This is a genomic window from Nocardia sp. IBHARD005, assembly GCF_052814245.1.
Genome location: NZ_CP199935.1, coordinates 1,491,578 through 1,547,630, shown reverse-complemented (window position 1 = coordinate 1,547,630; position 56,053 = coordinate 1,491,578). Strand labels below are relative to the sequence as shown.

Annotated in this window: 55 protein-coding genes and 2 tRNA genes (2 of these 57 cut by a window edge); 23 read left to right on the top strand and 34 right to left on the bottom strand. The window is 67.7% G+C overall.

Annotation, left to right across the window (positions count from 1 at the left end; all coding sequences use genetic code 11):
• On the bottom strand, positions 1–269 hold the 5' end (the start) of the coding sequence (locus ACTWPB_RS07155; RefSeq protein ID WP_446224895.1) for an FAD-binding oxidoreductase. Its footprint begins 1,360 nt before the window's first position; 269 of the gene's 1,629 nt are visible here — the first part of the coding sequence; it begins with the start codon at positions 267–269; the stop codon falls past the left edge of the window.
• A gap of 195 nt (positions 270–464) precedes the next feature.
• Here ACTWPB_RS07155 and ACTWPB_RS07150 point away from each other — a divergent pair, with 195 nt between their 5' ends.
• Positions 465–1,082: a TetR/AcrR family transcriptional regulator gene (locus ACTWPB_RS07150; RefSeq protein WP_446224894.1), complete on the top strand. Its 618-nt coding sequence runs from the start codon at positions 465–467 to the stop codon at positions 1,080–1,082.
• The gene (locus tag ACTWPB_RS07145) at positions 1,072–2,631 is read left to right on the top strand and encodes an FAD-dependent oxidoreductase (RefSeq protein ID WP_446224893.1); all 1,560 of its coding nucleotides are present in this window, start codon (positions 1,072–1,074) and stop codon (positions 2,629–2,631) included. The genes ACTWPB_RS07150 and ACTWPB_RS07145 overlap by 11 nt, the downstream gene beginning before the upstream one ends.
• A 168-nt stretch (positions 2,632–2,799) precedes the next feature.
• Here the strand turns inward: ACTWPB_RS07145 and ACTWPB_RS07140 are convergent, their stop codons facing one another.
• Positions 2,800–3,462: a GNAT family N-acetyltransferase gene (locus ACTWPB_RS07140; protein WP_446224892.1), complete on the bottom strand. Its 663-nt coding sequence runs from the start codon at positions 3,460–3,462 to the stop codon at positions 2,800–2,802.
• Positions 3,459–4,118: a TetR/AcrR family transcriptional regulator gene (locus ACTWPB_RS07135; RefSeq protein WP_446224891.1), complete on the bottom strand. Its 660-nt coding sequence runs from the start codon at positions 4,116–4,118 to the stop codon at positions 3,459–3,461. Before ACTWPB_RS07135 ends, ACTWPB_RS07140 begins: the two co-directional genes overlap by 4 nt.
• 179 nt (positions 4,119–4,297) lie before the next feature.
• Here ACTWPB_RS07135 and ACTWPB_RS07130 point away from each other — a divergent pair, with 179 nt between their 5' ends.
• Complete coding sequence (locus ACTWPB_RS07130; protein ID WP_446224890.1) at positions 4,298–5,479, top strand: hypothetical protein; 1,182 nt, start codon at positions 4,298–4,300, stop codon at positions 5,477–5,479.
• Positions 5,480–5,557: 78 nt separating this feature from the next.
• On the opposite strand, the gene mihF is transcribed toward ACTWPB_RS07130, so the two are convergent.
• Positions 5,558–5,872 (bottom strand): integration host factor, actinobacterial type, encoded by a 315-nt coding sequence (mihF, locus tag ACTWPB_RS07125; protein WP_019045768.1) that lies wholly within the window; start codon positions 5,870–5,872, stop codon positions 5,558–5,560.
• A 473-nt stretch (positions 5,873–6,345) separates the two neighbouring features.
• Between mihF and ACTWPB_RS07120 the strand changes: the two genes are divergently transcribed.
• Positions 6,346–7,161, top strand: coding sequence for a hypothetical protein (locus ACTWPB_RS07120; RefSeq protein ID WP_446224889.1), 816 nt, complete (start codon positions 6,346–6,348; stop codon positions 7,159–7,161).
• Between the two features lie 67 nt (positions 7,162–7,228).
• Here the strand turns inward: ACTWPB_RS07120 and clpX are convergent, their stop codons facing one another.
• From clpX to ACTWPB_RS07095, 5 genes are all read right to left on the bottom strand, one after another.
• The gene (clpX, locus tag ACTWPB_RS07115) at positions 7,229–8,509 is read right to left on the bottom strand and encodes an ATP-dependent Clp protease ATP-binding subunit ClpX (RefSeq protein WP_446224888.1); all 1,281 of its coding nucleotides are present in this window, start codon (positions 8,507–8,509) and stop codon (positions 7,229–7,231) included.
• 242 nt (positions 8,510–8,751) lie between these two features.
• A complete protein-coding gene (locus tag ACTWPB_RS07110; protein ID WP_446224887.1) occupies positions 8,752–9,417 on the bottom strand; it encodes an ATP-dependent Clp protease proteolytic subunit in 666 nt (221 codons plus the stop codon).
• Positions 9,418–9,463: 46 nt separating this feature from the next.
• Positions 9,464–10,039: an ATP-dependent Clp protease proteolytic subunit gene (locus tag ACTWPB_RS07105; RefSeq protein WP_446224886.1), complete on the bottom strand. Its 576-nt coding sequence runs from the start codon at positions 10,037–10,039 to the stop codon at positions 9,464–9,466.
• Between the two features lie 245 nt (positions 10,040–10,284).
• Complete coding sequence (gene tig, locus ACTWPB_RS07100) at positions 10,285–11,649, bottom strand: trigger factor (RefSeq protein ID WP_446224885.1); 1,365 nt, start codon at positions 11,647–11,649, stop codon at positions 10,285–10,287.
• 153 nt (positions 11,650–11,802) lie between these two features.
• Positions 11,803–12,351, bottom strand: a complete 549-nt coding sequence (locus tag ACTWPB_RS07095; protein ID WP_446224884.1) for an FKBP-type peptidyl-prolyl cis-trans isomerase — start codon at positions 12,349–12,351, stop codon at positions 11,803–11,805.
• Between ACTWPB_RS07095 and ACTWPB_RS07090 the strand changes: the two genes are divergently transcribed.
• Genes ACTWPB_RS07090 through ACTWPB_RS07080 form a run of 3 tightly spaced genes read left to right on the top strand, consistent with a single transcriptional unit; the run spans position 12,350 to position 15,599 of the window.
• A complete protein-coding gene (locus ACTWPB_RS07090; protein WP_446224883.1) occupies positions 12,350–14,335 on the top strand; it encodes a phosphoketolase family protein in 1,986 nt (661 codons plus the stop codon). The two genes, ACTWPB_RS07095 and ACTWPB_RS07090, sit on opposite strands and share 2 nt — an antisense overlap.
• Positions 14,336–14,379: 44 nt before the next feature.
• Positions 14,380–15,180: a metallophosphoesterase gene (locus ACTWPB_RS07085; protein WP_446224882.1), complete on the top strand. Its 801-nt coding sequence runs from the start codon at positions 14,380–14,382 to the stop codon at positions 15,178–15,180.
• 59 nt (positions 15,181–15,239) lie between these two features.
• The gene (locus ACTWPB_RS07080) at positions 15,240–15,599 is read left to right on the top strand and encodes a hypothetical protein (RefSeq protein WP_446224881.1); all 360 of its coding nucleotides are present in this window, start codon (positions 15,240–15,242) and stop codon (positions 15,597–15,599) included.
• A gap of 8 nt (positions 15,600–15,607) precedes the next feature.
• Here ACTWPB_RS07080 and fabG read toward each other — a convergent pair whose 3' ends face one another.
• The 3 genes from fabG to ACTWPB_RS07065 all read right to left on the bottom strand — a co-directional run bounded on the left by fabG (position 15,608) and on the right by ACTWPB_RS07065 (position 16,592).
• Positions 15,608–16,366: a 3-oxoacyl-ACP reductase FabG gene (gene fabG, locus ACTWPB_RS07075; protein WP_446224880.1), complete on the bottom strand. Its 759-nt coding sequence runs from the start codon at positions 16,364–16,366 to the stop codon at positions 15,608–15,610.
• Positions 16,367–16,402: 36 nt separating this feature from the next.
• Positions 16,403–16,479, bottom strand: a tRNA-Pro gene (locus ACTWPB_RS07070).
• Between the two features lie 42 nt (positions 16,480–16,521).
• Positions 16,522–16,592: transfer RNA gene (locus tag ACTWPB_RS07065), tRNA-Gly, on the bottom strand.
• Positions 16,593–17,274: 682 nt separating this feature from the next.
• Between ACTWPB_RS07065 and ACTWPB_RS07060 the strand changes: the two genes are divergently transcribed.
• Positions 17,275–18,228 carry a GGDEF domain-containing protein gene (locus ACTWPB_RS07060; protein ID WP_056821857.1) on the top strand — a complete coding sequence of 318 codons (954 nt, stop codon included), beginning with the start codon at positions 17,275–17,277 and terminating at the stop codon, positions 18,226–18,228.
• A 45-nt stretch (positions 18,229–18,273) separates the two neighbouring features.
• On the opposite strand, the gene ACTWPB_RS07055 is transcribed toward ACTWPB_RS07060, so the two are convergent.
• A complete protein-coding gene (locus ACTWPB_RS07055; protein ID WP_446224879.1) occupies positions 18,274–19,077 on the bottom strand; it encodes an Fpg/Nei family DNA glycosylase in 804 nt (267 codons plus the stop codon).
• A gap of 150 nt (positions 19,078–19,227) precedes the next feature.
• Positions 19,228–19,695: a ribose-5-phosphate isomerase gene (locus ACTWPB_RS07050; RefSeq protein WP_446224878.1), complete on the bottom strand. Its 468-nt coding sequence runs from the start codon at positions 19,693–19,695 to the stop codon at positions 19,228–19,230.
• Between the two features lie 297 nt (positions 19,696–19,992).
• On the opposite strand from ACTWPB_RS07050, the gene ACTWPB_RS07045 reads away from it, so the two are divergent.
• Positions 19,993–20,919: a M48 family metallopeptidase gene (locus tag ACTWPB_RS07045; protein ID WP_446226254.1), complete on the top strand. Its 927-nt coding sequence runs from the start codon at positions 19,993–19,995 to the stop codon at positions 20,917–20,919.
• 39 nt (positions 20,920–20,958) lie between these two features.
• On the opposite strand, the gene ACTWPB_RS07040 is transcribed toward ACTWPB_RS07045, so the two are convergent.
• Complete coding sequence (locus tag ACTWPB_RS07040; protein WP_446224877.1) at positions 20,959–21,603, bottom strand: mycothiol-dependent nitroreductase Rv2466c family protein; 645 nt, start codon at positions 21,601–21,603, stop codon at positions 20,959–20,961.
• 150 nt (positions 21,604–21,753) lie between these two features.
• On the opposite strand from ACTWPB_RS07040, the gene ACTWPB_RS07035 reads away from it, so the two are divergent.
• The 5 genes from ACTWPB_RS07035 (at position 21,754) to ACTWPB_RS07015 (ending at position 25,690) form a co-directional block, all read left to right on the top strand.
• The gene (locus ACTWPB_RS07035; RefSeq protein WP_446224876.1) at positions 21,754–22,974 is read left to right on the top strand and encodes an NAD(P)/FAD-dependent oxidoreductase; all 1,221 of its coding nucleotides are present in this window, start codon (positions 21,754–21,756) and stop codon (positions 22,972–22,974) included.
• Between the two features lie 94 nt (positions 22,975–23,068).
• Entirely contained in the window at positions 23,069–23,467 is a 399-nt protein-coding gene (locus ACTWPB_RS07030) for a YciI family protein (protein WP_446224875.1), read from the top strand.
• A complete protein-coding gene (locus ACTWPB_RS07025) occupies positions 23,464–24,678 on the top strand; it encodes an RNA polymerase sigma factor (protein ID WP_446224874.1) in 1,215 nt (404 codons plus the stop codon). The genes ACTWPB_RS07030 and ACTWPB_RS07025 overlap by 4 nt, the downstream gene beginning before the upstream one ends.
• An 83-nt stretch (positions 24,679–24,761) precedes the next feature.
• Complete coding sequence (locus ACTWPB_RS07020; RefSeq protein ID WP_446224873.1) at positions 24,762–25,238, top strand: NUDIX domain-containing protein; 477 nt, start codon at positions 24,762–24,764, stop codon at positions 25,236–25,238.
• A gap of 20 nt (positions 25,239–25,258) precedes the next feature.
• On the top strand, positions 25,259–25,690 hold the full coding sequence (locus tag ACTWPB_RS07015) for a nitroreductase family deazaflavin-dependent oxidoreductase (RefSeq protein WP_446224872.1): 432 nt from the start codon (positions 25,259–25,261) through the stop codon (positions 25,688–25,690).
• 46 nt (positions 25,691–25,736) lie between these two features.
• Here the strand turns inward: ACTWPB_RS07015 and ACTWPB_RS07010 are convergent, their stop codons facing one another.
• Positions 25,737–26,684, bottom strand: coding sequence for an AraC family transcriptional regulator (locus ACTWPB_RS07010; protein WP_446224871.1), 948 nt, complete (start codon positions 26,682–26,684; stop codon positions 25,737–25,739).
• A gap of 68 nt (positions 26,685–26,752) precedes the next feature.
• On the opposite strand from ACTWPB_RS07010, the gene ACTWPB_RS07005 reads away from it, so the two are divergent.
• Positions 26,753–27,628 carry an NAD(P)H oxidoreductase gene (locus tag ACTWPB_RS07005; RefSeq protein ID WP_446224870.1) on the top strand — a complete coding sequence of 292 codons (876 nt, stop codon included), beginning with the start codon at positions 26,753–26,755 and terminating at the stop codon, positions 27,626–27,628.
• A gap of 88 nt (positions 27,629–27,716) precedes the next feature.
• Here ACTWPB_RS07005 and ACTWPB_RS07000 read toward each other — a convergent pair whose 3' ends face one another.
• Together ACTWPB_RS07000 and ACTWPB_RS06995 are read right to left on the bottom strand one after the other, a co-directional pair.
• On the bottom strand, positions 27,717–27,839 hold the full coding sequence (locus ACTWPB_RS07000; protein ID WP_446224869.1) for a hypothetical protein: 123 nt from the start codon (positions 27,837–27,839) through the stop codon (positions 27,717–27,719).
• Positions 27,840–27,878: 39 nt separating this feature from the next.
• Positions 27,879–28,697, bottom strand: a complete 819-nt coding sequence (locus ACTWPB_RS06995; RefSeq protein ID WP_446224868.1) for an NAD(P)-dependent oxidoreductase — start codon at positions 28,695–28,697, stop codon at positions 27,879–27,881.
• Positions 28,698–28,823: 126 nt separating this feature from the next.
• Between ACTWPB_RS06995 and ACTWPB_RS06990 the strand changes: the two genes are divergently transcribed.
• Complete coding sequence (locus ACTWPB_RS06990) at positions 28,824–29,180, top strand: winged helix-turn-helix transcriptional regulator (protein WP_446224867.1); 357 nt, start codon at positions 28,824–28,826, stop codon at positions 29,178–29,180.
• Between the two features lie 170 nt (positions 29,181–29,350).
• Here ACTWPB_RS06990 and ACTWPB_RS06985 read toward each other — a convergent pair whose 3' ends face one another.
• On the bottom strand, positions 29,351–30,178 hold the full coding sequence (locus tag ACTWPB_RS06985) for a phosphoribosylaminoimidazolesuccinocarboxamide synthase (protein WP_446224866.1): 828 nt from the start codon (positions 30,176–30,178) through the stop codon (positions 29,351–29,353).
• Positions 30,179–30,476: 298 nt separating this feature from the next.
• Between ACTWPB_RS06985 and pepN the strand changes: the two genes are divergently transcribed.
• The 3 genes from pepN (at position 30,477) to ACTWPB_RS06970 (ending at position 34,596) form a co-directional block, all read left to right on the top strand.
• The gene (gene pepN / locus ACTWPB_RS06980; protein WP_446224865.1) at positions 30,477–33,068 is read left to right on the top strand and encodes an aminopeptidase N; all 2,592 of its coding nucleotides are present in this window, start codon (positions 30,477–30,479) and stop codon (positions 33,066–33,068) included.
• A gap of 170 nt (positions 33,069–33,238) precedes the next feature.
• Positions 33,239–33,844 (top strand): ClpP family protease, encoded by a 606-nt coding sequence (locus ACTWPB_RS06975; protein WP_446224864.1) that lies wholly within the window; start codon positions 33,239–33,241, stop codon positions 33,842–33,844.
• A 161-nt stretch (positions 33,845–34,005) separates the two neighbouring features.
• Positions 34,006–34,596, top strand: coding sequence for a ClpP family protease (locus tag ACTWPB_RS06970; RefSeq protein ID WP_446224863.1), 591 nt, complete (start codon positions 34,006–34,008; stop codon positions 34,594–34,596).
• A 128-nt stretch (positions 34,597–34,724) separates the two neighbouring features.
• Here ACTWPB_RS06970 and ACTWPB_RS06965 read toward each other — a convergent pair whose 3' ends face one another.
• The 3 genes from ACTWPB_RS06965 to ACTWPB_RS06955 form a co-directional block, all read right to left on the bottom strand.
• Positions 34,725–35,558 (bottom strand): SDR family oxidoreductase, encoded by an 834-nt coding sequence (locus ACTWPB_RS06965; RefSeq protein ID WP_446224862.1) that lies wholly within the window; start codon positions 35,556–35,558, stop codon positions 34,725–34,727.
• A 64-nt stretch (positions 35,559–35,622) separates the two neighbouring features.
• Positions 35,623–37,095 (bottom strand): flavin-containing monooxygenase, encoded by a 1,473-nt coding sequence (locus ACTWPB_RS06960; RefSeq protein WP_446224861.1) that lies wholly within the window; start codon positions 37,093–37,095, stop codon positions 35,623–35,625.
• A gap of 190 nt (positions 37,096–37,285) precedes the next feature.
• Complete coding sequence (locus tag ACTWPB_RS06955; protein WP_446224860.1) at positions 37,286–38,281, bottom strand: patatin-like phospholipase family protein; 996 nt, start codon at positions 38,279–38,281, stop codon at positions 37,286–37,288.
• A gap of 60 nt (positions 38,282–38,341) precedes the next feature.
• On the opposite strand from ACTWPB_RS06955, the gene ACTWPB_RS06950 reads away from it, so the two are divergent.
• On the top strand, positions 38,342–38,956 hold the full coding sequence (locus ACTWPB_RS06950) for a TetR/AcrR family transcriptional regulator (RefSeq protein ID WP_446224859.1): 615 nt from the start codon (positions 38,342–38,344) through the stop codon (positions 38,954–38,956).
• A 106-nt stretch (positions 38,957–39,062) separates the two neighbouring features.
• Here ACTWPB_RS06950 and ACTWPB_RS06945 read toward each other — a convergent pair whose 3' ends face one another.
• The 6 genes from ACTWPB_RS06945 to ACTWPB_RS06920 all read right to left on the bottom strand — a co-directional run bounded on the left by ACTWPB_RS06945 (position 39,063) and on the right by ACTWPB_RS06920 (position 44,388).
• Positions 39,063–39,464, bottom strand: coding sequence for a helix-turn-helix domain-containing protein (locus ACTWPB_RS06945; RefSeq protein ID WP_446224858.1), 402 nt, complete (start codon positions 39,462–39,464; stop codon positions 39,063–39,065).
• 272 nt (positions 39,465–39,736) lie between these two features.
• Positions 39,737–40,936: an alpha/beta hydrolase family protein gene (locus ACTWPB_RS06940; RefSeq protein WP_446224857.1), complete on the bottom strand. Its 1,200-nt coding sequence runs from the start codon at positions 40,934–40,936 to the stop codon at positions 39,737–39,739.
• 240 nt (positions 40,937–41,176) lie between these two features.
• A complete protein-coding gene (locus tag ACTWPB_RS06935; RefSeq protein ID WP_446224856.1) occupies positions 41,177–41,641 on the bottom strand; it encodes a DUF5130 domain-containing protein in 465 nt (154 codons plus the stop codon).
• A complete protein-coding gene (gene ctaJ / locus ACTWPB_RS06930) occupies positions 41,628–41,903 on the bottom strand; it encodes an aa3-type cytochrome oxidase subunit CtaJ (protein WP_378918236.1) in 276 nt (91 codons plus the stop codon). The genes ACTWPB_RS06935 and ctaJ overlap by 14 nt, the downstream gene beginning before the upstream one ends.
• Before the next feature lie 75 nt (positions 41,904–41,978).
• On the bottom strand, positions 41,979–43,580 hold the full coding sequence (locus tag ACTWPB_RS06925; RefSeq protein WP_446224855.1) for a glycoside hydrolase family 13 protein: 1,602 nt from the start codon (positions 43,578–43,580) through the stop codon (positions 41,979–41,981).
• Between the two features lie 394 nt (positions 43,581–43,974).
• The gene (locus ACTWPB_RS06920; protein WP_446224854.1) at positions 43,975–44,388 is read right to left on the bottom strand and encodes a globin; all 414 of its coding nucleotides are present in this window, start codon (positions 44,386–44,388) and stop codon (positions 43,975–43,977) included.
• Between the two features lie 164 nt (positions 44,389–44,552).
• Between ACTWPB_RS06920 and ACTWPB_RS06915 the strand changes: the two genes are divergently transcribed.
• The gene (locus ACTWPB_RS06915; protein WP_446224853.1) at positions 44,553–45,266 is read left to right on the top strand and encodes an HNH endonuclease; all 714 of its coding nucleotides are present in this window, start codon (positions 44,553–44,555) and stop codon (positions 45,264–45,266) included.
• A gap of 18 nt (positions 45,267–45,284) precedes the next feature.
• Here the strand turns inward: ACTWPB_RS06915 and ACTWPB_RS06910 are convergent, their stop codons facing one another.
• Positions 45,285–45,854: a helix-turn-helix domain-containing protein gene (locus ACTWPB_RS06910; RefSeq protein WP_446224852.1), complete on the bottom strand. Its 570-nt coding sequence runs from the start codon at positions 45,852–45,854 to the stop codon at positions 45,285–45,287.
• Positions 45,855–45,921: 67 nt separating this feature from the next.
• On the opposite strand from ACTWPB_RS06910, the gene ACTWPB_RS06905 reads away from it, so the two are divergent.
• The gene (locus ACTWPB_RS06905; RefSeq protein WP_446224851.1) at positions 45,922–46,614 is read left to right on the top strand and encodes an AzlC family ABC transporter permease; all 693 of its coding nucleotides are present in this window, start codon (positions 45,922–45,924) and stop codon (positions 46,612–46,614) included.
• A 61-nt stretch (positions 46,615–46,675) separates the two neighbouring features.
• On the top strand, positions 46,676–46,996 hold the full coding sequence (locus ACTWPB_RS06900; protein WP_446224850.1) for an AzlD domain-containing protein: 321 nt from the start codon (positions 46,676–46,678) through the stop codon (positions 46,994–46,996).
• A 532-nt stretch (positions 46,997–47,528) separates the two neighbouring features.
• On the opposite strand, the gene ACTWPB_RS06895 is transcribed toward ACTWPB_RS06900, so the two are convergent.
• The 5 genes from ACTWPB_RS06895 to ACTWPB_RS06875 form a co-directional block, all read right to left on the bottom strand.
• Positions 47,529–48,200, bottom strand: coding sequence for a hypothetical protein (locus tag ACTWPB_RS06895; RefSeq protein ID WP_446224849.1), 672 nt, complete (start codon positions 48,198–48,200; stop codon positions 47,529–47,531).
• 4 nt (positions 48,201–48,204) lie between these two features.
• Entirely contained in the window at positions 48,205–48,675 is a 471-nt protein-coding gene (locus tag ACTWPB_RS06890) for an acyl-CoA thioesterase (protein ID WP_446224848.1), read from the bottom strand.
• On the bottom strand, positions 48,672–53,558 hold the full coding sequence (locus ACTWPB_RS06885; RefSeq protein WP_446224847.1) for an NAD-glutamate dehydrogenase: 4,887 nt from the start codon (positions 53,556–53,558) through the stop codon (positions 48,672–48,674). The genes ACTWPB_RS06890 and ACTWPB_RS06885 overlap by 4 nt, the downstream gene beginning before the upstream one ends.
• A 234-nt stretch (positions 53,559–53,792) precedes the next feature.
• The gene (gene ettA, locus ACTWPB_RS06880) at positions 53,793–55,469 is read right to left on the bottom strand and encodes an energy-dependent translational throttle protein EttA (RefSeq protein WP_446224846.1); all 1,677 of its coding nucleotides are present in this window, start codon (positions 55,467–55,469) and stop codon (positions 53,793–53,795) included.
• 68 nt (positions 55,470–55,537) lie between these two features.
• Positions 55,538–56,053, bottom strand: partial view of a single-stranded DNA-binding protein gene (locus tag ACTWPB_RS06875; RefSeq protein WP_446224845.1) — the 3' portion only. The gene runs 51 nt beyond the window's last position; only the last 516 of its 567 coding nucleotides appear in the window; its start codon lies off the right edge, out of view; its stop codon occupies positions 55,538–55,540.

The window sequence follows — 56,053 nt, the reverse complement described above, 5'->3', positions numbered from 1 at the left end:
CGGTCGATGTCGGCGGTGGTGAGATGTTCGTCACCGACGATCCCGGCCAGGCCCGACCGATCGGCCGCGGTGAGGGTGGTGGGGATCAGCGGCACATCGTTCTCGTGACGGCGCGCGACCGGCTCACCCGAGATCCCGAATGCCTGCGCGAGCAGGCCACGGATCTGCGCTGACAGCGGCTGGTGACCGGCGGCGACGCCCCAGGCGTCCCACACCATGTTCGGTGCCACGGTGGCAGACCCCGATTGTTCGCTTTGCGTCTCGACCATGCGTTACATAATGACATATAGTGTCAAGAAGTAACCAACGATATGTCCCAGCGTCGGCATCCATACCGCTGTCGGATGTCACCACCGAACATTCGCGACCGCAACCCCGCTGGACCGCTCGATACCCTTGGACAGTCCCAGCCCGACCATGGCGCCGCACCCCGGCGCCACCGAACACACCGGCGGTGAAGCACGATGATCGACCTCGCGACCCACGCTGACCAGCTTTCGCCCACCGACGTGGCGATTCTCGATGCCACCCGGGCCTGCGTCGTCGATTTCGGTGTTCGCCGAACCACGCTCACCGAGGTGGCGCGGCGGGCAGGTGTGAGCAGGCCGACGGTCTATCGCCGCTGGCCCGACACCGGGTCGCTGATCGCCGAGCTGCTGGTCCGTGAACTGCGCACGATCGTCGCCAAGGCCGTGCCCGACACCGGCCGCGGCCGGGATCGGCTGGTCCACGGCATCGTGGCGGGCGCGGCGGTGATCAGGTCGAACGCGGTGTTCGCCAAGATCTTCCGCACCGACACCGACCTGATGCTCACCTATGTGTTCGGCCGGTTGGGCCGCAATCAGCGCACGCTGATCGGGCTGTTCGCGACCATGATCGAGCTCGGCCACGAAGACGGGTCGATCCGGGCGGGCAATGCCGAGCACATGGCCACCATGCTGCTGCTCATCACCCAGTCGGCGGTGCAGTCGGCGGGCACGGTGGAGTCATTGCTGGCCGGTGCGGAGTTCGATGCCGAATTGTCCAGGGCTGTCGAGGGTTATCTGCTCCCGCTACCCGACAAGGACTGTGATGACTCCTGACTACCCCACTTCCCGTGCCACGCTGAACGCGGCGCGACGCACCACCGACCTCACCGCACTCGGCGAGAATCCCGAGGTCGATCTGGTGGTGATCGGCGCCGGTGTGACCGGAGCCGGCGTCGCCCTCGACGCCGCCGCGCGCGGGCTGCGCACAATCCTGGTGGAGCGCAACGACTTCGCGTTCGGCACCAGTCGCTGGAGTTCGAAGCTGGTGCACGGTGGGCTGCGGTATCTGGCGAGCGGACGGGTGGGGATCGCGCACGAGAGCGCGGTCGAACGCGGCATCATGTTGCGCACCACCGCACCGCATCTGGTGCGCCCGCTGCCTCAGCTGGTGCCGTTGCTGCCCGGCATCAAACTGGGCCAGAGTTCGCTCATCCGTGTGGGTTTCGCCGCCGGCGACGCGCTGCGAATCGCGGCGCGTACCTCTGTCGACACGTTGCCGCGCTCGCGCCGGGTGGCCGCCGCCGAGGCACTGCGCTTGGCGCCGACCGTGCGACGGGACGGGCTGCGCGGCGGGTTGCAGGCGTGGGACGGCCAGCTTGTCGACGACGCCAGGTTGGTCGTCGCACTGGCTCGCACCGCGGCCGCAGCAGGCGCGACCGTGCTCACCCGCGTGGAAGCCGTTGCGGCAACCGGTGATTCGGTCCAGCTGCGCGACACTCTCACCGGCGAGACCTTGGCGGTCCGGGCGCGCGCGGTCGTGAACGCGACCGGTGTGTGGGCGGGCGAGGTCGACCACAGCATCGAGCTGCGGCCCAGCCGCGGCACCCACCTCGTCTTCGACGCCGCGGCCTTCGGTGGGCTCAGCGCCGCGCTCACGGTGCCGGTGCCGGGCAGCATCAGCCGGTTCGTCTTCGCGCTGCCCGCCGCGCACGGCCGTGTCTACCTCGGCCTCACCGACGAGGACGCACCGGGCCCCATCCCCGACGAGCCCCAGCCCACCGAGGCCGAGATCGACTTCCTGCTCGACACCATCAACACCGCCCTGCGCGAACCGCTGACCCGCTCCGATATCCGCGGCAAGTTCGCCGGACTGCGTCCACTGCTCGAGACCGCCGACGACAGCACCGCCGACATCTCCCGCGAACACGCGGTTCTCACCGCCCCCGACGGCTTGATCACCGTCGTCGGCGGCAAGCTCACCACCTATCGTCAGATGGCCGAGGACGCCGTCGACGCGGCGGTGGCCCAGTCGGCACTCACGGCCACTGCCTGCCGCACCGCCCACCTCCCCCTCATCGGGGCGGTCTCCGGTGCCGCCCGCGACCGCATCGACGCCCCACCGGTGCTCATCGAGCGCTACGGCAGCGAAGCGAGCCAGATCGTCTCCGCCTGGCTCGCCGACCCCGCCCTCGCGGAACCGGTCGCCCCCGGAATCGACGTCACCGCAGCCGAATTCGACTTCGCCATCACCCACGAGGCCGCCCTCACCATCGACGACCTCCTCGACCGCCGCACCCGCATCGGCCTGGTCGACACCGACCGCGAAGCCGCCACCCCCGCCGCCGAAGCTGCCTTCACCAGACACGCCGCGATCACCAGCTGAAGGCTGATCTGGCGGCGCGCATACCAGCCGCTGATCCCGGCGCTGGGCGAGCCGGGCGGGTACTCATCGAGGCCCGCTCGGCATCCGCCAGCCGGGAACGGCCCTGGTCAGCAGCCACACCTGGGGGCAGTGCGCAGGCCCCACTCGGCGCGCGATCACCACCACCGGTCAGTCGAAGCTCCAATTCGCGAGCTCGGCGCGCATGGACGCGCGTGGCCATACGTCGAGGCCGTGCGCCAGTTCGGTGGCCCGGATCGCGCGCAGACCCGGCGGTTCGTCTGCCGCTGGAATGTAGGCGAAGCCGAGGCGTTCGTAGTACGGGCCGTTCCACGGGACCTGGGTGAACGTGGTGAGTGTGATCTCTTGTAGGCCTTTGGACTTCGCCCAGCGCACGGCATGATCGATCAGCCGTTTTCCGATCCGCGCGCCCGCGTAGGCCTGGTCGACGGAGACCTGGTCGATGTGCGGTTGCTCGTCGACGAGCCCGAGAACCAGGTAGCCGATCGGGTGATCGTCATCGTCCGGCCATACCCACGCGCGACCATCGACAATGAAGGCGCGCAACACTTCCCACGGTGGTGGCTCATCGTCGGCGACGGCAGTCATCCCCACCTCGGCGAACGGTGCGCCCGCCCGACGCTCGATCTCCTGGAGCGCCGCGATCTCCGTCTCACGCGCGAGCCGGACAGGTCCACCGATCACCGGGCGCCGTCCGGGCCGCTGTGCGGTCTCCCCCGCGACACCGCCGCCGGTCATCGTCGCGCCGACAACTCCCGGCTCCTCGGCACCCGACAGCACCCAGAGTTCCCCCGGCTGGTCGCCGCCGCTCATCGCGCGCCCACCGGGGTGGCGACGATTCCGTTGAGCAGTGCGCGCAGGGCCCAGCGGGCGCGGGCGGCACCGTCGCCGTCGCGCAGGTGCGTCAGCCACGCGATCCTCGTCGGGAAGCGGGTGGGCAGGTCGGCCAAGCGCCGGGAGAGGTCGGCGCGGTACGCCGAGCCCCCCGCACCGGAATTCTCGGCGGCCTCGGCGGCGATGTGGAGGTAGATCAGGTCGACGGCCCAGGTGGCGGTCGCGGGGTCGAGACCCCCTTCGCGCAGCAGGCTCAGCAACTGTTCGATCAGGCCGAGGGCGTGTTCGGTGGTCGGGAACCGGCCGAAGGCGACGAGCGCGAGACCGTCGTGGCGGCCGAGTGCCTCGATCGAGGTCTCGACCAGCTGGGTCACCCGCGTACGCCAGTCACCCTCGGTGGGGACCGGGACCTGGGACAGGACGTGATCGAGCATGCCGGTCAGCAGGTCGTCGCGATGGGCGACATAGACGTACAGCGACGCGGCGCCGGTGTCGAGTTCCTTCGCGACCCGGCGCATGGTGAGCGCGGCCGAGCCGTCGGTATCGAGGATGCGCAAGCCGGTCTCGATGACGAGGTCCCGGCTCAGGGGTACTTTCGCCGGTCGGGCCCGGCGACTGACGGGTGCGGCGTTCATGCGCCGATCCTACGCGGCCGACGAACATCGTTTGGCACGAACGTCGTTCGAAGTTCGCCTACGGACCCTATCCCCGAGCGCCGGGCCATCTATGCTGACGGCGGAGACCTCGGTCGCGGTCTGCCGCACAGCGGGTCGGCCGGGGCGGCGGTGAAAACCAGTCCGACAAGGAGGCGTTGATGCACGCGCATTCGTCCACCGTGGCTATCGTGCCGGGGACCGGGATCGTCGCCAGATTCGGCGATGTCGTCGTCTATCTGGCCGGGGAGACACCCTCGACCGATCGGTTACTCGGAGCGGTGGAAACCGTCGCCAACAGCACGGCAGCGAGCGCACCCGGTGCGGCATTGGCGCAGCGGCTGGCGGGCGTGGTGTTCGGCGGAGCCTCTGCCCCACCGCCTTTCGGTGTGCTCGCCCCGACCGCCGACGGGATGCTGATCCTGTTGCGCGGCGCGGTGATCGCCGAGATCTCCGGCGCGGAAGGCAACCGCCGCCTCGCCGGCGACCGGGCCTTCACCTGGGTCGACGAGATCATCCGCGAACCGGTCCGCCGGATCGCGGTCGGCGCCGAGATGGCCGATCCCACCAGCGCCAATCCGCGCACCGACTTGCGCGCGGGCATCGTCACCGGCAACGGTTTCGTCCTCAACCTGGGCCGGCGCCGCAATCCGCCGCCCCGCCGGGTCGAATCCGTCGACGAACCCGCACCGACCGAGGCCACCGGCTTCCAAGCCCTTCGCGTCCCGTCGAGGCCCACCGTCACCAGCGACGCGCTCCCGGCCACCGCGGGATTCCCGGCACCGGCGCCCGGCCAACCCGCGACCTCGGGTTTCCCGCCCGACGCGGGCCGACCCGACAGTGAAACGGTGAGCGCGGGCGAGCGACCGAGCACCGCGGACGGCGTCACCGTGAGCACGGGCCCACGCAACTCCCCCGCCGCCGGCGCCCCCCGCGCCTGGTCCCAACCACTCGATGCCGCTCAACGCGGTGAACCGGTCGCGTTGAGCAAAGGCACAGCGCCCCACAGCAGTTCGCGCGGCGCGCTGGTCACCGAAGACGGGCTCAGCTACCCACTGGACCGGCCCTACGTCCTCGGCCGCAACCCCTCGGGGGAAGAATCGGTCCGCGCTGCCGCGGCGACGCCGATACTGATCGAGCGGGATCGGCTCGTCTCGCGGGTCCATGCCTTCGTCGCCCCCGACCGTGGCAAGGTGTTCGTCCGCGAAGCCCCCGCGACCTCCGGAACCTTCTTCGCCGCCCCCGACAGCGAACGCTGGTCACGCGTGGGCACCCTCCCGATCGAATTGCAACCGGGATGGCGCCTGCGGATCAACGACTTCCTGCTGACCTACTGCGTGTGAATCACCTACTGCGTTTTACTCACAGACCATCCCGACGCCCGTGCATCCAGCTCCACGGGCGTCGGATCGCGAATCGGCTCAGGCCTCGAGGGCGTCGAGCAGTGCCGCGCGCTGGCGAGCACCGAGGCCGCCGATGCGGCGATCCTCGGGAATCTCGGCCTGATCCATCAGCTTGGCAGCCTTGACCGGACCAACGCCCGGCAGTGCCTTGATCACGGCAGCGACCTTGGTCTTTTTCACCAGGTCATCACTGTCGGCTTTCTTGAGCAGATCGGCGACGGTGACCTTGCCCTCCTTCACCTTGCCGATCAGTTCCGAGCGCGCCTTGCGCACGGCAGCCGCTTTGGCCAACGCCTCGGTGCGCTGTTCGGCGGTCATCGTAGGCAGTGCCATGTCTCCTCCGCTTCCACTCGTCACTCGAACATCTGATTGACGGACCGAGTAAACAGCACGAAATCGGCAGCACCAGTCCGACACACCGCGAGGATACGCCGATGAGTTTTGCGTGCCGAACCCGTCGTATTCAGTGAAGGCCCCGCAAGACGGACCAAACGGACGAAAGGACGGGCGGTTCAGGCCGACGTAACACCACGGTGACCAGCAGCGACACATCAACAGAAGCACTTTTGCGGGATCAAGGTTCAACGGCGAACCACGGAGGATCAACGAAGCTCCTCGGCCCGGGCGCGACCCGTTCTCGAACGGTCGTCACCGTCTCCCGCATCGCTCATCGACAGCTACACAGTTGTGCGCCAGACATTTTCAGCGCCTGCGGGTCGAGCAATTCGGGCCCGCGGGTGTTGTCTCCCCGCTCGATGCGCAACAATGACGCGACCCGGCGAACCCTTTTGCTACCTGGAGTTGCGATGCGCGAGGAACACCCGCTCGATCACGAGGTCACCGCTCTGCCTGTGCGGGTGGAACGGGCCAGGCGTCGCATCGCCTATCAGTCCGATCCGGCACTGACCGACGCGCTGTCCGAAGACGAGTTGCGTGCCGAGCGCGAACTCGCCGAAAAGATCCGCACCTACGAGCGCGACCAGCGCTGGAAGCACATCAAGGCCGCCTCCTCGCACGCCGACCGTCTGCGGGACACCACCGCGGAACTCGAGCGAGCCGAGATGTCGGACCTGATGCTGGCCCGCAAGGCCATCGCCGCGCAACGCCGCGAGTCCAACCCGCGCGCCCGCCTCGCCTCGCTCTATCAGCACCGCACCTGGTCGCTGCGCGCACTGGCCGGCGTGGTGATCACGGGCATGCTGTGGTCGGCGGTGAACGTCCAGCACAACATCGCTCCCGGCGGACCCAGCGATCCGCTCTACTGGGCCAGCTTCGGCCTGGAGGCGATGATCAGCGTGTGCCTGATCATCATCATGATCGGCACCACGCGGGTGGCCGAGTGGGGCGTGATGGGCAACCGCAACCAGGTGCTCATCGCCGAGCTGTTCCTGCTCACGCTGACCATCGCCCTCAACACCTATCCGCACCTGAGCGCGCGGCACTGGTACGACGCGGCGGTGCACGCGGTGGCCCCGGTGATGATCGGTGTCGCACTACTCATCCACAATGCCGCCAGCGCCCGATACAGCACCGCGATCGTCCGCGCCAGCGCGGAGATCCCGGCCGACGACGGCGACGATCTCCTGGCCGCGCCGAGCCTGGGGAACCCAGCCCTCAGCTAGCGCCACCCAACACACAGCAAAGAGCCCCTTCGGATCAGATCCGAAGGGGCCCTTTGTCGTTGGTTTGTTACGCCGACTTCTCGCGACGCTCAGCACGCTGCGCCTTACGCGGCACGATCGTCGGGAGGACGTTGTCGATGACGGTGTCGGCGTTCACGACCACCTTGGCGACGTCGTCGCGGCCGGGGATGTCGTACATCACCGGCAGCAGGACCTCTTCCATGATGGCGCGCAGGCCACGAGCACCGGTGCCGCGCAGGATGGCCTGATCGGCGATCGCTTCGAGGGCGTCGGTGGTGAACTCGAGATCGACGCCGTCCATCTCGAACAGGCGAACGTACTGCTTGACCAGCGCGTTCTTCGGCTCGGACAGGATTGTGACCAGCGATTCCTTGTCCAAGTTCGTCACCGAGGCGACGACGGGCAGGCGGCCGATGAATTCGGGGATCAAACCGAACTTGATCAGATCCTCTGGCATCACGTCGGCGAAGTGGTCGTCGGTGTCGACCTCGGCCTTGGAGCGCACCTCGGCGCCGAAGCCGATCCCGCGGTGACCGGTGCGGTCGGAGATGATCTTCTCCAGGCCCGCGAACGCACCCGCGACGATGAACAGCACGTTGGTGGTGTCGATCTGGATGAACTCCTGGTGCGGGTGCTTGCGACCGCCCTGCGGCGGCACACTCGCCTGGGTCCCCTCCAGGATCTTCAGCAACGCCTGCTGCACACCCTCACCCGACACATCGCGGGTGATCGACGGGTTCTCGCTCTTGCGGGCGATCTTGTCGACCTCGTCGATGTAGATGATGCCGGTCTCGGCGCGCTTGACGTCGTAGTCGGCGGCCTGGATCAGCTTCAGCAGGATGTTCTCGACATCCTCACCGACATAACCCGCCTCGGTGAGCGCGGTGGCGTCGGCGATGGCGAACGGCACGTTCAGCATCTTGGCCAGGGTCTGCGCGAGGTAGGTCTTACCGCAGCCGGTGGGGCCGAGCATCAAGATGTTCGACTTGGCCAGCTCCACGGTCTCACCGCGGCTGTCGCGACCCTTGTCGCCCGCCTGGATGCGCTTGTAGTGGTTGTAGACCGCGACGGCGAGGGTCCGCTTGGCGGTGTCCTGGCCGATCACGTAGTTCTCGAGGAAATCCCGGATCTCCGAGGGCTTGGGCAACTCGTCGAGCTTCACTTCGCTCGACTCGGCCAGCTCTTCTTCGATGATCTCGTTGCACAGGTCGATGCACTCGTCGCAGATATAAACCCCGGGGCCCGCGATGAGCTTTTTGACCTGCTTCTGGCTCTTTCCGCAGAACGAGCACTTCAGCAGATCGCCGCCGTCTCCGATGCGCGCCATCTCGTAGGTCCCTACTTCCTTGTCCGAGTGCGACCGTCGTCCCCCGATTGGGCCGGAAATACGTCTCGGTGCCGTCAATCAGAGCAATGGTCCCTGAGTCGACCGTACCTGTTGTGCGCGAGACAGGTCGACAACTCGCGCATGTTCGATGTGAAGGGTCGTGCGGATTCTCACCATTGTGGGCCAAGCCCGGTGAAAAAACCGGGCCCGCCGCCCAGATCAGGACAGCGGGCCCGGGCGTGTCACTTCTGTCCGCTGAGCTTGCGGTAGTCGAAGACCTGATCGATGATGCCGTAATCCTTGGCTTCCTCGGCGGTCAGGATCTTGTCGCGGTCGGTGTCCTTACGGACCTGCTCCTCGGGCTTGCCGGTGTGGCGCGAGATGGTGACTTCCATCAGGCGACGCATCCGCTCGATCTCGGCCGCGGCGATCTCGAGGTCGGACACCTGACCCTGCACCCCGCCGGAGGACGGCTGGTGGATCAGGATGCGCGCGTTGGGCAGTGCGGCACGCTTGCCAGGGGCACCGGCGGCCAGCAGCACCGCGGCGGCCGAGGCGGCCTGACCAAGGCAAACCGTCACCACGTCGGGGCGCACGTACTGCATGGTGTCGTAGATCGCCATCAGCGCGGTGAACGAGCCACCGGGCGAGTTGATGTACATGGTGATGTCGCGGTCGGGGTCCTGGGACTCCAGCACCAGCAGCTGCGCCATGATGTCGTTCGCCGAGACGTCGTCGACCTGGTTGCCCAGGAAGATGATGCGCTCCTCGAACAGCTTGTTGTACGGGTCGGAGGTCTTGACGCCGAACGAGGTCTGCTCGGTGAACTGCGGCAGGATGTAGCGCGACTGCGGGTTGGCGGCAGCAGCGCCACCCAAGCCGGCGCGCGGGTCGATCAGATTGGCCATCTTGGTCTCCAAGCTTGTCTCGAGTGTGATGGGGCGCGGGCCTGCGCTACTTCGCCTGGTTCGCGTGGGCGACCACGTGGTCGATGAAGCCGTATTCGAGGGCTTCCTTCGCCGTGAACCAGCGGTCGCGGTCCGCGTCCTCGGTCACCTGCTCCACCGACTTGCCGGTGTGCAGCGACTGCAGTTCGTTGAGCTCACGCTTGGTGTGGGCGAACTGCTCGGCCATGATCGCGATATCGGCCGCCGAACCACCGATGCCCGCCGACGGCTGGTGCATCATGATCCGGGTGTGCGGCAGCGCGAAGCGCTTGCCCTTGGTGCCCGCGGTGAGCAGGAACTGCCCCATCGACGCCGCCAGGCCCATGCCATAGGTGGCGATGTCGCACTCGGCGAACTGCATCGTGTCGTAGATCGCCATGCCCGCGGTGACCGAACCACCGGGGGAATTGATGTAGATAGCGATGTCCCTGGTCGAATCCTCGGCCGAGAGCAGCAGAATCTGCGCGCAGATCTTGTTCGCGATGTCGTCGTCGACCTGGCTGCCCAGGAAGATGATCCGCTCGCGCAGCAGACGCTCGTACACCGAATCACTGAGGTTGAGACCAGCAGTAGTGGCTGTCATGACCCCTGCCTGGTTGATTGTCACGGATACCTGCCTTCTCTTCTCACCGATTGCTACGGCCATACGAATACGGGTCGTCGTCACAAACACTAACGAAGCAGGGCGGCACCGAACTCCCGGTACCGCCCTTCTTCGCTCAGAGCGCAATCTCGCTACGCTCGATTTCACTCTGCGCGAGGCGCGCTGCAGCATTGGTTCGCTCGCTGCGCTCCCTCACGTGCGCAATCAAATCACGCCGCCGAAACCTACTCAGCAGCGGCTTCGTCCAGCTCGATCTCGGCGGAATCCGCGGGGTCACCGAACATTTCGGTGGTGTCGACCACGTTGCCGTCGGAATCGGTCACCTTCACCTGACCGACAACTCCGGCCAGTGCCTTGCCGCGGCGCACGTCGGCGAAGACCGCACCGAGCTGGCCCGCCTGCTGCACCTGCTGGATGAACTGCTCCGGCGACATGCCGTAACGCTGTGCCTGGAACAGGATCCGCTCGGTCAGCTCCTGCTGGCCGACCTGGGTGTTCTCGGCTTCGGCGATGGCGTCGAGCAGCAGCTGGGTCTTCACCGACTTCTCGGCGGCTTCCTGAGTGTCCTTATCGAACTCCTCGCGCGAGGAGCCCTGCGCCTCGAGCGCCTCGGCCAGCTTGGCCTCGTCGTGGTCGAAGCCGTGCACGGCGTCGTGGATCACGGCGTCGACCTCGGCCTTGACGACGGCCTCTGGCAGCGGGACCTCGACGGTCTCGAGCAGGGTGTCGAGCACCTTGTCGCGGATCGAACCGGCCTGCTCGACCTTCTTGACACGCTCGACGCGGCCCTTCAGGTCTTCCTTGAGCTCGTCGATGGTGTCGAACTCGCTCGCGAGCTGGGCGAACTCGTCGTCGGCCTCGGGCAGCTCGCGCTCCTTGACCGACTGCACGGCCACGGTGATCACGGCTTCGGAGCCCGCGTGCTCGCCCGCCACCAGGGTGGAGGTGAACTCGGCGGACTCGCCGGCCTTGAGGCCGATGACGGCCTCGTCGAGGCCCTCGATCAGCTGACCCGAACCGACCTCGTGCGACAGGCCGGTGGTGGCCGCCTCGGGGACGTCCGCACCATCGACGGTGGCCGACAGGTCGATCGACACGAAGTCGCCATCGGCCACGGCACGCTCGACACCGGTGAGGGTGCCGAATCGCTGACGCAGCGAGGTGAGCTGCTCCTCGATGTCGTCGTCACCGATGGTGAAGGAATCGACAGTCACCTCGATGCCCGAGTAGTCGGGCAGGGTGATCTCGGGGCGCACGTCGACCTCGGCGGTGAACGCCAGCTCTTCGCCGTCTTCGATCTTGGTGATCTCGATCTCGGGCTGGCCGATGACCTTGACCTCAGCGGTCTGGATGGCCTCGGCGTACTTGTTCGGCAGCGCGTCGTTGACGACCTGCTCCAGCACGGCGCCACGGCCGACACGGGTCTCGATCAGCTTGGCCGGAGCCTTGCCGGGACGGAAGCCGGGGATCTTGACCTGCTGCGCCAGCGCCTTGTAGGCCTTGTCGAAGTCGGGCTTCAGCTCCTCGAAGGGCACCTCGACGTTGATCCGGACCCGGGTCGGGCTCAGCTGCTCGACGGTGCTCTTCACGGACATACTCCTTGGTTCGTAGTTCATGGTGGTGTCCCCCGCATGGGGTAACGCGCCCTGAGTAGGAGCGGCGCACGCATCCCGACCAGGGTAGTTGACCGCCTGCGCGGTCGCGCAATCGGCGGTTGGTTGTGGGTTCGGTCCGGGACCGCGCTAGCGGCCGACCTGCACCGCGTCGGTCACGAAGACCAGCGTCTCGTTCGGCGCGACACCGTTGCCGCCTTCGCCGTAGCCCAGGTTCGGCGGCACGATCAGCAGCCTGCGCGTGCCCGGCTGCACGCCGATCAGGCCCTCGTCCCAGCCCTGGATGACCTGGCCCGCGCCGAGGGTCAGCCCGAACGGCTTGCCGCGCTGGAAGGAGCTGTCGAGTACCTGCTTGTCCGACCAGGTGACCAGCTCGTAGTTCATGGTCAGCGGCTGCCCGGCCACCGCGCCCGGCCCGCTGCCGACCACCAGATCCTTGACGATCAAGGTCTTGGGCGCATCGCAGGTGTCGGGGATGGTGATCGTGGGCGCCTCGCCGAACCCACCGCTGACCTTCACGTCGTCGGCAGTGCATTCGAGGCCCGTGCTGGCGGGGTTCCCGCCCGCCACGCTCGAGCTCGGCGAGCTGCTCGAATCCGTGTCGGAGCCGCAGGCGGCCGTCGTGATCGCGGCGGCCGCGACGAGTCCGATTCCGATGATCCTGCCCAGAGAATGCATGGCCCGCAGAGTAATCGACCGCCGTTGCCCGGTCGGGGACCGGCACGACGGTAGGCTCGGCGGTGCGTTTCTCCACCGGGTGTCGCCGGTCCCCGATCGGCGCCCGTGCAGGCCCCGCGGCGAGGCCGAGACCGGTCCGTTGGCGGGCAGCTGGCACGCGAACAAATTCCTCAACGCGGGCCGCGACGGCGCGCTGGTGCCGATCCTGGCGCTCAACGAGTACAAGATCGCCAATCCGACGATCTTCGCCCGGATCCCCGAGGACGAACTGGTCGAACTGCTGCGCGGCTACGGCTACGAACCGCTGATCGTCTCCGGTAACGACCCGGCACCGGTGCACCAGGCGATGGCCACCGCGATGAACACCTGTATGGACCGGATCGCGCAATTCCAGCGGGCCGCCCGCGAAGACGGTGACACGCAACGTCCCCGCTGGCCGATGATCGTGATGCACACACCGAAGGGCTGGACCTGTCCCCCGGTGGTCGACGGCAAACAGGTCGAGGGCACATTCCGCGCGCATCAGGTGCCGCTGCCCAACGCGCGTACCGATCCCGAGCACCGTCGGGTGCTGGAGCTGTGGTTGCGGTCGTATCGGCCGGAGGAATTGTTCGAGCAGGACGGCTCGCCGGTGCCCGCCCTGCTGGAGCAGGTTCCCGCGCGTCCGATGAGCCTGAATCCGGTCGCGAACGGCGGCTTGCTGATTCGCGATCTCGACCTGCCCGATTGGCGCGACTATTGCGTGGATGTGGTGGCGCCCGGCGCGGGCCGGCACGAGGCGACCGAGGTGCTCGGCAGCTGGCTGCGCGATGTCACCGCCCGCAATCGGCACAATTTCCTCACCTTCGCCCCCGACGAACTGGTCAGCAACCGATTGCAGGACATTCTCGAGGTGACCGGGCGCGACTGGCAGGAGGAAGTCGGTCGCTGGGATGTGGATCTGTCGACAGTCGGCCGCGCGGTCGAAGTGCTCTCCGAGCACATGTGCGAAGGCCTGCTGGAGGGCTACCTGCTGACCGGCCGCCACGGCGTCTTCACCTGCTACGAGGCATTCGTCCACATCGTCGACGCCATGTTCAATCAGCACGCCAAGTGGCTCGATGCCAGCCTGAAGGTGCCGTGGCGGCGCAAGATCGCCAGCCTGAATTATCTGCTCACCTCGCATGTGTGGCGTCAGGACCACAACGGGTTCACCCATCAGGATCCCGGTTTCCTCGACGTGGTGGCGAACAAAAGCCCCGATATCGTGCGTGTGTATCTTCCGCCGGATACCAATACCCTGCTGTCGACCTACGACCACTGCCTGCGGTCGCTGCACTACGCCAATGTGGTCGTGGCGGGCAAACAGCCAGGACCGGACTGGCTGACGGCGGAGGAGGCGGCGCTGCACTGCACCCGCGGGCTCGGGATCTGGGAGTGGGCGTGCCACAACGACGACCTCGCCACCACGCCGGATGTGGTGCTCGGTTGCGCGGGCGACGTACCGACCCTGGAAACCCTCGCCGCGGTCGCGATCCTGCGAGATCGGCTGCCGGACCTACGGATTCGGTTCATCAATGTCGTCGACCTGATGCGCCTGCTAACCGCGGGCGAACACCCACACGGCCTGCCCGATGCCGAGTTCGACGCCCTGTTCACCACCGACCGTCCGGTGATCTTCGCCTTCCACGGTTACCCGTGGCTGGTACACCGGCTCACCTACCGCCGCACCAATCACGCCAACCTGCACGTGCGCGGTTATCAGGAGAAGGGCACCACCACCACGCCCTTCGACATGGTGATGCTCAACGATCTCGACCGCTTCCATCTGGTGCTCGATGTGATCGACCGCGTTCCCGGCCTGCGTGAGCGGGCGGCGGGTCTGCGCCAGGAGATCGTCGACGCCCGGTTGCTCGCGCGCCGCTGGACCCGCGAGCAGGGCGAGGACATCCCGGTCGTCGCCGATTGGGTCTGGCCGGACTCGGCGATCCCCGCCGTGGGGTAACGCAGTTGCGGCGCGGGCCCGCCCTGCACGACGATGACAGGGATATGACCGAATCCCACCGCACCGACCTCCTCCCCCGCGACCGCCGCGACCTGACCGGACCGTTCGACGTGATCGGCGATGTCCACGGTTGCCGCAGCGAACTGGAGACCCTGCTCGGCGAACTCGGCTACGCCCTCGACCGCGACAACCGCGGCCGCGCGATCGGTGCCGCTCACCCCGACGGTCGCACCGTGGTCTTCGTCGGCGACCTCGTCGACCGGGGCCCCGACACCCCCGGCGTGCTCCGCCTGGCGATGGGAATGGTGGCGGCGAAAACCGCCCTGTGCGTCACCGGCAACCACGACCACAAGCTGATGCGCGCCCTCGACGGCCGCAACGTCCGCATCGCGCACGGCCTCGAGCAGTCCCTGTCCCAACTGGCCGACGAAGACCTCGAATTCCGCACCGCCGCACACGCTTTCCTGCGCGACCTGCCGAGCCACTACCTCCTCGACCGCGGCAAGCTCGTCGTGGCCCACGCCGGTCTGCCCGAAAGCCTGCACGGCAGCACCACCGGCCGAGCCCGCTCCTTCGCCCTCTACGGCGCACCGACCGGCGAGCTCGACCAGCACGGCTACCCCATCCGCTACGACTGGGCCAAGGACTACCGAGGCACCCCCACCGTCCTCTACGGCCACACCCCGGTCCCCACCCTCACCTGGGTCAACAACACTCTCTGCCTCGACACCGGCGCCGTCTTCGGCGGCACCCTCTCCGCCCTGCGTTACCCCGAGCTGAGCACGATCTCGGTCCCCGCCGAACAGATCTGGAGCGAACGCGCGGGCATCACCCCGACGACCTGACGGGGTGTTAGGCCTACCATCAGCAGCGGACGACCCGACTCATCGACGAGGAGAGGTTCATGCGCGCTACATTTCTCGCACTGTCCGTACTCGCTCCGCTCATGGTCACCGGTGTCGCGAGCGCAGATCCGGCGCCGCAGGGGACCGGGACATTGACGGCGTGGGCGTTCACCGGACGGGAGCCGATTCCGGTGAATCGGGCCGATATCGAGGTCACGCCGTGTGATGCGAAGCAGGTGGTCGCCACGCTGGTCAGCGGGGCCGACGGGCGGGCAACGGTGGCGCTGCCGGTGGGCTGTTACGAGGCGAAGGTGGTGACCGTGCCCGGCGGCTGCGGGTTGGCCGTCACCGAGCCGGTGCGGGTCACCGTGGCAGCGGGCACCGAGGCACGGGCGGACTTCCGGTTCGGTTGCGCCTGAGGCGACTTTCAGTCCTTCGGTCCGCCCGCCACGTAGATGACCTGGCCCGACACGAAGCCGGCGCCCTCGCTCGCGAAGAACGAGGCGGTGTTGGCGATGTCGTCGGGCGTGCCGACCCGGTTGACCGGGATCTGTGCCGCGGCAGCCGCTTTGAACGACTCGAAGTCGACACCGACCCGTGCGGCCGTCGCGGCGGTCATCTCGGTTTCGATGAAGCCGGGAGCGATCGCGTTGGCGGTGACGCCGAATTTGCCGAGTTCGAAGGCAAGGGTCTTGGTGAAGCCCTGCATGCCCGCCTTGGCCGCGGAGTAGTTGGCCTGGCCGCGGTTACCGAGTGCCGAGGTGCTCGACAGGTTGACGATGCGCCCGAACTTCGCCTCGACCATGTACTTCTGCACGGCGCGGGTCATCAGGAAGGCACCGCGCAGGTGCACGTTCATGACGGTGTCCCAGTCGTTCACCGACATCTTGAACAGCAGGTTGTCACGCAGCACGCCCGCGTTGTTGACCAGCACGGTCGGCGGGCCGAGCGCGGTGGCGATCCGCGCCACCGCGGCGGCGACGGCCGCTTCGTCGGCCACATCGGCACCGACCGCGAGAGCTTCGCCCCCGGCGGCTTCGACACTTGCGACGGTGCCCGCGCAGGCGGCTTCGTCGAGATCGAGCACAGCGACGGCATATCCGTCGGAAGCGAGCTTGACCGCAACCGCGGCGCCGATGCCACGGGCGGCTCCGGTGACGATCGCGACCTTGCGTTGCGTGGGCATCCGTCTCCTACAGGCCTGTAGCTGGGCGAATGGTGATGGTCGGGGTGACAGGATTTGAACCTGCGACCCTCCGCTCCCAAAGCGGATGCGCTACCAAGCTGCGCTACACCCCGATACCTCACCGGCGAGAACACCGTCGAGGCAATACATGTTTGAGCGGGTGACGGGAATCGAACCCGCACCATCAGCTTGGAAGGCTGAGGTTCTACCATTGAACTACACCCGCAGGCATACGACATCGATGGGATCGCCACGATGTCGTGTGCGCCATGACTGTACCGAACCCCGCGCGAAAAATGCCAATCCGGCCCCTGCCTGCCCGATTGATGCGCCTCGGCCGTCGGCGTACCCAACTCCCCACGCGACCAACCGTCGCTGTGCCCGATTAGGGCCTAATGACCCTAGCCCCGAATTGCCCTCCCGGCGACGATGGTTGGTGCGCTCACGGGGACCGGCGCCAGCTCCATCGGGGGATTAAACAGGAGAATTTTCCTTAAAAACCTGACACGTGGGCGGTGAGTAGGCCACCATGAGAGTGCGCGTGACGGCTACTGCCACATCGTCACGACTCGCATCCCGTGCCAGGAGGGAACCATGGCAACGCAACGTCCACCGCCCAGCGGAGGGCATCACGCTGCACGTTTCGGGCCCCCGAAATTTTTTCGGGAAATGTGTAACGCCGGAGACTTTGCAGCGATGTCATAGCCGATCGCCATTCGCGAGAGACCAGAGAACACGTTCTAGAACGTGACTTTTCGGTCTCGGGTGGCTTGCTAGGATCCTTTTTGCCGGACGGGGGTATCTGGAAAGGGGGCGGTGAGCGTGTGCCGAACTCGGCGGACCCAACCGCGTAGCAGTGCGAATGATCGAGGTGGCAAGACCGTCGCCACCTACCGCCGGTGATATCGATGACCCACATCGAGCCACCGGTAGCCGCGATGGCCCGCGCCTGGGCCCGCGCGGTGTGCGCCGAACCGGGCTCGTCCACGGCGCCGCACCAGTTGGAGCCGGTGCTCGTCGACATCGTCGAGCGGCTGCTGCACCTGGCCCGGACCGAACCGTTCCCGGTGCCACAGGCGCGCAAGCTCGGCGCGCGGTTGGCCGAGGCGCCCTTCGAACGCACCAGGATGCTGGCCCATGCCAGTCGCTGGCTGCTCGGCTTCCCCTCGGGGGTCCCGGGTTCGCTGGTGGCGACCCGCTGGCCGCTGGTGGCCAGCCAGGCCATCGACAGCTACGCACAGGCACTGCAGGAACGCGCGCTGGCGCAACAGGAACAGAACATCTCGGCGAAAGTGTCACTGCGCGTTCAGGAGATCGCCGCGCTGCAGCACCGCTTGCGCCACGAGGCGACCCACGACGCACTCACCGATCTGGCGAACCGCACACTGCTGCAGGAACGGGTACGCGCGTTCGCCGCCGACCCGAGCCGCGGTGTCGGTGTGCTGGTGGTGGACCTGGACCGCTTCAAACAGATCAACGACGGCTACGGACACGCGATCGGCGACGAGGTACTGGTCGAACTGGCCAACCGCTTGCGTGAGGTGTGCCCGCCCGACACGGTGATCTGCCGATACGGCGGCGACGAGTTCGTGGTGGCGGCCAACCCGCGCCGCGACACCCTCGGCGAGCTGGCGCACCGCGTGGTCGCCGCACTGCGCGACCCGGTGTGGTCGAGCGCGGGCCCCGTACCGGTTTCGGCCAGCGTGGGCACCGCTTTCTGCCCACCGGGAAAGACGTGCGATTTCACCGACCTGTTGCGTCGCGCCGACCGCGCGATGTACTCGGCGAAATCGGCGGGCGGGCGGCGTTTCGCGCTCGCTGAATCGGGCGACCCCGAACTGGGAACGGCGGTCGCCGGCTGAGTCGGATCGCGAAGCCTGCACTTCGCGGTCCGGCTCAGCCGACTTCTACTCGGGCTGACAGGTGGGGCACCAGAAGAGGTTCCGGCCTTGCATGACCTTGTGCGCGATGGGGGTCGCGCAGACTCGGCACGGTTCGCCCTGGCGGCGGTAGACGTAGGTGCGGGGGCGATCTTTGTTGTAGGACGGTGCGCCGGTGTCGTGTTCGGGACGGACCACGTGCATGCGGCCGGTGGTGACGCCGATCGGCATGAGTTCGACCAGGTCGGCCCAGAGGGCGTCCCATTCAGGGGTGGTGATCGAGGTGCCGGGGCGGAAGGGTGAGATGCCGTGGCGGAAAAGGACTTCCGCGCGGTAGACATTGCCGACGCCGGCGATCAGGGCCTGGTCCATCAGCAGTGCGCCGATCGCCCTGCGGGAGCGCCGGATTCGCGCGCCCGCGCGTTCGTGGTCGGCGTCGGCGCGTAACGGGTCGGCGCCGAGGCGCGCGGTGAGTGCGTCCACTTCGGGCGGCATCAGCACTTCACACGCCGTGGGCCCGCGCAGATCGGTGCCGAAATCCGTTGCGGCACCGATCATTCGCATCCGCACCTGCCCGACCGGCGCCGCCATCGGCAACTCGACCTCGCTGAAGGTGCCGTACAACCCGAGATGCACATGCACCGTCAGCCCGGACGCATAGTGATGCAGCAGATGCTTCCCGTAGGCCTCGGCCCGCTTCAGCACCTGCCCGTCCACGAGCGCGGCTCCTTCGACGAACCGCCCCTGCGGACTCGAAACCCGCACCACCCCACCGGAAAACCGCCGGTGATGGAGCTGAGCGATCCGATGAAGAGTGTGCCCCTCAGGCATTCCCGCCTCCCCGAGTATTTTGGCCAGACCTAGGTGCCGCGAGACGTGCGTCGGCGACCGACGGTCATGGGGGTTGCGAGTTGGCTCGTGCCCACCGAGTTACCCATGTACTTTCGAGATCAGTTGCTCGGTTTGTCGACGGGGTGTGCCTCAGGGCAGTTCGGGGGCGATGCCGGTCTTTTCGTAGTCGGCCAGGATGTCGATGCGACGCTGGTGGCGCGCCTCGTCCGACCAGGCGGCCGCGAGGAACGCGTCGACGATGGCGAGCGCATCCGCGGTGGAGTGCATGCGGCCGCCGATGCCGATCAGGTTGGCATTGTTGTGTTCGCGGGCCAGCACGGCGGTTTCGACGCTCCAGGCCAGGGCGCAGCGGGCGCCGGCGACCTTGTTGGCGGCGATCTGCTCGCCGTTGCCGCTGCCACCGAAGACCAGGCCGAGCGAGCCGGGGTCGGCGACGGTGCGCCGCGCCGCCTCGATGCAGAAGGCGGGGTAGTCGTCGAGAGCGTCGTATTCGAGGGCGCCGCAGTCGACGACCTCCACTCCGGCCTCCTGCAGATGGGCCTTGACGTGATTCTTCAGTTCGAAACCGGCATGGTCGGCACCCAGGTAAACGCGCATGGCTGCGATTGTCGCAGGCCCGCTTAGAGTCGTTTCATGCACCCGCACGAACCGCATTCCCCGCCTTCGGCAGGTTCCCCGCCGGGGCACACCGGCCAGCAGCCCGACCGAACACCGTCGCTGGACAAGAACACCGCGCCGCCGTCGCCGTGGGCCCAACCCGATCCACGAACCGGCGGTTTCCCCGCGCAGAGCAGCCACGCGCAGCCGCCGACCGGCCCGTATCCACCCCTCGCCCCCGGCTACTACCCGCCGAGCGGTCCGCCCGCACCGCCGCAGCACCGGCCGCGCGGCCTGATGCCGTGGGATCGCCCGGCCCGGCATCCGTGGGAGATCCCGCTGCTGATCGTGGTCATCATGATCACCGCGGTCGCGTACCTGCTGGCGCTACTGCTCATGACGGTCGAACTGTTCACCGATCCTGTCGTCGATGAGAAGGGTGTGGAGCAAACCGGTTCGATCGTCACCAGTCCGTATGTGCTGCTGTTGTTGTTCGCGCCGGTGCTGCTGTGGGCAGGTCGTGGTCTGAACTACGCGGCCCAGCGCGCGAACGGCGTGAAGATGTCGCCCACGCAGTTCCCCGAGGGGTTCCGGATGGTGCAGGAAGCGGCGGCACGATTCGGGATGCACAAGGCACCGGACGCGTATGTGATCCTGGGCAACGGCCAGATCAACGCCTTCGCCTCCGGGCACGGATTCCGCCGGTTCGTCGTGGTCTACAGCGACCTGTTCGAGATCGGCGGCGCCGCACGCGAACCGGACGGGCTCGCGTTCATCATCGGCCATGAAGTCGGCCATATCGCCGCGGGTCACGTGTCGTATTGGCGCCAGCTCGGCATGTTCGTCGCACCGTGGTTGCCGCTGCTCGGGTCCTCGCTGATCCGCGCCCAGGAGTACACCGCCGACAATCACGGCTTCTGCTTCCGGCCGCCCGGGGCGGCCGGCGCGATGGCGACTCTCGCCGCGGGCAAGTACCTCAATACCGATGTCGGTGTCGACGAGATGGCTGATCGGGCCGTGCTCGAGCGGGGCGGTTTCATCTGGCTGGTCAACGCCATGGCCAGCCACCCGGTGCTCACCTGGCGGATGTGGGCGCTGCGTGACCGCAGCAGGCCGGGCCCGATGTTCTGGCGACCGAGCGCACCGCATCCCGGCATGATCGCGCCGCACGGCGGTTATCCGCTGAATTCGGGGCCGCCCGCCCTGCCGCCGAAGCCGGTCTGATCGGGCGGGGGTGCCGATCCCAGCACCCCCGCCGCACCATCAGTCGAAGACCGGGTCCTCGGTACGGGTGCGCTTGAGCTCGAAGAAGTGCGGGTACGAGGCCAGCGCGACCACACCGTCCCACACCCGGCCCGCGTCCTCACCGCGCGGGATGCGCGAGAGCACCGGTCCGAAGAACGCGGACCCGTTCACGTGGATCGTCGGCGTGCCCACATCGGGGCCGACCTTGTCCATGCCCGCGTGATGGCTCGCCCGCAGCACCTCGTCGTAGTCGGTGCTGGTGGCGGCCTGCGCGAGTTCGGCGGGCAGATCAAGCTCGGCGAGCGCGTCGGCGATGACCGCGTCGAAGGTCTCCTGCAGTGTCTCGCGCTCGTACTCGGCCTTGCGGTCGTGGATGCGGGTGCCCATCGCGGTGTAGAGCGGCGACAGGATCTCGTCACCGTACTTCTCACCAGCGGCGGTGACGACCCGAACCGGGCCCCACGCGGCGGCCATCATCTCGACATAGACCTCCGGCAGATCGTCGTTGCCCTCGTTGAGCACCGCCAGACTCATCACGTGGAAGCGCGCCTCGATATCGCGCACCTTCGCCACTTCCAGGATCCACCGGGAGGTGATCCAGCACCACGGGCACAGCGGGTCGAACCAGAAATCGGCGACATCCTTGGTGGCCTGTTCGCTCACGATGGGTTCCTCTCGGGTCAGCTGCGGCAGGTCGGGTCGGCCCCACCGATTGGTGCAACCGCATCGCCGCCGGAATCGTTCCCGTGGGCGAAAACGCGCACTAAGCTCGGGTTGCGAGGAGTCCGGGTCGTCCGCGAGAAGGGTCGGTTCATGAGCTCGAATCAGCATTTCGTCGTTATCGGTGGAGGTCTGGGCGGAGCGAAAATCGCCGAAGCCTTACGCGCCAACGATTTCGACGGTCACGTCACTCTGCTGGCCGCCGAAGAAGAGCTGCCGTATGAGCGCCCGCCACTGTCCAAACAGCATCTGGCGGGCACCCAGCAGCTGCCCGATTTCACCGTCGACTCGGCGGCCTGGTACCGCGATCACCACGTCGACCTGCGGCTCGGCACCACCGCGACCGCGTTCGATCCGGTCGCCAAGACCGTGACGCTGCCCGACGGTTCCACGATCGACTACGACAAGCTGGCCCTGGCCACCGGTTCGCGAGCCCGCACGCTCGACATTCCCGGCGCCGATGCCCCGAACGTCTACACACTGCGCACCATCGGCGATTCGAACGCGCTGCTCGAGATACTGCACACGGATCGCCGCCTGGTCATCATCGGGGCGGGGTGGATCGGTCTCGAGGTAGCCGCGCAGGCCAGGGCAAAGGGTGTCGAGGTAACGGTGATCGAGACGGCGGAGCTGCCGCTGTTCGCTGTGCTCGGCCCGGAGATGGGCAACTTCTATGCCGATCTGCATCGCTCGCACGGCGTTGACCTGCGCATGAGCACCACCGTCGACGCGATCCTCACCGAAGAGGGCGAGGCGACCGGCGTGCAGCTCGGCGACGGCACCGTTGTCCCGGCGCAAGCGGTGCTGGTGGCGGTGGGCGCGCAGCCAAATATCGAGGCGGCGACCGCGGCCGGCCTGGCGGTCGACGGTGGCGTGGTGGTGGACGCGGCGTTGTGCACCAGCAACCCCGATGTGGTCGCGGTGGGCGACATCGCCGAGCAGCAGCATCCGCTGTTGCACCGGCCGATCCGCATCGAGCACTGGGCGACCGCGCTGAATCAGCCTGCCGTCGCCGCGAAGACGATGCTCGGCAAAGCTGCTGTCTACGACCGGCTTCCGTATTTCTTCAGCGATCAGTACGACGTCGGAATGGAGTACACCGGCTACGTCGGGCGCGGCGACGACGTGCGGGTGGTGGTGCGTGGCGACCTCGGCAAACAGGAGTTCGTCGCGTTCTGGCTCGACGAGCAGAACACGGTGCGCGCGGGAATGAACGTCAACGTCTGGGATGTGACGGAGCGGATCAAGGAGCTGGTCCTCTCGGCGGTACCCGTGGACCCCGAGCGGCTGACGGATACGAGCACCCCATTGTGATCCAGTTCACAGCACTGAGGGTGTCGAAGACCGCTCGTCGGCTCCGACCACCCGTCGAACGCGCCACACGGGCGCAGCGATCAGGAGCCGAACCATGAAATTCATGCTGGTCAAGACCTATTCCGAAACCGCATACTGCGACATCCCACTGCCGGAGTGGGCACCCGAGGACATCGCCGCCCACATCGACTTCCAGCGGGCACTGGGTGAGCAGCTCGCCGCCGCGGGCGAACTCGTCGACGCACAGGGCCTGGCCGCCCCCGATCAGGCGATGATCGTGTGCTCCGACGGCCGCTCGGCGCCGGTCGTGACGGACGGGCCTTTCCCGGAGACCAAGGAGTTCCTGGCCGGTTTCTGGGTGATCGATGTCGATTCGGTCGAGCGTGCGGTCGAGATCGCCGCGCAGGCCTCCGCGGCGCCCGGCCCCGGCGGAAAGCCGATCGGTGAGTACATCGAGGTGCGTCAGATCATGAGCGCGCCCGACGCCGCGTGACCGAGACGCTGCCGCGCGTCGAGGACCTGCTGCGTGACCTGTCGCCGCAGGTCCTCGGTGTTCTGGTCCGCCGTTTCGGCGATTTCGACCTCGCCGAGGATTCGGTGCAGGACGCCCTGCTCGCGGCATCGACCCAGTGGCATCACGAGGGGCTGCCGGATAATCCGCGTGGCTGGCTGATCCAGGTCGCGCAGCGGCGGATGGCCGACGCGGTGCGGGCCGAAGTAGCGCGACGACGCAGGGAAACAACGGTTTTCGTGCGGGACGTGCCCGCCCAGGCGGTCGACCGCGATGACACCCTCGACATGTACTTCCTGTGCTGTCATCCCGACTTGCCGCCTGCCGGGGCGGTCGCCCTGACGTTGCGGGCGGTCGGTGGCCTCAGTACCGCCGAGATCGCCGCGGCGTTCCTTGTGCCGGAATCGACCATGGGGCAACGCATCTCGCGGGCGAAGAGGCGCCTGGCCGAATCGGATCGGCCCTTCGCCGACGGGGCGCACGACAGCACCCGGGTGAGTGCGGTGCTGCAGGTGCTCTACGTGATCTTCACCGAGGGACACACCAGCACTGCGGGGGCGGGGCTGCGGCGCGGGGATCTGTCGGCCGAGGCGATCCGGCTCACGCGCGCCCTGCGCGCCCTGCTCCCCGAAAACACCGAGGTCACCGGCCTTCTCGCGCTGATGCTGCTCACCGACGCCCGCCGCGCCGCCCGTTGCGGACCGCACGGCGAACTGATCCCCCTCACCGAACAGGACCGGTCACGGTGGGACCGCCGCCAGATCACCGAGGGCCTGCGCCTGCTCACCGCGACCCTGCCCGCCGGACTGACGGGGACATATCAGATACAGGCCGCGATCGCCGGACTGCACGCCGAGGCCCGACACTCCGAAGACACCGACTGGCCGCGAATACTGGTGCTCTACACCATGGTCGAACGCCTGACCCCCAACCCGATGATCACCCTCAACCGTGCCGTCGCCACCGCGATGGTGCACGGTCCGGCAGCGGGGCTGGCGGTGGCCGACAGTGTCGCCGAACCGCTGTCCCGCTCACACCGCCTCGCCGCCGTTCGCGGGCACCTTCACGAAATGGCAGGCGAGCAGGCTGCGGCCGTGCGCGAATACCAGCGGGCGGCCAGACAGACCGCCAGCGTGCCCGAACGCGACTACCTGTTGCTGCGCGCCGCACGTCTGCGCGCGGGCGACGCGTGACTGCGAGCCCCGCCTGCCTCCTACGTTCGCTGGCACCCCGGCTGGCGGCACCGCGCGAGCCGGTGCCTGGCAGACTCGCTGCGATGACGGACGTTTTCAGTGCGGGCGTGCTGGTGTTTCGCCGCGTCGAGGCCGGGATCGAGGTCCTGCTCGGGCACATGGGTGGGCCACTGTGGGCGAAGAAGGACGCCTCGGCGTGGTCGATTCCCAAGGGCGAGTATGTGTCCGAGGAGGAGTCCGCGCGCGATGCCGCCCGGCGGGAGTTCACCGAGGAGCTAGGGCTGCCTGCGCCCGAGGGCGAGTGGATCGACCTCGGCGAGGTGAGTTATCGCAGCGGGACCAAGCGCAAGTACCTCACCGTGTGGGCGGTCGAGGGCGATCTCGACCCAGCCGACGTCGTGCCGGGAACATTCGAGATGGAGTGGCCGCCGCGGTCGGGGCGGCTCGCGGAATTTCCCGAGATCGACCGGGCTGCCTGGTTCGATCCCAGCACCGCGGCGGAAAAGCTCGGCAAAGGCCAGCGGCCCTTCCTCACCCGCCTCACCGATCAGCTGCACTGAGATCGGAGTAGATTCCGACTATGCCCAGCGACCTGCAGCTGAAGATCATGAACACCCTCCACCGCACGCTGCTCACGGTGACCGGCGGCCGTGTCGGCAACTCGTTCTTCGGGATGCCGTCCCTGGAACTCACCACGATCGGCCGCAAATCCGGCGATCCGCGCAAGGTCATGCTGACCGCACCGGTCATCGACGGCGACACCATCGTCGTCGTCGCCTCGCGCGGCGGCGACCCCACCCACCCCGCCTGGTTCCTGAACCTGCGCGACAACCCGAATGTCGAGGTGGCGCTGCGCAACGGTCCCGAGCGCCCGATGACAGCCCGCGTCGCCACTCCCGAAGAACGCGCGAAACTGTGGCCTCGGGTCGTCGCGGCGTACAAGGGCTACGGCGACTACCAGACGAAAACCACGCGCGAGATCCCCTTGGTCCTGCTTACGCCGAGGAACTGACCTACCCGTGCGTGGCGCGCTCTGGACGCGGCGGGCAAGCTGCGGACTACACCAGCGCTGCCCGGAACTCGGTGGGGCTCGTCCCGCGTAGTCGTTTGAAGGCGGCGCTGAAGCCGAAGGCATCGGAATAGCCGACGGTGGTCGCCACCTGGGCGACGCTGCGCGCGGGGTCGGCGAGCAGTTCTTCGGCTTCGGCCATGCGCCATTCGGTGAGGTAGGCCAGTGGCGGTTCGCCCATCACTTCGGTGAAGCGCCGAGCGAACAGGGCGCGCGAGACCGCTGCCTCGGTGGCCAGGCTCGCCACGGTCCAGCGGTGGAACGGCCGGTCGTGGATGGCGGTGAGCGCCGGGCCGACGATCGGGTCGGCCATCCCCCGGTACCAGGCGGGCGCGCAATGCTGCTGTTCGGCGAGCCAGGAGCGCAGCGTGCAGACCAGCGCCCAGTCGAGCAGCCGGTCCATCAGCGCCTGCGAGCCCGCGCTGAACCGGACGGCGTCGGCGGCGGATTGTTCCAGCCACAAGCACATTTCAGGGTCTTCGTGGACCACCATCACCGGCGGTAGCGCTCGCAACAGCCGTTCGTGACGTCGTCCCGATGCCCGATAGGCGCCGACGAGCAGCGAAGTCTCCCCTGGCACACCGGTAGTCGACGGCGTGACGATCAATTCCGATGTCGCGCAACTGATGTCGGTGGGACCGAAGCCGTCCGGCACGAAGCAGGACAGCTCGTAGCGCTCGTGCGGGCGGTCGAGCGCGGCGGGCGTGTCTGCCAGGTGGAAGGGTTCACCCGCCTGCACGAGCGCGGTGTCACCGGCGACCAGACTCGTGCGTGATCCATCAGCGAGCACCAGGGTGCCGCCGCCACGCAGCACCGTCACCATGATCAGGGGCGCACGGTCGGCGAAGCGAATCGTCCATGGTGGGCGCAGCACGGCATGGGCGACGACCGATCCTTCGGCACGAATGCCGCTCAGCAACGAACTCAACGGGTCCACCTCACCAGCGTAGACGAATTCCTATCGACTGGAGATGATCACCCATAGATCGTCCACACGATCCGCGGTTGACTCTAGGGACCGGGCCGACCAGCCCGCACCCGATCGAACAGGAGCTCACCGTGACCCAGTCCGCCGCCACCACGACTGCCACCGCCGAACTGACCACCACCGGATCGAGCACCACCGATACCTCCACGCCGGACGCAACCCGGTTCGCGTCCGGCACCGCCGCGCCCGCCACCACGGGTCCCACCGAGGCAGTGCCCACCGGCGACCGCTCCGCACCCACCGCGCTCGTGGTTCTCGGCCACCATCGCGCCGACTCACTGTCCGCCCATGTCGCCGACCGGGCCGCCGGCCGCCTCACCACCGCCGGGTACGCCGTCGATTTCCTCGATCTGCAGGCCGAGAATTTCGACCCGCGGATGACCGTGGCCGACCAGCCCGAGTGGGGCAATCGCGACAAGGTCTACTCCCCCACCGCCGAGGCGCACATGCGGCGGATGCTGGCCGCCGATGTCGTGGTGGTGGTGTTCCCGGTCTATTGGCAGAGTGTGCCCGCCCTGCTCAAAGGCTGGATCGATGCCGTCTGGAACTACGGTTTCGCCTACGGCCGCAGCACGCCGCGCTTGGCGGGCAAGCGCATCCTGTGGCTCGGATTGGCCGGAGCGACGGCCGATGACGCGATCATTCCCGGCATGCAGCAACTGCTGGAGGCCCAGCTCAACGAGGGCCTGGCCTACTACAGCGGGTTCGCGGACTCCCGCGTCGGCCTGCTTCCCGATGCCGAGGAACAGCCCCAAAGTCTCGACGCCGAAGGCAATCTCGTGATCGGCGAGGCGATCAGCGGGGACGCGCGCGCCACCCACTACGCCGCCTTCGACGCGAAGGCCGAGGGCTTCGTCGACGCCTTGCTCACCGCGAGTCGCGTCGCCGCCTGAGCCGAGGGGTTCGGCCGACCGGGCACCCGCTTCGATCGGCCGAACAGAGTCGCAGGTCGTGCACCGATCCCGTCGCCCACCGGCGCCGTCAGCCCGCGACGACCACGGCCAAACCTGCGTCGACGGCATCTTCGACACCACGCTCAGTGACGATCGCGCAGGCGAGCAGGGTGTAGTCGGGATCGGCGAGCGCTGGATACGTTGACGTCACCCTGCCCCGCCCCGAGGCTCGGCGGCCGCGCCGATTGCGTCAGAGTCCGGTGAGTGCGCGGCGCAGCACTCCGTAAAGCTCTGTGGGGTTGCCGGATTCGACTGCCGCCGTATCGATCAGGTCGATGGCGGCGGCGGTGAATTCGTCACTTTGGACCTGGACGAACTCGGCGGGAGTGTCGATGCCGGGCGCCTGCGCGGCGAGCAGTGTCGCCATGGCCTGCAGGAACGGCGCCATCAGCGCGGCCAGCTGCGCCGCGGAGCCGCCAGTAGTGCGGACCATCGCGCCACCTTGCGCAAACGCGGCGAACATGGCGTACATGCCGCCGAGGATCGACACGTCGTACATCGCCGCGGCGCCGGGATCGTTCCCGACGAACTCGGCCCGGCCGAACAGTTCCAGCACCGACCGGTAGCGCTCGAATGCCACGGCCGCGCCGCTGTAGAGCACGAAGGCACCGGGTCCGCCGATCATCTCGGGCACCGCCATGATGCCGCCGTCGACCAATTCGATTCCCTCGGTCTCAGCCCACACGCCCAGCGATCGGGCCTGCTCGGGCGTGGTGGTCGTCAAATTCACCACCGTGCGCCCCCGCAGCCGGGCGGCGGCGGGCTCGATGTGTTCGCGCACCGCCGCGTCGTCGAGCACGCACAGGATCACCAGATCGGCCGCGGCCATCGCCTCGGCCGAGCTCGCCGCCACCTTCGCACCATCGGCCACCAGCGCTTCGGCGCGCGCCGGGGTGCGGTTCCAGACGGTCACCTCGTGCCCGCCCGCCAGCAGGGCCTTCGCCAGCGCGGTTCCCATCGCACCGAGCCCGATTACCGAAACACGTTGTGCTGCTGTCGTGTTGGTCATGATTCCCCTTGATCGAAGAGCGTTCGATGCCGATCGGCAGCGTCCTCCTAGATTCGTGGGTTACGCTGAACTTCACAAGTACCGACTATTAGGTGCAATACCTACTAAAAAGTAAGTGAGGCACGTGTGAAGCAGCGCGAGCGTCCGTATTCCTGCGGTATCGATGCCGCACTCGACGTCGTGGGCGGCAAGTGGAAAGCGCTGATCCTGTGGGCCCTGTCCACCGGCACCCAACGCTTCGGCGACCTGAAACGCCTGGTCCCCGGCGTCACCGAGAAGATGCTGATCCAGCAGCTACGCGAACTCGAACACGACGGCATCATCAGCCGCGAGGTCTACGCACAGGTTCCCCCGAAGGTCGAGTACTCACTCACCGACCGAGGGATATCACTCAACGCGGCCCTGGTCACGCTCGGCGCCTGGGGCAACGAGAACATGGACCATATCTGCACAGTCAAGGGCGTGGACGCACCCGTGCATTGACGCGCGACTCCATTACGTCCACGAAGTCGAACGGGAAATGGCGCCGGTGCACTGACCACGCGAGAACATGGGTAACTCCCCCGCCACCTCGAACCCGTGCGTCGCTCACCGCATGCCCGATGCACGACGCACGACGCTCCTACGACCGGCCGAAATCACGGAGAGGCGGGCTAGCCAGCCCACTTCTGGCTGGTGATGCGCTCGTAGGCCTCTTCGTACTTGCGGCGAGTTCCTTCGACGATGTCGGCCGGGATCTCGGGGCCGGGGTATTCCTTGTTCCAGCCGGTCGAGGTCGACCAGTCGCGCACGAACTGCTTGTCGAAGGAGGCCTGCGGACGGCCCGGTTCCCAGTCGTCGGCGGGCCAGAAACGCGAGGAGTCCGAGGTCAGCACCTCGTCACCGAGGGTGAGAACATCACCGTCCCAACCGAATTCGACCTTGGTATCGGCGACGATCACGCCCGCCTTCGCGGCATGCGCGGCACCGCGCGAGTAGATCTCGAGTGTCAGGTCACGCAGCTTCTCGGCGACCTCGCGGCCTTCCTGGTTCACCACGTCGGCGAAACTGATCGCCTCGTCGTGCCCCTCGGCGGCTTTGGTCGACGGCGTGAATATGGGCTCGGGCAGCTTGTCGCCGTCGCGCAACCCTGGCGGTAACGCGATCCCCGACACGGTCCCACTCTGCTGATATTCCTTGAGCCCACCCCCGGTGAGATAGCCGCGAGCGATGCACTCGACCGACAGCATCTTCAACGGCTTGACCCGGATCCCGCGCCCGGCGAACTCCGCGGGCACATCGGTCGCGGAGACCACGTGATTCGGGATCCCGGTGAAGTACTCGAACCACCAGTTCGACAGCTGCGTGAGCAGCGCGCCCTTGTCCGGAATCGGCGTCGGCAGCACCACGTCGTAGACCGAAACCCGGTCCGACGCGACGAGCAGCAGGGTGTCGCCGTCCTCGTAGAGGTCACGAACTTTCCCGGCGTGCACATGCTTCAACGTCGAGCCTCCGAATCTCCGGTGCGGTACCTGCGGGTTTCCCGGAACTCTACCGGCCACCCGCAGCCGGGATCTGGCCTGGTCATCGGTTGGCGAGACCGGTCACATTCCAGGCAGGATCGGTCGCGCCGAACCGCGTGATCCGACCGCTCGCCGGTGCCATCACCGGTGCAGGCCTGCAAGCGCGACGGCGGGTCAGCCACCCCATGCCCGGAAACTCGTCAGCGGGCGCCGACAGCAAGTGGCATTGTGGACGCCGAACTACCGTGCCGTGTTCGTCGAGGAACGAAGGAGATCAATGTCCGCCCCGAATCTCACCCGCGACCAGGCGGTCGAACGCGCGGCCGTGGTGGCCGTGCAGAACTACCGGATCGAACTCGACCTCACCGATCAGCCGCGCGGCGCTGGGTCGGAGGTGTCGGAGACGTTCGGGTCGAAGACCACCGTCAGCTTCACCGCCACCCCTGGTGCGAGCACCTACATCGATCTGGTGGCGTCACGGGTGCGGTCGGCGGTGCTCAACGGGGTCGCGCTCGATGTGAGCGCCTATGACGAGTCGACCGGAATCGCGTTGCCGGGGCTGGCCGAGAACAACGAGCTGGTCGTCGAGGCCGATTGCGAGTACTCCCATACCGGTGAGGGTCTGCACCGGTTCGTCGATCCGACCGACGACAAGGTGTACCTGTACTCGCAGTTCGAGACCGCTGACGCCAAGCGGATGTTCGCCTGCTTCGATCAGCCCGATCTCAAGGCCACCTTCGACATCGTCGCCACCGCGCCCGCGGACTGGGTGGTCATCTCCAACGGTGCCGATATCGAACAGCACAAGGTCGGCGCGGTCGTCCGCCACACCTTCGCCACCACCCCGCGGATGAGCACCTATCTGGTCGCCATGATCGCGGGCCCGTACGCGAAGTGGTCCGACACGTTCACCGACGCCAGTGGCGAGATCCCGCTGGGTCTGTACTGCCGCGCCTCGCTCGCCGAGCACATGGACGCCGAGCGGCTGTTCACCGAGACCAAGCAGGGTTTCGAGTTCTACCACAACAACTTCGGCGTGCCGTATGCCTTCGGCAAGTACGACCAGCTGTTCGTGCCCGAGTTCAACGCCGGCGCGATGGAGAACGCCGGCGCGGTCACCTTCCTCGAGGACTACGTGTTCCGGTCCAAGGTGACCCGCGCGTCCTACGAGCGTCGCGCCGAGACCGTGCTGCACGAGATGGCGCACATGTGGTTCGGCGACCTGGTCACCATGAAGTGGTGGGACGACCTGTGGCTGAACGAGTCGTTCGCGACCTTCGCCTCGGTGCTGTGCCAGGCCGAGGCCACCGAATACACCAGTGCCTGGACCACTTTCGCGAATGTGGAGAAGTCCTGGGCCTACCGCCAGGACCAGCTGCCCTCGACCCACCCGATCGCCGCCGATATCCCCGACCTGCACGCGGTGGAGGTCAACTTCGACGGAATCACCTATGCCAAGGGCGCTTCGGTGCTCAAGCAGTTGGTGGCCTATGTGGGACTGCAACCGTTCCTGGCCGGTCTGCGTGCCTACTTCGCCGAACATGCCTACGGCAACGCCACTTTCGACGATCTGCTCGCGGCGCTGGAGAAGGCGTCGGGGCGTGATCTGTCGGACTGGGGCGCGCAGTGGCTCAAGACCACCGGCCTCAATATCCTTCGGCCCGATTTCGTCGTCGCGCCGGACGGCACGTTCTCGAGCTTCGCGGTCGTGCAGGAAGGTGCGGCGCCGGGTGCGGGCGAGTACCGCGTGCACCGGATCGCGGTCGGTGTCTACGACGATGTCGACGGCAAGCTGGTGCGCACCGAGCGCGTCGAACTCGACCTCGACGCCGCCGGGCGCACCGAGGTGCCCGAGCTCGCCGGCGTGCCGCGTGGTGCGCTGGTGCTGGTGAACGACGACGACCTCACCTACTGCTCGCTGCGCCTGGACCCCGATTCCCTCGACGTGGTCGTGCAGCGTGTCGGTGACATCGCCAGCTCGCTGCCGCGCACGCTGGCCTGGTCGGCGGCCTGGGAGATGACCCGTCAGGCCGAGATGAAGGCCCGCGATTTCGTCGCGCTCGTGCAGCGCGGAATCGGCTCCGAATCCGAGATCGGGGTGGTGCAGCGGCTGCTCATGCAGGCCAATACCGCCATCTCGAGCTACGCCGATCCGGTGTGGGCCGCGCAGGAGGGCTGGCCGGGATACGCCGACCGGCTGCTCGAACTCGCGCGCGGTGCCGAGGCGGGTTCGGACCATCAGCTGGCGTTCGTCAACGCGCTGACCGGCGCGTTGCTGGAATCGCGCCACATCGAGGTGCTGGCCCAGTTGCTCGCCGCCGATCCCGCGGCAGCCGGTCTCGCCGGTCTCACCATCGACACCGACCTGCGCTGGCGCATCGTCACCGCGCTGGCGGCGGCGGGCCGGATCGACGCCGACGGTATCGACACCCCGACCATCGACGCCGAACTGCGGGGCGACCCGACCGCGGCGGGTAAGCGTCAGGCGGCCACCGCGGCCACCGCGCGCCCGATCGCCGAGGTCAAGGCGCAGGCCTGGACCACGGTGATGGGCGACGACTCGGTGCCCAACATCACCGCTCGCGCCATCGTCGGCGGGTTCGCCCCGGCCGGTCAGGGTGCGGTGCTCGCGCCGTACGTGGACAAGTACTTCGCCGAGATCCCCGCGGTGTGGGACCGCCGCTCGAGCGAGGTCGCGCAGACCGTGGTGATCGGCCTGTACCCGCACTGGGCGATCAGCGAGGAAGCCGTCGCCACGGCAGACGAGTTCCTGGCAGGCGAGCACCCGCCCGCCCTGTACCGGCTGGTCTCGGAAGGCCGGGCCGGGATCGAACGTTCCCTGCGCGCAAGGGAATTCGACGCCAAGTAAGTAGCTCGACCCGAGGGCCCGGTACTGCGATTTCGCGATACCGGGCCCTTGCCCTATCCCCGAGCACGCGACCTTCGCCGCGCCCGACGAGATCGTCTCGCTGCTGTGAGCAGATCTGCTGGGGGCAGCAATGGCGGCCGATCATGCCGGGCGCGAGGCACCGTGGACCTATGGCACACGACGACAAGACTCCGATGTTCAGCTGGCGGGCCCGTGAGCAACTGTTCGGGCGGCGGATCCTCGTCCTGGACGGTCCACTCGACGACGACAACGGCACGCTGCTCATCACCCAACTGCTCACCCTCGCCGCCCAGAGCCCAGAGGCCGGGATCTCGCTGTGGATCCACTCCCCCGGCGGTTCGGTGCCCTCGATGCTGGCGATCCGCGATGTGATGCGGCTCGTTCCCTGCGAGGTCTCCACCCTTGCGCTCGGATTGGCATGTAGCGCAGGACAATTCCTGCTTTCCTCCGGCACCCCGGGTAGGCGGTACGCGCTGCCGCACGCCCGCGTGCTCATGCATCAGGGATCGGCGGGCATCGGCGGCAGCGCGGTGGAGGTGGAAGTGCAGGCCGACGATCTGCGCCACACCGTCGACACCGTGCTAGGTCTCATCGCCGCCGACACCGGGCAACCCTTCGACCGCATCTACGAGGACTCACTGCACGACCGCTGGTTCACCGCACCCCAGGCACTCGAGTACGGGTTCATCGACCACATCGTCGAATCGTTCGACCAGGTCGTTCCGAACCGTCACCGCATCGGCATCACCTCGTGACCGGGCTACCGCACGACCGCCGGCGACCACTGACCGCGTATGTACATGGGTAACTCGCCGGGTACGAGCAAACCCGACCAACAGCACAACCGCCTGCCGCCGACGGACCCCTCGCGGCAGACGAATCAGGCCGAAATACTCGGAGAGGCGGACCAGACCTCATGACCTACACGATCCCCAACGTAGTGTCCCAGCATCGCGGCGGTGGTGAGCGGATCACCGACATCTACTCGCACCTGCTCAGCGAACGCATCGTCTACCTGGGCACCCCCATCGACTCCGGCGTCGCCAACGCGCTCATCGCCCAGCTCCTGCACCTGGAATCCGACAGCCCCGGCCAGGCGATCAGCCTCTATATCAACTGCGAAGGCGGGGACCTGTCCGCCATGCTCGCCGTGTACGACACCATGCGATTCATCAAGGCGCCGGTGCACACCACCTGCGTCGGCCAGGCGATCGCCGTCGGTGCCGTGCTACTCGCCGGCGGCGCGCCCGGCCACCGCGCGATGCTGCCGCACACTCGAATCGTGTTGCACCAGCCCGCGACTCGCGGCCAGGGCACCATTCCCGACCTGATCCTGCAGGCCGACGAGATCGTCCGGATGCGCGCCGCGATCGAGGCGATCCTGTCCAAGCACACCGGCCAGACGCCGGAAAACCTGCGCCGCGACACCGACCGGGACCGTGTCTTCACCGCCGAGACCGCACTCGAATACGGTCTGGTCGACCAGGTACTACACGAGCGCGAGTGATCGCCCGCTCAGGCCTCACCGACCACGCCGGCCAGTCACCGTCAACTGAATCCGATGACGCCCTGTGACAGTCCAGCGTGGCAGGTCCGGTGGGAGCACCGGACACCCGAGGCGTAATTACCAGGTGCTCACTGCTTTTCGATGCGGTCCAGGTACACGCGACGGACGTTGTCGTCGACGCGGGTGATGGCGGCGTCGTCGTGGGCGACCTTACGGAAGGCCCGCATCACCGGCTCCGGCACCAGTCCGGACGCGTTCGCCATCACGCCGACATACCCGGGCACCGAGGTCTCGGCTGCCCTGGTCTTGACCGTGCGGACCACGGCGGCGGCGATGTCCTCGGGGTCGACGGCGGGCAGGATGCCGTAGTCGATCCCGGAGCTGAGTTCGGTGCGCACCGCCGACGGCAGGACCGCGCTCACACTGACTCCGGTGCCGTCCATTTCCAGCCTGGTGGCGGCGGTCAGGCCGACCACCGCGTACTTGCTGGCGTTGTACACGGCCAGTCCCTTGATCGGGAACTTGCCCGCCAGCGAGGCCACATTCACGACGTGGCCGTAGCCGCGCTCGACCATGGCGGGCAGGGCCAGGCGCATGCCGTGGATGACGCCGTAGACGTTGACGTCCATGGTGAGCTGGTCGATGCGGTCGGACTGCTCGAGAAACGCGCCGTTCGGCATCACGCCGGCATTGTTCACCAGCACGTCGAGCGGGCCGTGCCACTGCACGGCCGCATCGAGAAACGCCGCGTAAGAAGCCTTGTCGGTGACGTCGAGCGCGTGGCCCATCGCGTGGTCGCCGATCTCGGCGGCGGCCTGCACGGCCAGCGCTTCGTCGAGGTCACCGAGCGCGACATAGGCGCCCGCCTCGACGAACGCCTTGGCGGTGGCCAGCCCGATGCCGCGGGCCGCACCGGTGATCGCGATCGTCGCGCCGTCGAGATCGATCCGTGGGTAGCTCATTGTGTGGCCTCTCGTCGGGTGCTCGGTCTGTCGGTCGCGCTAGAAGCGCGCGTAGTGCAAACGCTCACGCAGGCACCGTCACGTCGGTGATGGTGAAGTCGGCGGGGTCGAACGCGCTGACCCGGGTGGTGAGCTGGCCGGTGGACCAGGGCCAGCTGAAACTGTTGCGGCCGTTGGCATCCATGTAATAGCTGTGGCAACCACCCGCGTTGTAGACGGTGCTCGCCAGCGCGGTTTGCACTTGGTCGACGTAGCGCGCCTGCACCTCGGCACGCACGTCCAGCGCCGCCCAGCCTTCACGGCGGGCCCGCGCGATCGCCGAGACGAGGAAGGCGACCTGGGCTTCGAGAATGGCGAACGCCGAAGAGTGGCCGGTGCCGAGGCTGGGGCCGAGCACGGTGAACGCGTTGGGGAAGCCGGTGGTGACGGTGCCGAGGTAGGCCTCTGGCGAGCCCTTCCAGTGCTCGGCCAGCGTGCGGCCGTCGGCGCCGCGCACGATGTCGGCCAGTGGGGTGTCGAGGATGTGGAAGCCGGTACCGAGGATCACGGCGTCGACTTCGGCCGTGGTGCCATCGGCGCCGACCACGGTGTTGCCACGGAACTCGGCGACGCCGGTGGCGTACACGTCGACGTTGTTCTTGGTGAGCGACTGGAGATAGCTGTTGGAGAACAGGATTCGCTTGCAGCCGAGCAGATAATCCGGCGTCAGCTTCGCCCGCACCGCCGGATCACGCACCACGACGCGCAGATACGCCGAGCCGACGGTCTGGACGGCCTGCATCAGCGGTCGCGGATGCCGGAAGGCAACCCCGAGACCTTCCATCAACGCGTACTCGATCGCACGCAAGACCTTGTGCGCGACCGGGAATCGTCGCATCACCGCCTTCTCGACACCGGGCACGCGGTGATCGAGTTTCGGCAGCACCCACTGCGCGGTGCGCTGGAACAGGTGTAGCTCGGCGACATCGGGCTGGATCGCGGGCACGAACTGCACCGCGGACGCACCGGACCCGACCACCGCGACCCGCTTGCCACGCAGGTCGTAGTCGTGGTTCCAGCGCGCGGAGTGGAAGACCTCGCCGGGGAATTCGGCCAGGCCCGGAATCTCGGGCAGGCGCGGTTCGTTCCACGGACCCGCGGCCGACACGACGAAGCGGGCGCTCAGCGGACCCTCGCTCGTGTCCAACCGCCACAGCTGCGCGGCAGCGTCGAACCGCGAACCGACCACCTCCACCCCGAACCGGGTGTGCTCGGCCAGCCCGTGCTCGCGCGCCACCCGGTCGACATAGTCGAGGATCTCGGGCTGGGGCGCGAACAGGCGCGACCACTCGCTGTTGGGCGCGAAGGAGAACGAGTACAGGCCGGACGGAACATCGCACGCACAGCCGGGATAGGTGTTGGCCCGCCAAGTGCCGCCGAAGGTGTCGGCCTTCTCGACGATCACCACATCCTCGACCCCGGCCTCGATCAACTTGATCGCGGCACAGATGCCGGAAACACCCGCTCCGATCACAACGACCTCGTGCTGGCGGCTCATATGACTTCTCCTTCGAACGAAACGCGCGGCGCGCCGAGCGCGGCGCGGGCAATGATGGAACCGACTGCGTGAACACGAGAGCACCGAGCACCGATCGCGATGGCGTCGGCCCGCGCGCCCACGAGCCGGGAACTCGCTGCGGGGTTGCCGGCCGCTGGATGTCGGCAGGCACCGCGCGTAGGAGGGCGATTCACGCGAGCCGGGCGGGTCCGCAGACGCGCAGCGCATCGGCGACCCGGGTCGCCATTGCGCGGCGGGCAGCGGCGATGGTGGCCGGGCGGCGGGCCGAATCCATGAAGTTCGGGCCCATGGCGGCAAGCTCGTCGGGGCCAGGTTCGACGCGGATCACGCGGGTGCCCGCGGCACGCAGCAGCGCCACTTCGCGGTCGAGGCCGCGGGTCATCTGTGTGCGCAGCAGACGTTCGAGCCGGTTCAGGCCGGTGGCCGGCGCGCCGCCCTCGGAGGTCATCGGGGCGATGACCACCACCTCGTCGAGTTCAAGCGGCACCAGCAGATCGGCCGACACCGACGACAGCGAACCACCGTCGACGTAGTCCTTCCCGTCGATCCGCACGGGCGGAAACCAACCGGGGATGGCCCAGGACGCGGCGATCGCGTCACCCAGATCGACCGGCGCCGCACCGGCCACGACCGATGCTCCGGCCGACGCGATGTCATCGCGCGCTCCGCTCGCTCCGAAGGCGACTCGCGCACCCGTTGCCGCGTCGGCGCCGACCACCCAGGTCGCGGGGTGGCTCACCCAGCCGCTCGGGGCGGCCAGCGCCTGACCGAAGGAACGCAACCAGTCGGCGTCGCCGCGGCCGCGCGGAAGGAGCCCGGCCAGCGCGGTGTAGGGCGCACGAGCGCGCAGACCGGCGCCGACCAGGCCGAGGCCGGGGAATCCGAGCCTGGGCAGCGGGGGGAATTTGCCGGGGTCGACGGCGACATGGCCGGCCAGGATCGGGTCGGCGCCCGGCGCCGCGTCGAGGGCGGCGAGCAGGTCGGCGGGGGTGCGCCCGGAGCCGAGCGCCGCCACGAGTTCCGCGCCCGCGGAGGTGCCGATCAGGACATCGGCGGTGCGGGTGTCCCAGTTCAACGCGCGTTCGACCGCGTCGAGCGCTACGGCGGTCCAGGCGAAGCCGAGGAGGCCACCGCAGCCGATCGCTATGCCACGTCGTGTAGTCATATTTCGAATACTAACGGTATTCGAATTCCAGCGGTAGCCCATTTTGCTAAACTCCTGCACATGGCCAGGATGACGCGCAAGGAGTCGCACGCACTCACGCGTGAACGGCTGGTCGAGACCGCCAAGCGACTGTTCATGGCCGAGGGCTACAACGTGACCCCGCTGGAGAAGGTGGCCACCGAGGCCGGATTCTCCAAGGGCGCGGTGTACTCCAACTTCGCGACCAAGCACGAATTGGGTCTGGCCGTGCTCGACGTGGTCCATGTGGAGCGCGCCCAGTCGCTCGTGGACGCGATGCTCACGCACGACACCATGGCCGAGCGGATCGAAGGATTCGCACGATGGGCCGACGAGAACATCGGTGATGTCGGCTGGACCGCGCTGGAAGTCGAGTTCGCGACGAGCACCCGGCACATGCCCGAGATCCGCACCGAACTCGCCGAGCGCCGGCGCACCATGACAACGATGCTCGCCACAGTCATCCAGACACAGGCCGACCAGCTCGGCCTCGAGCTCCCGCTTTCCGCGGAAGATTCCGCGCTGCAACTACTCTCGCTCGGCATCGGCCTCGGCGTGCAGCGCGCGATCGACCCCGAACTCCCGGTCAGCGCGATCGTCGATCTACTCCGCGGCCAGATCGCCGCTGCCCGAACAAGCGCGACACTGGACGGCTGATCGCCAAGGCATCACACAAACATCGCCCGCGAGGACAATGCGTGTTGATCTCGACAGGCACCAGTTCGAAACCGACGTCGACGCGACGACTCGGCGGGTGACCGAATCAGGCGGCGAGCAGGACGGCGTTCGGAGCCAGAGCGAGGGGGGCGGAGTGGGAGGGGGCGATCTGGCGTTGTCCGCCCAGCACCACCGCACGCGTCGGCACCAGCGCGTGCCTGCGCATGGAGTCCGCTACCTGGGCGACGAGATCGCCCAGCGAGGTGCCGAGGGCGCCGGCCAGGGCTGCGATCATCTCGCTCGACGGCTCTTTGCGGCCGCGCTCGACTTCGGAGAGGTACTGCGGCGAGATGCCCGCGCGACCCGCGGTGTCGACGAGGGTGGAGCGCTGTTCCAGGCGTAGCGCGCGCAGGCGTTCGCCCAGCGCCTCACGCCAGAGTGGTTCCGGCCGCGACTGCTGTTCGCCGCGTCCGCCTGGAATCACCCGCAACCCGTTGTGCTCGCCCATACTCCGAGCGTAGGGATGCCGGGACCGAAACACCCGGCTCTTCTGCTCTGGGCGTAACGAACAGGGGGCCGAAGGCCCGCCTCGAGCGCACCAGCGCTCCAAAAATACAGCTCGTACACCACCCAGACCCGGTAAAACCCGGTATGTCCCTACCAAGGGCGGGGCCCGCCCTGATCTGGACTGACCGGAGGGTGCGACGAAGGAGTGCCCCGGAGGGAGGGAAGATCTCCGGGCCCGAAGGGCCCCGCCTCGAGCGCGCCAGCGCTCCAATATCACCGCGTGATGCCGAAGCGGGCGTCGGCCCAGCCGAGCGCGTCGGCGAAGGACGCGGAGACGATCTCGCTGTGGTCGACGTCGTCGTACTTGCGGTAGTCGACCGCCTCGCCGCGTCCCTGCTGTTCGGCGACCATCGCATCGGTCGCCGTCAGCGGGACGGTGAGGTCCGAACGCCCCTGGAGGACGAGCACCGGGACGGTGAATCGCAAGTCGCTCGGGTCGTTGTCGTCGAGGACGCGCAGCAGCCCCGAGACGTCACCGTCGGAGGTGAACACGTCCTTCGCCGACAGGCCGCCCCACTTGCCCGCCTCGCGTAGTCCGCCGGTGCATTCGGAGTCGGCGACCGGCAGCAGGGACTGCGCACGGCCGGTGAGGAATCGGGCGGGGTCCACATCGGTCACCGTCTGGGCGCCGCGAACCAAGAGCGGCAGGTACACCGACACATCGCCCGTCCCGAGTGTGCCCAGCGGATTCGACGCCGCCCACTTCGCCATGCGGACCTGTTCGCCCAGATGCGAGGCGGGTGCCAGCGCGATGGCGCCGAGCAACGGCGAATTCGGCGTCCAGCCCTTGGCGTCGACGGCGGCGAACAGGGCCGCGTGGCCACCCTGCGAATGCCCCATCGCCAGCCAGCGTGATCCGACCGACTTGTCGATTTCCCTTGCCGCCGTGGCGATATCGGCCATCGCACGCTGTTCGGTCTCACCGATCATGTATCCGTGACCGCCCGGCGTCCCCAAGCCCTGGTAGTCGGTTCTGGCGACCGCGTACCCCTTGGCCACCCAGCGGGCCTGTTCGTCTCTGCTCGGCGAGGAGCCTTCGGAGCGCGAGGCCGCGCAGACATCGGCGACCCCGGTGCTACCCGGCGCCCAGGAAATGAGCGGCCAACCCCCCGCGGGCGCAACACCTTCGGGCACCGCGAGCGTTCCCGACACCGCGACGGGCTTCTCCTGCGCGTCCAGCGACCGGTACAGCGTCAGGTAGTTGCGGGCGCCGGGCACGACCTGCGCACCGGTGAGCGGCTGCGCGCGGATCACCGAACCACGCTGCCCCGGAATCGATTCCGCGCTGGGGTTGTAGAACGCGGAAAGAGGTGCGGCGGCGGCGAATTCGACCGGCCGGCTGTCCTGCGCGCAGGCCGGCGCCGTCAGCGCCAGGCACGCCGCCGCGAGCACCCGAGTGATCCGTGCGTGCAAGTTTCCCCCCGATATGCGACGGCCGACGATGTGGCCGATAGACCGCCGACCAGGTTACTCGATGCCACCCACACGGCTGGGCACCCCCGATATCAACCCTCCGCCGGACTCAGCGCACGGCGCGCGGAATCGCTTCGCAGCCGGGCGAGCCCGGACTCGACGGCGAGCCGGTATTACACGCCGCGAACACGAAACGGCGCGTTCACCCTGAGGTGAACGCGCCGTTCGGAAGCCAACGAGCTAGCGGCCGATCGCGGCGGCCATCACGCGGGTGGCCGAGATCAGGCCGTCGATCAGGTTGCCCTGACGGAACGAGGCAAGGGCGGCGGTGACGCCGAGCTGGCAGATACGGTCATTGGCGCGCTCGGCCACGTCGGCACCGGAGCGGACCTCGATCGCGCCCTGGTTCGGGGACACGGCGATGAGCACCGAATCGGCCGACTCCGGGGTGTTCGGCAGGATCGCGTCGGCACCGGCCGCCGGATCGGCACCGAGATCGCCGAGGTAGATGTTGAAGCGGATCTTGGTGGCGCGGGTCGCCTCGGTGAGCGCGTTGTCGAGGGAGATGCGCTCGTGATCGGTGAACGGCACCTCGTCGAATACGGTGCCTGGCTCGTGCACCCCGGACACCCGACCGCTGCTGGTCAGGGCGAACCCGTGCGCCAGGTCGGCCTCGACCACCGCGGGCCAATTAGAACTTGCCACTTGCCCGGCCTCCGATCAGCTCCGCATGCGCGGTTTCGAGAGCCGCATGACCATGCGGCTCGGCGGTGTGGTGCCCCGCCGCGGCGGTCACCTCATCGGTAGCACTCCACAGCACCGGCCGGTGGGTCCACTTCTGCCCGAGTGCGAAGTGGGCCGGCTTCTCACCGGGGAATGGCTTACCGAGATAGGACAAACCCGCGATCGCGAAGTAGATCGCGGCCGGGATGCCGACGAAGATCAGCACTGTCTCGAGAATGCTCACGCACCAACGGTAGACGATGCTGTGTAGTAGACCATCCTCCGGCCATGGGTTGCCGCACCGCGTGTCCGGCCGCGGCTACACCAACCAGGCCGCCGCGTTCGGGGGCAACCGATCGTCGGCGACCGGTGCGCTCGACAGCAGCACCTCCCCCGGCGGCAGCTGGATCGGGCTGTCGGAGGCGTTGAGCACGCAGATCAGCCCGCCCGGACGACGGAAGGCGAGGCAGCCGTCGGGACTGCCGTACCACTCGATCCGCTGGCCCGCGAACTCCGGCCTGGTGGCGCGCAGGTCGATCGCCAGGCGGTACAGCGACAGCGTCGAGTGCAGGGTTTCCAGTTGCGCTTCGACGGTGCGGTCGGCCCAGTCGACGGGGATCGGCAGCCACGGCGTGCCCTCGGTGAAACCGAACGGCGTAGCCGGGCCCTCCCACGGCATCGGGACCCGGCAACCGTCGCGACCGCGTTCCTTGTGGCCAGTGCGCTCCCACACCGGGTCCTGCAGGACGTCGTCGGGCAGGTCGTCGACATTGGGCAGGCCCAGTTCGGCGCCGTTGTAGATGAACACCGCACCGGGCAGGGCGAGTTCGACCATGACCATCGCCCGCGCCCGCGCGACACCGGTCTTGCCGCCGCCGTAGCGGGTCACCTCACGTTCGATGTCGTGGTTGGACAGCGTCCAGGTGGGTGGGGCGCCCGCGTCGGCGACGGCCTCCAGGGAGTGCGCGATCGCGTCGTGGACGTCCTGCGCGGTGAAGGCAGTCTCGGCGAGGCGGAAGTTGAAGGCCAGGTGCAGCTCGTCGGGGCGGACGTATTCGCCGAAGCGGACGTTGTCGTCGACCCACACCTCGCCGATCGACACCGCGTGCGGGTAGTCGTCGAGCACTGTGCGGATGCGGCGGTGGATGGCGTGCACGCCGGGGTTGTTGAAGCGGGGATCGGCATCGTCGTGGACGAGCATCGTGGTCTCGACCTTCGCCATATCGGGCAGGCCTTCGGGCTTGGCCATCCCGTGTGCGACATCGAGGCGGAAACCGTCGACGCCACGGTCGAGCCAGAAGCGCAGGGTCTTCTCGAAATCGTCGGCGACCTCGGAATTGTCCCAGTTCAGATCGGGTTGTTCGGGCGCGAAGATGTGCAGGTACCACTGCCCGTGGGTGCCGTCGGGCTCGGTGATCCTGGTCCACGCGGGGCCGCCGAAGATGCTCGGCCAGTTGTTGGGTGGCTCGTCGCCGTTCTCGCCGCGACCGTCGCGGAAGATGTAGCGGGCGCGCTCGGGGCTGCCCGGCGCCGCCTCCAGCGCCTCGGCGAACCACGCGTGCTCGACGCTGGTGTGGTTGGGCACCAGATCCATCGTCACTTTGATCTCGCGGTCGTGTGCCTCGGCGATCAGCTCGTCCAACGCCCCCAGCCCGCCGAAGAGCGGGTCGATATCGCGCGGGTCGGACACGTCGTAGCCGCCGTCGGCCTGCGGTGACCGCATCACCGGACAAATCCACAGCGCGTCGACGCCCAATAGCTCCAGGTACCCCATCTTCTCGCGGACACCGCCCAGATCGCCGACACCGTCACCATCGGAGTCGGCGAACGAACGCGGATAGACCTGATAGAACACGGCGGTTTTCCACCACGGAGCGGTGCTTGCTTCCCCCGGCACCGGCGAGGCAGGTGTCTGTGTCACACCCGCAATATTGCCAAAGTTCGCCCGCAATATTCATGGGGGGCCGAGACTTTCTGCGAATCCGGCAAATCACCAGCGTTCGCCACGCCACAGAGAAACCCCATGGTAAAAGAGGGCGCCAGCGTGAAACAGAGCGGCCATCTGCCGGACATCAGCGAACACCGGGCACCCGTAGGCTCAGGCGGGCGTCTATGGGGCGGTTTGCAGGGAGGCTGCGGGAATGCGGTATACGCCTCGGTCAGCTGGGCGCATTTTGTAGGGAGGCTGCGGGAATGCGGTGTACGCCTCGGTCAGCTGGGCGCATTTTGTAGGGAGGCTGCGGGAATGCGGTGTACGCCTCGGTCAGCTGGGCGCATTTTGTAGGGAGGCTGCGGGAATGCGGTGTACGCCTCGGTCAGCTGGGCGCATTTTGTAGGGAGGCTGCGGCCATTTGGAAGTAGTCCAGCAGCGCCTTGCGGTGTTCGTCGTCGAGGATCGACGGTTCGATCTCGCCGACGGCGATCCGCATGCACCGCATCCAGGCGTCGCGCTCGAGCGGCCCGATCACGAACGGGTTGTGGCGCATGCGCAGGCGCGGGTGCCCGCGCTCGTCGGAGTAGGTGCGTGGACCACCCCAGTACTGTTCGAGGAACATCCGGAACCGGCGCTCGGCCGGGCCGAGGTCCTCCTCCGGGTACAGCGGACGCAGGATCTCGTCGGCCGCGACCTCGCGATAGAACACCGACACCAAACGACGAAACGTCTCGGCGCCCCCCACGGCTTCGTAGAAGGAGGTCGTTGTCTGCTCACCGGTGCTCACACTGTCCATTGTGCCTCGATCACCAGGGTCACGAACGCGCCGCCCTTCAACCACAGTTCATCCGGAAGTTTGAAAAATAGCCGTGCAATACCGCGGGAACCATGGTCAACTGGGGGCAGTATCGGCCCCAGATACCACATGATCCTGCCAATCATGAAATTGAGGTCACGAGGATGAAGCAGCGACCGAGCGCCCGTTCACACGAGGCGCGCACGCACCGACAACTCCAGCCCGCCGACGTCCACAACCGTGGCTCGGGGGCTATTCCGCTGCACATCTTGTCCGATCACCATCCGGGCGCACACGGTCTTCACGACCTGCCGCATCTCCCCGCGCCACTGCATCTCGCCGGAGACCACGACGCCGCCGCATGGCGCAAACGCCGGGTCCTCCTCCTCAACGCCACCTACGAGCCGCTCACCGCGCTGTCCGCGCGTCGCGCTGTCGTGCTGCTGATCTGTGCCAAAGCAGACGCCGTCCACGACGATCCCGAAGGCCCGGTCCTGCATTCGGCAGGCGCCCAAGTGGCGATTCCCTCCGTCATCCGCTTGCGCACCTATGTGCGGGTGCCCTACCGCGCCCGCGTGCCGATGACCCGCGCCGCGCTCATGCATCGCGACCACTACCGATGCGGGTACTGCGGCGGCAAGGCCGAGACCATCGACCACGTGATCCCCCGCAGTCGCGGCGGCGAGCATTCGTGGGAGAACTGCGTCGCCAGCTGCGCCCCCTGCAATCACCGCAAGGCCGACAAGATGCTGGCCGACCTGGGCTGGCACCTGCGCCACCCGCTGGTCTCCCCCAAAGGCCCGCACTGGCGGCTGCTGTCGACCACCGCCGATCTGGATCCGATCTGGTTGCAGTACCTCGGCGAAGGAGCCGCCTGACACACCGCGCTCGATCGTTCAGGCGCTCTCCATGACCATCGTCGCCCAGGTTCCCGGTTCGAGCGCTTCGAAGATATGCGGGAGATCACCCAGGTAACGGATGTAGTCGCCGGGGCGCATCTCGACGGGCTCGTCGGCTGGACCCACCATGGCGTGGCCCGCTGCGAGCACGACGTGTTCCACGACACCGGGTGTATGCGGCTCCGAGCGCCGGATATGGCCCGGTTCGGCCGCGATGCGGTAGACGTCGCAGCGGGTGTGTGACTGGCCTGCGGCGAGCAGTGTCACCCGGTAGTCGGCGTCGGCTGCCGGGACCGGCGATCCCTCGTCGGCACGGATCACCTGAACGTTGGATCGAGGCGGGTCGAGCAGCCGGGAGAACGGCATTTCCAGGGCAACGCACAGTGCCCACAGGGTTTCCAGGCTGGGATTTCCGGTACCCGATTCCAGTTGGGACAGTGTGGATTTCGCGACACCCGCCCGATTGGCGACCTCGGTCAGCGACAAGCCGGCGCGGGCGCGCTCGCGGCGCAGCGCCGCGGCGATCACCGCTTGGGGCGGTCCGACGACAGGGTCCTGCCGGTCCATCTACGCCTCCTGGGTGCTGGCGATACCGCGTTGACTTTACCCACCCGATGCGTTCAATATAAACAACATGCGTTCGATTTGGCGAACACTCGACCGGGGAACCATGGCTGCCGTAGCCGCGGCGTGCGGTGCCGTCGGCCTGTTCGGTATGTCCTACGGTGCGTCGACGATCGCGGCCGGGTTTCCCCTGTGGATGCCGATCGTGATGGCGGTGACGGTGCTGGCAGGCGGGTCGGAGCTGCTGTTCTTCGGGATCGTCGCGGCCGGCGGTAGTCCGCTGGCCGCGGTGGTGGCCGGCCTGCTGCTCAACGCGCGGCACCTGCCGTACGGACTGTCGGCGCCCGAGGTGTTCGGGCGCGGCTGGCAGCGGGTACTCGCCATCCACTTCCTCAACGACGAGACGGTGGCCTTCGCCACGGCACCCGGCGATCAGGAACGAAAACGCGCTGCGTACTGGGCATGCGGGATCGGCATCGCACTCTGCTGGCCGCTGGGCGCGACCCTCGGTGCGGTGCTGGGTTCGCTGGTGCCCGATACGTCGGCGCTGGGGTTGGACGCGGTGTTCCCCGTGATCCTGCTGGCGTTGATCCTGCCCGCACTGCGCGACCGGGCGACGTTGCGGCCGGTGCTCGTCGGTGCGGGGTTGGCGGTGGTGGTCGCGCCCTACGTACCGGCCGGGCTTCCGGTACTGATCGCCCTGGGCGGGCTGATCTTCACCTTGCGCCCGCCAACTCCTGCCGACGAACCGGTGGCAGCATGAGTGCCCGCGAAGTGGAAACCTTCCCACCCCACCCCCGCGCGCGAGCGATCGGCGCGGTGGCATGAACGCGCCGTACCTACTGCCCGCCATGTTGACACTGGCCGTGGGAACATACGCACTGCGATGGACCGGCCCCGCCATGCGTCATCGAATGCGGCTGCCCCCCAGGGCAATTCATCTACTCGACACCGCCGCCCTCATCCTGCTCGCCGCACTGGTAGCAACAGCCACGCTGCCAACCGGCTCCGGCCACCTCGGCATCGCCCTGCCCGCAGGCGTCGGCGTCGGCGGAGTCCTCGCGTGGCGGCGCGCTCCCCTGCTCGTCGCTGTGCTCGCCGCCGCCGCGACAACCGCACTGCTACGCCTCATCGGCGTGCACTGACCCCGGCACCCACACTCCCAGCCCCACCGCTCACCCCAGACCCGAAGCCCTACCGCCCCCCGCCCCCGCCTGCCCCTGCCACACCGCCCACCCAGGCCCGCAGCCCTCCCGAACTCCCAGCCACACCGCCCACCCAGGCCCGCAGCCCTCCCGAACTCCCAGCCACACCGCCCACCCCAGCCCCGCAGCCCTCCCGAACTCCCAGCCACACTGCCCACCCCAAACCCGCCGGGCTACCGCACGCCCAGCCACACCGTTCCGCCCGAGACCGCCATGACCGCACTCCCAACCCCGCACCCGCGACCCCTGGGGAGCGGCGGCCACGAAGTGGCCGGTCCGCGGCCGGGTCGCCGGTTAGCGCTCGAAAGCGCTGAGCCGAAGGCTCTAGTCTCGAGCGCTAACCGGCGGCCCTCAGGGCCGCGGACACGCGCGCGCCAGCGCGCCAAAAACACAGCGTCAAACCTGCCTGGGACTACCGCACCTGGGATCCAGATCCACCCAACTCAACCGGGCGACAACGGATCCACCCAACTCAACTGGGCGACAACGGAATCCCACCACCCAATCGCCGCGCGACAGACCCGTACCGAGCATCCAACCGCAACCACGTCCGAGTGGCACGAACCCGAACCAACTCCGAAGGCGGAATCCGACGCGACTCCGTCTTCTCCCCCGCGTGCGGAATGAAATCCATCGCAGTGAGCGCGAAGACAACGCGCATCGGCACCTGAACCTCGATATCACCGGGCCCGGTAACCGTGAGAACCGACTGGTCGAGAAGAGACGCGGGCGGCCCTTTGGGACCGCCGTGTTCGCGGGCCACCTCCGCGCCGCGTTCGGCCAGCTCGACCAGGGTGCGCGCGGGGACGTCGTCGACGTGCGTGAAGCCGTCGGCGGGCGGGAGGGCGCCGCGCCAGGCGGAGTCCATCGAGTAGCCGAGGTCGATCGGGTGGCCGGTACTCAGACCCGCGAGGACCGCGTCCGCACCCACGGTGACGTCGTCGACGCCGAGTTCAGCGGTGATCGTGCGCACCGCGAGGGTCTCGAAACCCGTTGTCACCCAAGCTGATACGAGGCTGGATCCCCGCCGCCGCAACCGGACCACAGCGGCCGGGTCGAGGCGGAGGGCGCGGGTGAGGAAGGTGGCCAGGTTCTCGCGTTCGGCCGGGTCGGGCGTGTGGAGCACCCGCTGTTCGGAGCTCACGAAATCAGGCCCGCCACAGTGCCAGGTAGTCGCGTTCGGACTCGCTGAGCCTGCGCAGCCGCTGGGTGTCGATGTCGAACGCGGCGAGCTGGGTGGTCGCGAGGACCGCGGGCGGCGAATCGGGTGCCGCGCCGTTGGCACGGACCTCGTAGCCGATGGTGAAATCGACTGCGCGCAATTGCTTGACCCACATGGCGATGTCGAGCGGGGTGTCCTCGTGACGCAACTGCCCGCGATACTTCACATGCAGGTCGACCAGCACACAACCCTGCCGCCCCATCGACGCCGTCGGCTTGTCGTCGTCGAACAGCCACGGAATGCGCGCCTCTTCCAGCAGTGTCACCATCCGAGCATGGTTGACGTGCTGGAACACGTCCATATCCGACCAGCGGATCTCGACCTTCGCGTGAAAACGCTGCGGCAACACCAGCTCCGGTGTGGGCGTGGCGGTGTTGCCGTTCGGCGAACTCGTCACCGTGGTACCTCCGATTGGGCGCCCACCCCGCTCACCATGCTCCGCACCTGTCGCGCGGCAACCGACAGTGTGGCGAGGTCGTGGGTCCCGGACTCGAACAATTCCGACAGTGCCGCGCGCGCACGGCCCAGCCGGGACTGGTTCTTCGACTCCCAGTATGCAATTTTCTCGTCGGAGGTTTCCTCCGGGTCACCCCCGGACAGCACATCAAGGGTGAGCGAGCGCAGCGAACCGTACATGTCGTCGCGCAGGGCGAGCCGCGCCAATGCGTGCCAACGGTCGCCGCGTTCGAGGTGGCTCACCGCCTCGAGCAGCCAGTCGATCTTGAGATGCTCGTTGAGCGCGTAGTACAGGGCGCCCACCTCGGCGCCGTCGCGATCGGTGATATCGGCGATATCGACGATGTCGAGCAGCGGGAACAGCCCGAGCAGCCCGAACACCTCGGTGGCCAGGTCGGTCGGTGCGCCGCGGGCGATCAGCTCGGCGGCGCCCTGGGTGAGCGCTGCGACGTGGTGCCCGCGCAACCAGCCCGGCACCCGCGGCGCGAGCTCCTGCACCCGGCGGTGATAGCGGTTGATCTCGGCACCTACCGCGATCGGCTGCGGCCGGTTGGTCAGCAGCCAGCGCGATGCGCGATCGAGCGTCCGCTTGGATTCCAGTTCCAGCAGGTCACAGACCCCGGCCGGAGCGTCGGCACTGCGGATGCGCGACCACACGTCGTGCAGCTGGAAGATCTCGGTGGCCGCCGCGAACGCGCGCACCGAATCGGAGGTGGTGGCGCCGACCTCTTCGTTGAGCCGATGGGCGTAGGTGATGCCGCCGTAGTCGACGACCTCGTTGACGATCATCGTGGTGATGATCTCGCGGCGCAGCCGGTGCCTCTTGATCGCCGCACCGAACTGTTCCCGCAGCGGGGTCGGGAAGTACAGCGGCAGCTTGCTCGCGAAATGGGTGCTGTCGGGCAGGTCGGTGTCGAGCAGGTCGGCCTTGAGTCCGAGCTTCACGTGGGCGAGCAGGTTGGCCAGTTCGGGCGAGGCGAGCCCGGCGCCCTCCTCGCCGCGGCGAACCAGTTCGGCAGTCGACGGCAGCGCTTCGAGCTCCCGATCGAGGCCGCGCCGCTGTTCGAGATCGGCGATGACGCGGCCGTGTACGTTGAGCATCCGGGGAGCGTCGGTGCGCGCGATGCCGATCAACGCGTTCTGATCGACGTTGTCCTGCAACACCATTCGGGCGACCTCATCGGTCATCGAGGCCAGCAGCGGATTGCGGTCGGCGGAGGCGAGGCCACCGGCGCTGACCACACCGTCGAGCAGGACCTTGATATTGACCTCGTGGTCGGAGCAGTCGACACCCGCCGAGTTGTCCAGGGCATCGGTGTTCATCTTGCCGCCGTTGCGGCAGAACTCGATCCGGCCGAGCGCGGTGGCGCCCAGGTTGCCGCCCTCACCGATCACCTTGACCCGCAACTGATTTCCGTCGACGCGCACCGTGTCGTTGGACTTGTCGCCCACCTCGGCATTGGATTCGGTGCTCGCCTTCACATAGGTGCCGATGCCGCCGTTCCACAGCAATTGCACCGGCGCGAGCAGAATCGCGCGCACCAGCTCCGGCGGTGAGAGCGTCTGCACCGCGTCGGGCAGGCCGAGCGCGGCCCGTGCCTGCGGCGAGATCGGCACCGACTTCACGGTCCGCTCGAACACGCCGCCACCCTCGCTGATCAGGCTCCGGTCGTAGTCGGCCCATGAGGATCGCGGCAGCGCGAACAACCGCTCGCGTTCGGCGAACGAACTCGCGGCGTCGGGGTTCGGGTCGAGGAAGATGTGCCGGTGGTCGAACGCGGCGACCAGCCGGATGTGCGGCGAGAGCAGCATGCCGTTGCCGAATACGTCACCGCTCATGTCGCCGACGCCGACAACGGTGAATTCGTGGCTCTGGGTGTCGATGTCCATCTCACGGAAGTGGCGTTTGACCGCCTCCCACGCGCCCTTGGCGGTGATGCCCATCGCCTTGTGGTCGTAGCCCGCCGAGCCGCCGGAGGCGAAGGCGTCACCGAGCCAGAAGCCGTAGCGCATGGCCACGTCGTTGGCGATATCGGAGAAGCTGGCGGTGCCCTTGTCGGCGGCGACCACCAGGTAGGTGTCGTCGCCGTCGCGGCGCACGACCCGATCGGGTGGCAGCACCGCGCCGGTGGCCAGGTCGACATTGTCGGTGACGTCGAGCAACCCGGAGATGAAGGTGCGGTAGCAGGCAACGCCCTCGGCGATACTCGCCTGGCGGTCGACGGCCGCGTCACCGACCGGGGCGGGCGGGCGCTTCACCACGAAACCGCCCTTGGCGCCGACCGGCACGATCACCGCGTTCTTCACCGCCTGCGCCTTGACCAGCCCCAGGATCTCGGTGCGGAAGTCTTCGAGCCGGTCCGACCAGCGCAGACCGCCGCGCGCTACCGAACCGAACCGCAGGTGCACGCCCTCCACCCGCGGCGAGTACACGAAGATCTCGAATTGCGGTCGCGGCTTGGGCAATTCGGCGATTTCGCGCGGCTCCACCTTCAGTGCCAGGTAGCCGCGCGGGAGGCCGTCTGCGTCGAGGACGTAGTTGTTGGTTCGCAGCGTGGCCTTGATCAGGCCGAGCATGGCGCGCAGGATGCGGTCGGCATCCATGCTGACCACCTCGTCGATCCCGGCCCGCACCCGTGCCTCGAGCTCGACGGCGGCCTCGGCGGAGACGGTGGCCGGATCGAATCGGGCGGCGAACAGGTCGACGAAATCGCGCGCGACCTCGGGATGAGCCAGCAGCACGCGCGCGATATTGACCTGGGAGTACGGGAATCCCGCCTGCTGCAAGTACTTCGCGTACGCGCGCAGGATCGCGACCGACCGCCACGGCAGGCCCGCACGCAGCACGAGTTCGTTGAGACCGTCGGCTTCGGCTCGGTCGTACCAGACCGCTTCGAAGGCATCGGTGAACCGGGTACGCAACGCGTCGAGGTCGCCACGCGCTTCGAGCAGCGCGGCGTCGAGGTCGCCGCCGAGCGCGTTGCGCAGCAGTTCGGGACGAGCCTGCAGCCCGAAATCGTAGATCCAGCGCTCGGTACCGCCCTCGCGTTCGAGCTGGTAGGGCCGTTCGTCGACCACCTCGACGCCCAGGCTCTGCAGCACGGGAAGCACCTGACTCAGCGATACGCCGGAACCGGCGATGTAGAGGCTGAACCGCCATGAACCGGGCGCCGCTTCGGGCCTGCGGTACAGGTACTGGTCGATACCGCCCTCGGTGAGCTGCTCGAGGCGCGCGACGTCGGCCAGCGCGCGAGCGGGCGTGAAGTCTTCCTTGTAACTCTCGGGCAGTGCGTCCGAATACCGTTTCACCACAGCGGGATCGAGCACGGTGGAGGACGCGACCGCGTCACCGATCCGGTCGTCCCAGGTGTGGCTGGCCGCGTTGAGCAGGCTCTGCAGTCGCAGCCGGTTGTCCTCGGAGGTGTCGGGGGCGGCGGCGCCGGTAGCCTCGCCGGGCAGCATCACCGTGAAATACACACTGGCGAGCTCACTTTCGCTCACCCGCGCCGAATAGTCGATATCGACGCCACCGAGTTCGGCGACCAGGATCTCCTGCATCTCCAGGCGCACCGCGGTGGTGTAGCGATCGCGCGGCAGATACACCATGCAGGCCACGAAGCGGCCGTAATCGTCGCTGCGCAGGAAAAGCCGGACCTGCCTGCGCAATCCGACGCCGAGCACCGCGACTGCGGTGCGGCGCATGGTCTCGGTGTCGGCGGAGAACAGTTCGGTGCGCGGGAAGGACTCGATCACCTCGAGCATCGCCTGCCCGGAGAAGGAATCCTTGTCGAACCCCGCAGCCTCGATCGCGGTGCGCACCCGGCGGTTGATCACCGGGATGTCGAGGACGTTCTCGTGCACCGCGCTCACGCTGAACACCCCGATGAACAGGTGCACCCCCACCTCCGTGCCCGTCTCGTCGACATCGGCGACACCGACGAAGTACGGGTACACCGAGCGGTGCACGGTCGCGCGCACCAAGCCCTGGGTGAGCAGCAGCAGCGGGCGGTCCTCACCGTTGATGGGCACCTGGAAGTCGGTACCGACATCGGGGCGGAGTACGCCAAGGCTCGCGCCGGGCACCGCCGTGGACACCGTGTGGCCGTCTTCGACGCCGCGCCGGTAGCGGGCATAACCTAGCAGGGTGAAGTTGCCCGCGGCCAGCCAGCGCAGCAGCTGGGCGCAATCGGCCACATCGACGCCGGGGAACGGCGTGGAGCCCGCTGCCGCGGCGCGGTCGAGCTCATCGGCGAGCGAGCTCTGCACCGCGGCCATGGCCTCGGTGTCGTCGATCACCTGGCGGACGTCGTCGATCACCTCGGGCATGGTGCGTTCGATGTGGTCGAGCTGTGCCCGGCTCGTCGACGGGTGCAGCTGCAGGTGCATCCACGATTCGGTCAGCCCGGTCGCGCCGTGGCCGTCCACCTCGTGCGCCGCGGCGCCGGTGAGGTGGCCCTTCTCGTCGCGGGTGACTTCGAAGATCGGGTGGATCACCTCGGAGACACTCACCTGCATCCGGCCGAGTGCGGCGGTGATCGACTCCACCAGTAGCGGCATGTCGTCGGTGACGACCTGCACCGCCGCGCCCATCCCGGTCCCGTCGTCGGGGTGGTGCACCCGCACCGTGGCCTTACCGGGGCGGCGAACGGCGGCCAATTCCATGTGGTGCCGGAAGATCTGGGTGATTCCGGGGATCGGGAAGTCCACGTCACCGGCATCGACGTGTCGGAAATACGCCTCCTCGAGCGTCGCGAGATCGCCGCGCAAACTCTGCGGCATTCCCGCGGCCCACGCCGCGCTCGAGATTTCCGACGAGACCGTCATCGTTTAGCCCACTCCCATGGATTGTGGTTCGCTTCGATTTCGCTACTCAGGTGACGCGTTTTCGAGACTAGCTCCGGGCACTCGAACACGCTCAGGGAATTCGGGCTTGCCGCGCCGGTAACTTGCGCCAATGCTGGGTGAACGCCAGGGAGCACCGATCGACCCAACGCCGACGGCCCGGCAGAGCGACCGTTCACAGATCGTTCCACCGGGCCGTCGTGCGGGCCGCGCGTATCAGTCGCGCGTCAGCTTGCGGTGCGTAACACGGTGCGGGCGAGCGGCTTCGGCGCCGAGCCGCTCGATCTTGTTCGCCTCGTAGGCCTCGAAGTTGCCCTCGAACCAATACCACTTGGCGTCGTTGTCGTTGTCACCCTCCCACGCCAGGATGTGGGTGCAGGTGCGATCGAGGAACCACCGGTCGTGGGAGATCACGACGGCGCAGCCGGGGAACTGGTCCAGCGCGTTCTCGAGCGAACTGAGGGTTTCGACGTCCAGGTCGTTGGTCGGTTCGTCGAGCAGGATCAGGTTGCCGCCCTCCTTGAGAGTCAACGCCAAGTTCAGGCGGTTGCGCTCACCACCGGAGAGCACACCGGCCGGCTTCTGCTGATCCGGTCCCTTGAAGCCGAACGCGCTGACGTAGGCGCGCGAGGGCATCTCCTGGTTGCCGACCTGGATGAAGTCCAGACCTTCGGAGACGACCTGCCAGACGTTCTTCTTCGGGTCGATGCCTCCGCGGTTCTGGTCGACATAGCTCAGCTTGACCGTCTCGCCGACCTTCACCTCACCGCTGTCGGGCGATTCGAGACCGACGATGGTCTTGAACAACGTCGTCTTACCGACACCGTTGGGTCCGATGACGCCGACGATACCGTTGCGCGGCAGCGTGAACGACAGATCCTTGATGAGCTGACGATCGCCGAAGCCCTTGTCCAGGTTCGATACGTTGACCACGATGTCGCCCAGTCGCGGACCCGCGGGGATCTGAATCTCCTCGAAGTCCAACTTGCGGTGCTTCTCGGCCTCGGCCGCCATCTCCTCGTAGCGACCAAGTCGAGCCTTGTTCTTGGCCTGGCGGGCCTTGGCGCCGGACCGCACCCAGGCCAGTTCGTCCTTGAGGCGCTTCTGCAGCTTCTGGTCCTTCTTGCCCTGGACCTCGAGTCGCTGCGCCTTCTTCTCCAGGTAGGTGGAGTAGTTGCCCTCGTACGGGTAGGCACGGCCACGGTCGAGCTCGAGGATCCACTCGGCGACATTGTCGAGGAAGTACCGGTCGTGGGTGACGGCCAGCACGGCGCCCGGGTAATCAGCGAGGTGCTTCTCGAGCCAGAGCACGCTCTCGGCGTCGAGGTGGTTGGTCGGTTCGTCGAGCAGCAGCAGATCAGGCTTGCTCAGCAGCAACTTGCACAGCGCGACGCGGCGACGCTCACCACCGGAGAGGTTGGTGACCGGCTCGTCCGGCGGCGGGCAGCGCAGCGCGTCCATGGCCTGCTCGAGCTGGGAGTCGACATCCCAGGCGTCGGCGTGGTCGAGGAACTCCTGGAGCTTGCCCATTTCGTCCATGAGCTCATCGGAGTAATCAGTGGCCATCAGTTCGGCGATCTCGTTGAACCGATCCAGCTTGACCTTGACCTCCCCGAGGCCCTCCTCGACGTTGCCGCGGACGGTCTTCTCCTCGTTGAGCGGCGGCTCCTGCTGGAGGATGCCGACCGTGGCGCCCGAGCCGAGGAACGCCTCACCGTTGTTCGGCCGGTCCAGTCCCGCCATGATCTTCAGCACGCTGGATTTACCCGCGCCGTTGGGACCCACCACACCGATTTTGGCGCCGGGAAGGAAGTTCAAGTACACGTCGTCGAGGATGACTTTGTCGCCGTGCGCTTTGCGAACCTTGATCATCTGATAAATGAACTCAGCCATACGCGGAAGCCTATCGGTGGGAGAAACGGGGACGGGATGCGGAAGGGTCGATGCCGCGGAAACGACCCTCATGCGTCGACCTGCTCGGCACCGTTGGTGCTCGACACCACGTCCGGCGATCGCGCGGCGAGAGGATCCGCCACGGTCGTACAGGCTACGGCAACGGGTTCGGTCGACGCATACCCGGTGGCGGCGTCGTCGGCCTTCGGTAGCGCAGCGCCACGGGGGCCGGAAATATTCCGCACCTCCGCATGCGGCAGCGATCGCATGCCCTCGGGCCGGCGAATAACGCTCGCGTGGCATCGCGCCAGATCGGGCCCGACCGCGACCGCGCGCATCTCCAGATCCCGCCGCTCGGTGCCGTCCTTGCCGCGATACTCGTGCGAGCGCAGTTGTCCGTAGGCGATCACCGGGTCGCCACGGTGCAACGATCGATGCACGCCCGCGACCAGCCTGCGCCAGCAACTGATCGTGAGATACAGCGTGCCGTTGTCGGTCCACTCCCCCGTCTTGGCGTCGAATCGGCGCGAATTGCTCGCCATCCGGAACGTCAGCATCTGCTCGCCGTTGCTGAGATCGCGCCG

Excerpts from the sequence above, each read along its gene's own strand:
- ACTWPB_RS06960 (WP_446224861.1), bottom strand. The coding sequence starts at position 37,095 with ATGAGCCGCCAGCACGAGGTCGTTGTGATCGGAGCGGGTGTTTCCGGC.
- ACTWPB_RS06905 (WP_446224851.1), top strand. The coding sequence starts at position 45,922 with ATGCGTTCGATTTGGCGAACACTCGACCGGGGAACCATGGCTGCCGTA.
- ACTWPB_RS07120 (WP_446224889.1), top strand. The coding sequence starts at position 6,346 with ATGCGCGAGGAACACCCGCTCGATCACGAGGTCACCGCTCTGCCTGTG.
- ACTWPB_RS07035 (WP_446224876.1), top strand. The coding sequence starts at position 21,754 with ATGAGCTCGAATCAGCATTTCGTCGTTATCGGTGGAGGTCTGGGCGGA.
- ACTWPB_RS06885 (WP_446224847.1), bottom strand. The coding sequence starts at position 53,558 with ATGACGGTCTCGTCGGAAATCTCGAGCGCGGCGTGGGCCGCGGGAATG.
- ACTWPB_RS07090 (WP_446224883.1), top strand. The coding sequence starts at position 12,350 with ATGGCCCGCAGAGTAATCGACCGCCGTTGCCCGGTCGGGGACCGGCAC.
- ACTWPB_RS06900 (WP_446224850.1), top strand. The coding sequence starts at position 46,676 with ATGAACGCGCCGTACCTACTGCCCGCCATGTTGACACTGGCCGTGGGA.
- ACTWPB_RS06975 (WP_446224864.1), top strand. The coding sequence starts at position 33,239 with ATGGCACACGACGACAAGACTCCGATGTTCAGCTGGCGGGCCCGTGAG.
- ACTWPB_RS07135 (WP_446224891.1), bottom strand. The coding sequence starts at position 4,118 with ATGAACGCCGCACCCGTCAGTCGCCGGGCCCGACCGGCGAAAGTACCC.
- ACTWPB_RS06970 (WP_446224863.1), top strand. The coding sequence starts at position 34,006 with ATGACCTACACGATCCCCAACGTAGTGTCCCAGCATCGCGGCGGTGGT.
- ACTWPB_RS07150 (WP_446224894.1), top strand. The coding sequence starts at position 465 with ATGATCGACCTCGCGACCCACGCTGACCAGCTTTCGCCCACCGACGTG.
- ACTWPB_RS07105 (WP_446224886.1), bottom strand. The coding sequence starts at position 10,039 with ATGACAGCCACTACTGCTGGTCTCAACCTCAGTGATTCGGTGTACGAG.
- ACTWPB_RS06955 (WP_446224860.1), bottom strand. The coding sequence starts at position 38,281 with ATGACTACACGACGTGGCATAGCGATCGGCTGCGGTGGCCTCCTCGGC.
- ACTWPB_RS06915 (WP_446224853.1), top strand. The coding sequence starts at position 44,553 with ATGAAGCAGCGACCGAGCGCCCGTTCACACGAGGCGCGCACGCACCGA.
- ACTWPB_RS07130 (WP_446224890.1), top strand. The coding sequence starts at position 4,298 with ATGCACGCGCATTCGTCCACCGTGGCTATCGTGCCGGGGACCGGGATC.
- pepN (WP_446224865.1), top strand. The coding sequence starts at position 30,477 with ATGTCCGCCCCGAATCTCACCCGCGACCAGGCGGTCGAACGCGCGGCC.
- ettA (WP_446224846.1), bottom strand. The coding sequence starts at position 55,469 with ATGGCTGAGTTCATTTATCAGATGATCAAGGTTCGCAAAGCGCACGGC.
- ACTWPB_RS07060 (WP_056821857.1), top strand. The coding sequence starts at position 17,275 with ATGACCCACATCGAGCCACCGGTAGCCGCGATGGCCCGCGCCTGGGCC.
- ACTWPB_RS06910 (WP_446224852.1), bottom strand. The coding sequence starts at position 45,854 with ATGGACCGGCAGGACCCTGTCGTCGGACCGCCCCAAGCGGTGATCGCC.
- fabG (WP_446224880.1), bottom strand. The coding sequence starts at position 16,366 with ATGCCCACGCAACGCAAGGTCGCGATCGTCACCGGAGCCGCCCGTGGC.
- ACTWPB_RS07140 (WP_446224892.1), bottom strand. The coding sequence starts at position 3,462 with ATGAGCGGCGGCGACCAGCCGGGGGAACTCTGGGTGCTGTCGGGTGCC.
- ACTWPB_RS07050 (WP_446224878.1), bottom strand. The coding sequence starts at position 19,695 with ATGCGCGTTTACCTGGGTGCCGACCATGCCGGTTTCGAACTGAAGAAT.
- ACTWPB_RS07015 (WP_446224872.1), top strand. The coding sequence starts at position 25,259 with ATGCCCAGCGACCTGCAGCTGAAGATCATGAACACCCTCCACCGCACG.
- clpX (WP_446224888.1), bottom strand. The coding sequence starts at position 8,509 with ATGGCGCGCATCGGAGACGGCGGCGATCTGCTGAAGTGCTCGTTCTGC.
- mihF (WP_019045768.1), bottom strand. The coding sequence starts at position 5,872 with ATGGCACTGCCTACGATGACCGCCGAACAGCGCACCGAGGCGTTGGCC.
- ACTWPB_RS07020 (WP_446224873.1), top strand. The coding sequence starts at position 24,762 with ATGACGGACGTTTTCAGTGCGGGCGTGCTGGTGTTTCGCCGCGTCGAG.
- ACTWPB_RS07085 (WP_446224882.1), top strand. The coding sequence starts at position 14,380 with ATGACCGAATCCCACCGCACCGACCTCCTCCCCCGCGACCGCCGCGAC.
- ACTWPB_RS07045 (WP_446226254.1), top strand. The coding sequence starts at position 19,993 with ATGCCGTGGGATCGCCCGGCCCGGCATCCGTGGGAGATCCCGCTGCTG.
- ACTWPB_RS07030 (WP_446224875.1), top strand. The coding sequence starts at position 23,069 with ATGAAATTCATGCTGGTCAAGACCTATTCCGAAACCGCATACTGCGAC.
- ACTWPB_RS07095 (WP_446224884.1), bottom strand. The coding sequence starts at position 12,351 with ATGCATTCTCTGGGCAGGATCATCGGAATCGGACTCGTCGCGGCCGCC.
- ACTWPB_RS06950 (WP_446224859.1), top strand. The coding sequence starts at position 38,342 with ATGGCCAGGATGACGCGCAAGGAGTCGCACGCACTCACGCGTGAACGG.
- ACTWPB_RS06920 (WP_446224854.1), bottom strand. The coding sequence starts at position 44,388 with ATGGACAGTGTGAGCACCGGTGAGCAGACAACGACCTCCTTCTACGAA.
- ACTWPB_RS07055 (WP_446224879.1), bottom strand. The coding sequence starts at position 19,077 with ATGCCTGAGGGGCACACTCTTCATCGGATCGCTCAGCTCCATCACCGG.
- ACTWPB_RS06945 (WP_446224858.1), bottom strand. The coding sequence starts at position 39,464 with ATGGGCGAGCACAACGGGTTGCGGGTGATTCCAGGCGGACGCGGCGAA.
- ACTWPB_RS06995 (WP_446224868.1), bottom strand. The coding sequence starts at position 28,697 with ATGACCAACACGACAGCAGCACAACGTGTTTCGGTAATCGGGCTCGGT.
- ACTWPB_RS07080 (WP_446224881.1), top strand. The coding sequence starts at position 15,240 with ATGCGCGCTACATTTCTCGCACTGTCCGTACTCGCTCCGCTCATGGTC.
- ACTWPB_RS06965 (WP_446224862.1), bottom strand. The coding sequence starts at position 35,558 with ATGAGCTACCCACGGATCGATCTCGACGGCGCGACGATCGCGATCACC.
- ACTWPB_RS07110 (WP_446224887.1), bottom strand. The coding sequence starts at position 9,417 with ATGGCCAATCTGATCGACCCGCGCGCCGGCTTGGGTGGCGCTGCTGCC.
- ACTWPB_RS07145 (WP_446224893.1), top strand. The coding sequence starts at position 1,072 with ATGACTCCTGACTACCCCACTTCCCGTGCCACGCTGAACGCGGCGCGA.